Origin of the sequence: Leptolyngbya sp. FACHB-60 (assembly GCF_014695775.1) — a bacterium.
Lineage (GTDB): Bacteria > Cyanobacteriota > Cyanobacteriia > Phormidesmidales > Phormidesmidaceae > Nodosilinea.
Genome location: NZ_JACJOX010000050.1, coordinates 113,161 through 170,266 on the forward strand (window position 1 = coordinate 113,161; position 57,106 = coordinate 170,266).

Below are 57,106 nucleotides of genomic sequence, written 5' to 3' on the forward strand. Positions count from 1 at the left end.
CAACTTTGCCAGCAACCCTAACCCCAATCGGCCTGTGATCTCATCCACAGCGATCAGGCTTAGGGCTAAGAGAGTTAGGCAACCAGTTTTCTGCCTAGCCCAACCAGGTTTATTTTTCTAGGCTTTAGGAGACTCCTTGAACAATTCTAATTTCAATCTTCGATCGCTAAATTTGCGCGCTCTGAAACGAGATTGGTGGTCTAACCCCAGGGCTGACCTGCTAGCTGGGGCGGTGGTAGGACTGGCACTAATTCCAGAGGCGATCGCCTTCTCGATCATTGCCGGAGTTGACCCCAAGGTGGGTCTCTATGCCTCCTTCATCATTGCTGTGGTCACGGCGTTTTTGGGCGGCAGACCCGGCTCGATCTCCGCCGCCACTGGGGCCATGGCCCTGTTGATGATCGACCTGGTACGCGACTACGGGTTGGAGTACCTGCTCGTGGCCACCTTGCTGTGCGGCGTATTCCAAGTGATCTTTGGGTTGCTGCGGCTGGCCCGCCAGATGCGCTACGTACCCCGCGCCGTGATGGTGGGCTATATCAACGCCCTAGCGGTGCTGATTTTCTTAGCGCAGCTGCCCCAGCTGACGAATGTACCCTTTGCTGTGTACGTGATGACGGCGCTGTCTCTAGCGATCATCTACATTCTGCCGCGCTTTACTAAGGCGTTGCCTTCGCCCCTGGTGGCGTTGTTTGTGATGACGGTGGCGGCAATTTTTCTGGGCATTGACGTGCCCACCGTCGGTGACATGGGTGAGCTGCCCACCACGCTGCCTATCTTTGCCCTACCCCAGGTGCCCTGGAGTCTCGAAACCCTACGGATTGTGCTGCCGACGTCGTTGACCATGGCCGTGGTCGGGCTGCTGGCCTCATTTCTTACCGCTTCGCTAGTGGATGAGCTAACCGACACCCCCAGCGACAAAAACCGCGAAGCCAAGGGCCAGGGCATCGCCAATATCATTACCAGCTTCTTTGGCGGCATGGCCGGCTGCGGCATGATTGGCCAGTCGGTGATCAATGTGCAGTCGGGCGGGCGGGGCCGACTCTCGACCCTGTGTGCTGGCATGTTTCTGCTGTTTGCCATTTTGGTGCTCAGTCGCTGGGTGCAGCAAATGCCCATGGCGGCTTTGGTAGCGGTCATGATCATGGTCTCCATCGGCACCTTCCGCTGGGCGTCATTTCGCGACATCGCCAAAATTCCCCGCACCGAGACGGCGGTGATGCTGACCACCATGCTGGTGACCATCTTCACTCGCAACTTTGCTCTGGGGGTGGCCACGGGCATCGTCATGAGCACGGTATTTTTTAGCCGAAAGATTGCTCAGCTAGTGTTTGTGGACAAGGTGCTGCGCGACGACGACAGGCACCGCGTCTACAGCGTGTCAGGGCAAATTTTCTTTGTCTCAATTGAAGAATTTCTCGACGCCTTTGACTTCGAAGAATTTGTCGATCGCATCACCATCGACCTCACCCATGCTCACCTGTGGGATCAAGGAGCCGTCGCCGCCCTCGACAAGGTGGTTAACAAGTTTCGCCGCGCCGGGGCCGAGGTAGAGGTGGTGGGCCTCAACGCAGCCAGCGCCACCTTGGTGAACAAGTTGGCCATCCACAGTCAGCCATCTGCCCTACAGGACTAGTCACCCCATGAAACGAATTTTACTCTGCACTGACGGCTCCACCTTTGCCCAGAGCAGCTACCCCTACGCGGCCTGGTTTGCCCAAGGCATAGGAGCCAATGTTGACGTGCTCTACGTCACCGACTCGCGGGGCCAGGCCACCGCCGAGGCCAGTAATCTCAGCGGCAGCATTGGTCTAGGGGCCGCCGAAAGCCTGCTAAAACAGCTGGTGGAGGTAGAGCACGAGCGAGCCAAGCTCAACCACCAAAAAGCCAAGCTGATTTTGGCTGACGCTGAAGCGGCGATCGCCGCCCACGGGGCCACCACCGTCAAGCTGATCCACAAAACCGGCTTTTTGGTGGACTGTTTGGAAGATCTCGAAGCTGACGTAGACCTCGTTGTGATGGGCAAACGAGGGGAAGCCGCCGACTTTGCCTCGGGCCACCTGGGGGCCAACGTCGATCGCATTGTGCGCAGCGGCCACAAACCCTGTCTGATCACCCCCAAAACCGTGGTGCCGATGGAGCGGCTGCTGGTGGCCTACGACGGCAGCCCCACCGGGCAGAAGCTGCTGCGGTTTTTGCTGGATACTCCAGGTTTGCGAGAGCTAGAGATTCACCTGCTGACAGTGGCAGGGTCAGAGTCCGACGCGGAAAAAACCCGGTGTCTGGCTGAGGCCAGGACAATACTGCAAGCGTCGGGACTTAAACCCGAGGCCAGTTTGCAGGTCGGGGAGACCGAGAAGGCGATCGCCCGCTACATCGACGACCACGACATCAGTCTGCTGATACTGGGAGCCTACGGCCATCGCCGCATTCGCCACCTGGTGATCGGTAGCACTACGGTGCAGCTGCTCCGCAGCAGCCAAATTCCGGTGCTGCTCTACCGCTAGGTTTGACCGGGTCAACATTTGCCCATTCCGTTCATAATCTATCGGGGTATCAATGACGCTTAACCCCCCTGCTGCATCAGCAGAAGAAATCGGCGTAGGAGGCGATCGCCCCACTGGGTTCTGGCCCCTGACCGTAGGCCCGCTGAATGTTGTCGAAGGTCATTACGGCTTGGGGGGTGTCGTCAGCCAGCAACTGCCGATTGAGCAGCAACAGGCGATCGTAGCGGTGCAGGGCATCGCCCCACTCGTGACTGCACACCACTAGGGTTTTACCCTCAGCCTGGAGTTCGGCAAAGATCGCCAGCATCAGGGCTTCGGTCTTTTTATCGATGCCGGTAAACGGTTCATCCAGCAACAGCAAGTCGGCATTTTGAGCCAGGGCGCGGGCGAGGAACACGCGCTGCTGCTGGCCGCCAGAGAGTTGACCGATGGGGCGATCGCACAAATGCAGCATATCCACCCGTTCTAGAGCCACAGTAACCCGCTGCCGTGCTCGCTGATTGGGCCGCCGAAACCAGCCCGCTAGAGCCGACTGCGCCATCATCGCCACCTGCCCGGCGGTGATCGGGTAGTCCCAGTCGATGCGCGATCGCTGGGGCACATAGGCCACCGACTGCCGCCGTCGCCGCAGCGGCGCGCCCTGAAATAGCACCTGCCCTCGACAGGGCACCAGCCCCAGCATCGCTTGAATTAGGGTGCTTTTGCCCGCGCCGTTGGGGCCAATCAACCCCACCAGTTCTCCCGCCCCCAGGGACAGAGAAATGTTCTCTAGGGCCGGCATTCCCCGGTAGTTGACAGACAGGTTTTGAACCTCTAGCATGGCACCCATGAAATGATAACCATTATCACTATCATACTAAAACAGTTATCCATTTCTGGGAGACAGTAGGCAATGTTTTTACACCGAACGGCCCAGCCAGCGTCGCTGTGGGCAAGACAGCGATGCGCTGCGATCGCCTTAGCAGTAGGGCTAGTCGGGTGCAGCGGCAACGGTGGCCCAGTTGCAGAATCCGAAGCTGAAGCCCCGGTGGCCCAGGCGGACAGTCCGGTGGTCGTCGCCACGACCAGCGTGCTCTGCGATCTCACCCAGCAAATCGCTGAAACCACCGTCGCCCTCACCTGCCTACTCGACCCCGGCACCGATCCTCACACCTACCAGGTCAAACCTTCCGATCGCCAGGCCCTAGAGCAGGCCGACCTGATTCTCTACGACGGCTACGGCTCTGCCCCGACCCTAATCGAGATGGTGGAAGAGAGCGCCACTGAGGCAACGCGGGTAGCTGTTTACGAGCAGGCAGTGCCAACTCCGCTGATGGGCGAGGCCCACGACCACGACCACAGCGATGAGGCCGTTCATGCAGAAGGCGATGAGCACAACCTTGACCACGACCACAGCGCCACCGCTGATGCCGACTCAGTGCCCGATCCGCACATTTGGCATAGCGCTACCCACAACGCCGCCATGATCTCGGTGATTGCCGATCGCCTGGCTGAAACTAACCCCGTCCACGCCGACCTCTATGCCGAGAATGCCAGCCGTCTAGGTACCCAATTCGAAGGGATTGATCGCTGGATTCAGACCCAGGTGGCCACCGTACCCGCCGACCAGCGCCAGCTCGTGACAACCCACAATTCCTTTGGCTACTTTGCCAATGCCTACGGCTTTGAGGTCAAGGGGGCGCTCAGCGGCCTCAGCACCGACGAAAAGCCGACGCCCGGTACGCTTACAGCACTGGTGGAGCAGGTCAAGGCCGCCCAGGTGCCCGCCATTTTTGCCGAAACCACCACAAACCCTCAGCTGATTGAAACCGTCGCCAAGGATGCGGGCGTTACCGTAGCGGAACAACCTCTCTTTGTGGAAGGACCAGGCGGCCCCGGCAGTGCTGCCGAAACCATGCAGGACGTACTGGTAGTGAATACCTGCGTGGTGGTCGAAGCGCTGGGGGGCAGTTGCGATCGCGCCAACGCCCCGCTTTAGGGTGGGAAAAGGTACAAGGTACAGGGTTTAAGGAAAGACCTTGTACCCTACACCTTGAACCCTAAACCCTGCTCCTACTCCTTCATCAACGGTCTGAGCAATGCGCTCACCCGCAACACCTCGGCCACCGACCAAGCTTGGGCAAATGTGCCGCGCGGTGCCATCGGAGCGTCACCATCAAAAATTTCGCTGATGGTGCCCAGGCAGCCGCCGCCGTGCAGGTGGTGAATCAGCGGGTCGAGAAAGCTGTGGGCCAGGTCTGCGTCTTGGTAGACCTGCCAGTGGGCCTGCACAAAAGGCCCGATCAGCCAGCTCCAAACGGTGCCCTGGTGGTAGGCTCCGTCGCGCTGCACCAGGTCGCCGCCGTAGTGGCCGCGATAGTCAGGGTGAGCCGGATCGAGCGATCGCAGCCCGTGGGAGGTCAGCAGTCGCTGGGCCACCACATTCACCACCGCTCGCTGCTGCTCGGCGCTCAGGCAGGGTTCTCCCAGAGCGGCATCGGGCAGGGAAACGGCGAAAATTTGGTTGGGCCGCAGGGCCGCATCAGCACCGTCGGGGCCGTCCAGCAGGTCGTAGCAATAGCCCAAATCGTCGCTCCAAAATCGCTGAAACCCCTGACGGCTTTGGGAGGCCAATTCTTGAAACAGGCCGACGGGCTGACCCAAAATTCCCGCAAAATCGGCCATCACCAGCAGAGCGTTGTACCACAGGGCGTTGACTTCCACCGGCTTGCCTATGCGGGGGGTGACGACCCAGTCGCCCACCTTGGCATCCATCCAGGTGAGCTGCACTCCAGGCTCCCCAGCGGAGAGCAGCCCATCGGTGGCGTCGACCTGAATGCCGTGGCGGGTACCTTTGCAGTGCCAGGTAATCACCTCCTGTAACTGGGGAAAGAGGTCTTCGATTAACGCTGTGTCGGCGGTGGCCTGATGGTAAGCGCGCAGAGCCTCAAAGTACCAGAGGGTGGCATCTACAGTGTTGTAGTGAGGCACTTGGCCATTCTCAGGAAAGGCGTTGGGCAGCATGCCCTGATCGAGATAGCGGGCAAAGGTCTGCAAAATCAGCCGAGCCAGGGCCGGACGTCCGGTGGTTAGGGTTAGCCCTGGCAGGGCAATCATGGTGTCGCGGCCCCAGTCGCCAAACCAGGGGTAGCCCGCAATTACGGTTTTGCCTGGGCTGGCAGGGGTGAGGTCAGCCCCTTCTGCCACCTCATCTGCTGGTTGGGAAGCAGTGGGGATCTCCTGGTTCACCTCATCCTGCGGACTGGCGACAGGCGCAAAGTCCCCCAATGTGAGGGGGGTGGGGGTGCCTTCGAGATCCCTCGCCCCAGTGGAGTCGTTAGCTTCAAGTGCTGTAATGGGACGGCTGACAATAAACTGATCGGCAGCCAAGACTAACTGGCTTACCCAGGCGGGCGGGGAGTCGTCGGGTTGAGCCGTCTTGCCCTGGGTCGTCAAATGTTGCTCGTGGGCCAAGCGGCGGAGCAGGGCACTTTGCCCCGAGCGATCGGCTTCGGCCTCGGTGGTGGCCACTAGGGTAAATGACTGGCCCTGGCCCAGGGTAGGAGCAAAGGTGGCCGCGTGCAGGTGGTCGTCGTAGGGGTGAATGCCCCGGTAGGTTTCGACGGCGAGGCTGTAGCCCTTGTGCCAGGTGTGGGCGGGTATAGCTGGGGCGGTTTCGCTGAGCAAATAGAAGGGCTGCACATTCCCTTTGGCCTGGATGCATAGGCCCTGGGGGCAGTCTGCGATCGCCATTTGCCAACCCTCGCCCTGGGTGCTGTGGTGGTGGTGGCGGTGGTTAACCAAGACTTTCAGCGCGAGTTCTACAGGAGCGCTGGCGCGGCTGACGGTGTAGCGCACGTAGGTGGTGTTAGCTCCGGGCTCCATCCAGACGCGCTTTTCGAGGCGAGCATCGGCGATCGCATAGACCCAGATCGGGATGGTGCCCTCCAACCGAAACGATTCCAGGTATAAATAGCCCTCAGGTTGCAGCGTGCCATCGGTCCAGCGATCGCAGTACAGCGCGTGAGACTGGCCTAAATAAGTCGCGGTTTCATCCACTTTAGTCACCAGCAGGGTGCGCTCCAGCGGCGGCTTGAGCGCCGCCACCAGCAGCCCGTGGTAGTGACGGGTAAGCACCCCAGCCACCGTGCCGCTGCCATAGCCACCGACACCGTTGGTGACCAGCCATTCCTGCTGGGTAGCGATCGCCGCGTTACCGCACAAGTGACGCCCCAAGGAAATAGTCATACGTTATTCACCCGTGTTTTGCCAGCGAGGATGTTCACTCGCCGCTACTATAGCCAACCTGCGGCGGGTCAAACTGCTACCTAAAGGGCGATTACATCCTCTACTGCAAAGCTTTACAGAGATTTCTTCGAATCCTTTGAACTCAGCCAGCCACCCCCACTCTTTACCCATCCACCCCCTATCCCTTTACCCATCCACCTTCCCCTAAAACTGTCCCTGCCAAGAAAGCGACTGCTCAGCGCGGTTGGTTCCCAGCGATCGCACCGCCGTAATCTCCATCTGGGCGTACTTGCCACGGGTCAGAGGGCCGCGATCGATGGGTAGGCGACCTAACGCCAGCTCAAAGCGGTTGCCCGCCAGACTCACCAATTCCGCCGGCACCACATCGTCGTAAACGGTGACGTAGCGCAGGCGGCGATCGTCCCTGGGGTCGCCGTCTGTGGTTCTCAGCGTCAGGCGAAACTGGGTAGCCAGGTAGGTCGACTCACCGGCCAGATCGAGCACCACAGCCTTGAGGTTGGCACCGCTGCCCTGCACCCCTCCCGAGGCCAGACGAGTAACGTCGCTGGCCCGCACCGCATTGGTGACGGTAATGGTGAGCTGGCCGGCTTGGCGGCTGGTGGTGTAGTCGGCCCAGAGGCTGTCGGGGAAAGTGGCTGTCAGCGCTCCGTCGGGTTGAATTTCGGTACGCACATCGCCACCCGCAAAGCTGCCCAGGGGTCGGGGGGCCTGCCAGTTGAGGCTGACATCGCCTTCCACACGTCCGGTATATTCGCGGTAGATGTCGTTGACTCGCGACCCAGGGGCTAGCAGGGCGTTGGCTCCAGATTTCTCAGCCCACAGATTTCGAGAAAGACGCACCGGTTGGCTGGCCAAGGTTTGCAGCCCTACCGACATGGCCGGGGTTTCGCTCAGCAGCGGCTCTAGCTGGTTGACAATCCACAGCTGGCCGTCGGCACCGGCTGCCCCGTCGCGGCCAAAGGAACCGTTGCTGCCGCTGCGGCCATCGTAGCAGCGGTAACGGTTCGCTTGGCATTGATGGTCAGCCTGGCCAGGGGTGCCGGTGCAGGTCTGAATCTCCCAATCGCGCTGATCACAGCGACAGCCGATGGTGCCGCTGCCGCCGCGTCCGCCGCGCCCAAAGCGCCCGCCGCGAGCGTCTACCGATAGCCGTTGTAGGGCCGCGCGATCGCCATAGTAAACCGTCAGATTGCCACCGCTACCACCGCTACCACCGCTACCCCCATCGCCACCAGAGCCACCGTCGGGGGCGCGCAGATTGTAACCGACGTTGCGGGGCTGGCGACCACAGCGGGGGTGATAACCGTTTTCGCCATTCTCACCGTCTTCGCCGTCGCTGCCGGTGAGGGTAAAGCTGGCGGAGGTGACGTCGGCCACAGTGGTTTGGCTTGGCCCAGCGGTGCCATCGCGCCCCGATCGCCCGCTGCGGCCATCGCTGCCATCGCTGCCGTAGGTACGGGTTTCTTGCGCCCAGGCCAGCATTGAGCAGCCATTTAACGTCGGCAGCGGCAGGGTGGTTGCAAGTCCTAGGCAAAGGGGAGCCAGAGCAACGGCAAGGGCGCGTTTCATAGCAGGGTTTCTCGGTGGGCAAAGCTATCCTAGGGTAGCCACAGGCATGCTTCGATGGTGCGATCTATGTACCAGAATTCACGATGAATTACCTCGCATTCAAGAAACCACAAGCAACATAACCTGTTGAACCCTGCATTGATGGTTTGAGAGTGCAACATATCGAATCGCTTTATGACAATGGCGTTGTCGATTGACGACATCAAATATCAAGCCGGTGCATTAGCGTTGCGAGGCTGTGCATTAACCTTGCGAAGGTGTGTATTAGCATTGCGGGGCAATACATTGACGTTGCAGGGCGATGCATTAACGAATCACGCTCCCGCATTAACGAATCATGGCCTTGCAATCGAATGTCATGCCGTTGCACAAGCGTTGTCACGCACCGCATTAACAAAGCCACCGATCGCATTAGCCCTGCGGTAAGATGCATCGCCATTGTGAATAAGAGACTTGCCCGGTGACACTACGCTGAAGGGGTCGCTGACGGTATTGAGCGATCGCCACGGGTTCGTGGTGCGTTGTCCAGAGGGGGAATTGCACCTACGCAAAATAGAGCTTTGGTTGCGAATATACCCTACGAGTGTTCTCATTCAAGGGAGCGTTAGAGCATTGGGGCGGGGTTAGTGTCATGGAGCGGCAGCGGGGGCAGGTTGCCTCTTATTTTGGCCTACCTCAACGAAAACCGATGCAGCATCGTAGAGTTCATCTTTGCTGCGGAGCAGTATAGTCCTCAGTTCTAAAACGATTACTTTTTGGTCAAGGTCATCCCCATCAAAATTCACCACAGCCTCTGGCTGAGCTGGGCACGCCCCTACAATGAGTTGAAAGTGTATGAGAAGGCGAGCATGGCTGGTGGTGAATCCAAAGTTTCAATCTATGCCGCATTAGGAGCCAATATCGCCATTGGCATTGCCAAGTTTATCGGTGCTGCAATCAGCGGCAGCTCGGCCATGCTGTCAGAGGGCATCCACTCCGTGGTCGATTCCGTCAATGAGCTGCTGCTACTCTATGGCCTCAAGCAAAGCGAAGCTCCGCCAAGCGAGGAATTTCCCCTGGGTCGTGGGCAAGAACTGTATTTTTGGTCGCTGATGGTTGCGGTGCTGATTTTTGCCCTGGGGGGTGGCGTGTCGATGTATGAGGGGTGGCATAGCTTTCAACACCCTGAGGTCGGCGACCATGCCTTGGTCAGCTATATCGTGTTGGCCGCCGCTGCTGTGTTTGAGGGCTTAGCCCTAGCCGTGTCTATCCGGCAGTTTAACAAAAGCTATCCCCGCAAAGTTGAGATTAGTTTGTGGCAGGCCATTCGCGACAGTAAAGATCCCAGCTCATTCATTGTCATTGTGGAAGATGCCGCTGCGCTGGTCGGCCTTTCCATTGCCTTTGGCGGAATTATGCTCACCCAAATGTTCGACAACGCTGTCTATGACGGCCTTGCTTCCATCCTGATTGGGCTATTGCTCATCGTAGTCGCCAGTCTGTTGGTCATCGAAACTAAGAGTTTACTGATGGGGGAAAGCGCTTCTGTAACGGTGCGAGACAGCATCAAAACCCTCGTCAAGGCTGACCATGCCGTCTCTGACATGGGGCCACCGATTACCCTGCACCTAGGCCCTAGGGATATCATGCTGGCGATGAATATCGAATTTGGCGATCATCTCTCTGCCGATGAGATCGAAGCGGCGGTACGCCGTATCGAGCAGAGCATTCGCACCACCCATCAAGACGTGACCCGCATCTTTATTGAAGCGGCCTCTCTTGACGGATCTGACTAAAAGATAAGCACTATGCTGCGAAGCTATGAAGCCATCTACAAAGGCGGACAATTGAAGTGGCGCTCAGAACAGCCTCAGATTAGCTCTGCGCGAGTTATTGCCACCATTTTGGAAGACATTACGGCTAACCCTACTCAGCGTGTGGCCTTTCCTGCGATCGCAGGAAAGGCTAGAACCTTGGGCGATGTTGGTATCGCCATTGTCACAGAAGATGATTGGGAAGGCCTGAAGTGATTGTGCTAGATGCGCAAGCTGCAATTTCCGTACAGATATTTGTTGCCAGTCGGTTGCCGTTACTGAGATGCAGCAGGCTTACACATTGCGCAGCGATCGCCAACCTTTGCGCCCGATTGCTCTGGGCTTTGCCCTAGACGGGGCTATGCACAACAGGGCCGTTCATCTCTGCCCGCTAGGGAAGAATTGCCCTGCAAAAAACCGCGCCTAAAAGTCCTGTGATATTCTCAGGGGACAGTGGCGCGATGCCAGAATTGTCTAGTTTTCAGCCTTTTTAACCCTATGACGTTAACTCGACGGTGGTTTAGCCAGGCCTGCCTGGGGGTGGCGACAGCGCTGGTGACAGCGGCCTGCGGCGGTGGCGGTGGCGGCGGTGACGTGGTCAGCGTTGGCTCAAAAGACTTTACCGAGCAGCTGATCATCGGCGAAATGTATGCCCTGGTGCTCGAAGAAAACAGCCTAACCGTCGAGCGCAAGCTCAACTTGGGGGGCACTCCAGTGGCTCAAGCTGCCATTGAAAGCGGCGAAATCGACCTCTATCCCGAATATACCGGCACTGCGCTGCTCACCGTGCTCAAACAGCCGGTCAGCAGCGACCAGCAGGCTGTCTTCGACACCGTCAAGCAGGCCTACCAGGAGCAATTTAACCTGGTGTGGCTCGACCCCTCACCCATGAACAACACCCAGGCCCTGGCTATGACCGAGGAGCAGGCCGATGCCCTGGGCATTCGCACAATCTCTGACTTCGCCGCCCAGGCCAGCAACCTAACGCTGATTGGGCCACCCGAGTTTGAGGTGCGCGAAGACGGTCTACCTGGCCTACAAGCGGCCTACGGCAATTTTTCTGTCAAAGAATACAAAGCCGTTGATGCGGGCCTGCGCTACAAGGGTCTGGTGGATGGCGAGGCCGACGTGGCCGTGGCCTTTGGCACCGATGGCGAAATCAGCGCCTTTAACCTGGTGGTGCTCGAAGATGACGAGGGGCTGTTTCCGCCCTACCAGGTGGCACCCATTGTCAGCCAGGCGGCGCTGGATGCCAACCCCGCGATCGCCGAGGCCCTCAACCAGGTTTCGCCCCTGCTCAACGATGAGGTCATGCGTCAGCTCAACTACGAGGTGAGCGGCAACCAGCGCGAACCAGCAGATGTAGCGCGAGAATTTCTGGTCGATGCGGGCCTAGTTGCAGAATAATGGCGTGGGGTATGGGGTTTCGGGTTCACGGTATAAGGTTCACGGTTCTGCCTCGTACTTGCCCCGTCGCATCTTGTACTTGCCCCCTTGCCCCTTACACCTCATACCTAACGCCCCATGAGCAACCTCCAGTTTGACGATGTTTCGCTACGGTTTGCTGGGGGTGCCCGCCCGGCGGTGAACCGGGTGACTTGCCAGGTCAACTCGGGCGAAATTGTGGTGATTTTGGGGCCGTCAGGCTGCGGCAAAACCACGCTGCTCAAGATGGTTAACCGCCTCTATGAACCCACCGCAGGCAACATCTTTCTGGATGGGGTGAATATTCGCCAGCTCAAGGCGACTAAGCTGCGGCAGCAGATCGGCTACGTGATTCAGCAGTCGGGTCTGTTTCCCCACATGACGGTGGCCGACAATGTGGCGGTGGTGCCCAAACTGCTGGGCTGGCCCAAACCCCAGATTCAGGCCCGCATTGACGAGCTGCTTGACCTGGTGAAGCTATCGCCAGGGGAATTTCGCGATCGCTACCCCGCTCAGCTTTCTGGCGGGCAGCAACAGCGGGTGGGCATTGCCCGAGCCCTGGCCGGCAACCCCGCCATTATGCTAATGGATGAACCATTTGGGGCGATCGACGCGATCACGCGCACGGCTTTGCAGGACGAGATTTTGCGCCTTCAGGGCCAGCTCAAAAAGACGATTCTGTTTGTCTCCCACGATGTGGAAGAGGCTCTGCGCCTGGCCGATCGCATTCTAATCATGCGCCTAGGCGAAGTGGTGCAGTTTGACACCCCCTTTAACCTGTTGACTCGGCCCGCCGATGAGTTTGTACACACCCTGCTGGGGGCCGACGACATGGTGCGCCAGCTGGGTCTACTGCGGGTAAGTTCGGCCATGATGGCGCTGCCGCCCAACTACAGCAACGGCCACAACCCCACCCTTTCCCACCTAGATAGCCTGCGGGATGCGCTGTCGCTGATTCTCAAGACCGGGGCACCAGCTCTCACCGTGCTAAAAGAGGGCAACCCGGTGGGTCTGCTCACCCTCGACCACATTCGCGAGTCGGCGGTGAACGGGCGATGAGCTACCTGCTGAGCAACCCCGGCGACGTGCTGACCCTGCTGCTGCAACACCTGCGGATGACGGGGATTGCGCTGGGGATTGCGATCGCCCTCGCCGTTCCCCTTGCTCTGCTGGTCTCGCGCCTGCGCTGGCTGGCGGTGCCTGTGCTCGGCGGGCTAGGGGTGCTCTATACCATTCCCAGCCTGGCGCTGATTATCTTTTTGGTGCCGCTGTTTGGCCTCAATGCCACGTCGGTCATTGTGGCGATGGTGCTCTATACCCAGGTGATTTTGGTGCGCAACCTGACGGTGGGGCTGGCGGGCATTAACCCGGCGGTGCTAGAGGCGGCGCGGGGTATGGGTATGAGCGTGGCTCAGCGCTGGTGGCGGGTGCAAGTGCCGTTGGTGCTGCCGGTATTTTTGGCTGGGGTAAGAATTGCGGCGATTGTGGCCATTGCGATCGCCACCATTGGAGCCAAATTTAACGCGGGCGGACTGGGCAAGCTGTTGTTCGATGGCATCCAAACCAATCGCTATGACAAAATTGTGGCGGGTGCGATCGCAGTGGCAGCCCTAGCGCTGGTGATCAACGGGCTGCTGCTGGCCCTAGAGCACTACACCCAACCCCAACGACGGTTGAAACATGAGTAAGACAGCAGTTACGGCTTAGTTACTATCCGTATAATCCACCCTGAAAAGGCAATTATACGGAAACTGTCGGCTAATAAGTTTTATACGCACACTTCAAGCAAACATATGAAATCATGACGAAACATCCTAAAAACGAAGAAATTAACGGAAACCAGAGAAATACTGTTGTAATAGGAAAACAGTAGATTCAACTTTTCAAAGAATTATTTATGGATCGAAATGTAGATTCCGCAAAATATCGGAGCGGTTTTCAAAAATGGGTATTGAGATTAGTTGCCCCAAGCACAGTTTTTATGGCAGTAATCTTAATCATGACAATTGGCATTCCAACTGCATGGGATATTTTTAAACATTGGAATGATATTGAAGCCAAAGCAAGGGCACAAGCTGGAATTACATTGCTACAAACAATAGTCACCACAATAGGCGGCATAGCCATTTTTGGAAATATTGTTATAGCTCGTAGGCAGGTGGCAGCAACCCAGCAGCAAATGGTCATCACTCAAGAACAAATCATTACGGATAGATTTTCCAAAGCAGTAGAGCAACTAGGAAGTGATCAATTAGCTGTTCGAGTAGGAGCAATTTATTCTTTAGAGAGAATTGCTAAAGATTCCATTAGAGATCATTGGACAGTGATGGAAGTATTATCATTTTTTATTCAAGATAGATGCCCTCTACGAAACGGTGATGAGGTTTCACAAAAAAACGATGCCTTTAAAGATGTGCAAGCTGCTGTGATTGTTTTAGGAAGGCGCGATTTAAGTCAAGATCCAAAAGTCAATAATCTAGACCTGACCTATATAGAGCTTCGCTGGGTTTCTTTTGAAGAAGGAGACTTTAGAAACGCTGTTTTCTATCGCTCAAATCTCAACGGGATTAACTTTTACAAAGCAAATTTGGAGAAAGCTAACTTTTGGCAGGCAAATCTCACACGTGCAAAGTTGTTTGGAGCCGATCTAAGTCAAGCTGATCTAATAGAGACAACTTTTAGTGAGGCGGACTTAAGAAAATGCAATTTAAGAGGAGCTAAAATTAGTAGAGCTAATTTTAGCAAAGCCAAAGGTTTGACTGTGGAACAGATACAGTCAGCACAAAAATGGGAAGAAGCTGTTTACGACGAGAGTTTTCGGGTGCAATTGGGTTTAAATGTTAATAAGTAGAAAAATTTTGTACAACGCTTAGTTAAGCGATCTGCGTCTAACAACTGTGGTGCAGCGGACTGTTGCAAGCCGGTGGTGGTGTGGTAAAAGTTATTAGCAGCCGCTGACCACAAACTTATGCATTCGCTGCGGGTCTAGTTGTGTGACCAAATAAAGTTATCTAAGCAGAACTTGCCTAGGGCTACTGAATTCAGAACACTAAGTTAACCCTAAGCCGATCGCACCCCCGGCGGCTGCGCGGCGCGCTGCACTGCGCTCAACCCCACCTCCGCCAGCAGCGCCAGCAGCGCCACCGGCACCGCCCCCACCAGCAAAATCGCCGGGTCGTAGGCGGCAAAGCCGAGCACAATAAACGCGCCCAACCCACCCGCTCCCACAAACGCCGCCAGCGTAGCGCTAGCGATCACCTCCACCGTGGCGGTTTTGATGCCCGCAATCACCACCGGCAGCGCTAGAGGAATCTCGACCGTTTTGAGAATGTCGACAGGGGGCATTCCCATACCCGTCGCCGCCTCACGAATGGCGGGGCTAATGGTGCGAAAGGCCACGTCAGTGCTGATGAGAATGGGCGGCATCACCAGCAGCGTCAGAGCCAGCACCGCCGACCAAAAGCTCAGCCCCAGCACGGGCACTGCCAAAAACAGCACCGCCAGGCTAGGAATCACCCGCAGGGCATTGAAGCTGTTGAGCATGACCGTGGAGATGAGTCGCGATCGCGCACTCCACAACCCCAGCGGCAGCCCCACCAGTAGCCCGATCGCCAGAGGCACCGCTACCAGCAGCAGGTGCTGTTGCAGGGCGGTGAGGATGCGATCGCTGTTATCCAGCGCGTACTGATAGGCATTTTGCAGAGTAGACGGCATAGGATAATCTTGCAAAAAACGGCTTAATCCTCAAAAGGATTCGCTAGCCTTAGGGCTTCAATTTTTGAGAAGTCTGCTGTGTTACGGGTAATTAGCTCTAAAGAATATTCCAGAGCAGTTGCAGCGATAATAGCATCAGGTACTTTGATCTTAAAATGCTTCCGCAACTGAATAGTTCGCTCAGCAATCTCTGATGTTAGAGGTAGCTCGACCAAGCCCGACAAAAGCTGTTTTGCCCGAGCCTCTTCCAGCTCAGATTGCTGAAAGCCTAACACTTCGATTCTAGAAATAACTGAGTAAGCGCCTTGTCCTATCAGGCCTAGTCTCAGGAGATTCTCGCCAGATTCATTGAGCTGGTTGTTGAAGTGATAAATAAAAATATTGGTATCAAAAATTAGCTGCACCAGATCAATACCTAATCACCCCAGCTTAATTTTCTTTGTCGTTCTATCTCTGCATCAATTTCTTCAACACTTGATTGCCCCCAGCTCCCTCTAGTTTCGTCCAACAATTTATTAATTTCTGAGGAATCCGCTAAGTCTTGAGCCTCTGCTGAATTTTTAAGCGAGCTTGTACGCGCATGAAGCTGACTCACCAAATAGCTGAGCAAAGTCCACTGTTCTTCTGAACTGAGCTGGGTTAGCTCACTCATCACTCGCTGTAATGATGGGCTCATGGCTAGCCTTCTTGTTGTGGCAATGTGCTTACCTTAGATTCTAAGCTCGTAGCAGCTTTAAGTTGTCAGGCGCTGCTCGGTATCGCCGTCGAACCAGTGAATCGACTCGGGTGGCAACGCCAGTTTCAAATTTTCCCTGCTCCAGGCGGCATCGGCGGGTAGCAGCGCCCGCAGAGTCAGGGTGGGGTCGCCCTGCACCCGCAGGCTCACCAGATCATGCATGCCCAGATTTTCTACTAAAAACACCTGTCCGCTGACGGTGTGGGCATCGCCCTCGCGGGGCAGCCGCAGATGCTCAGGGCGAATGCCCAGCACCACGGAGGCAGCCTGGACGCCAATGGGCAGCGGTATGCTGAAATCGCCCAGAACCACAGTGTTTCCGGTGCGGCTGAGGGTAATCAGGTTCATCTGAGGGCTGCCGATAAAGCTGGCGACAAATCGATTGGCTGGGGTTTTGTAGATGTCGTGGGGATGGCCCAGCTGCTGCAAATAGCCATTGTTGAGCACCGCCACCTTGGTCGAAAGGGTCATGGCCTCGGTCTGGTCGTGGGTGACGTAGACAATGGGTGATTTTTGGTCGGCGAAAATCTGCTTGAGGTCGGCCCGCACCTGCTCGCGCAGCAGAGCATCGAGGTTACTCAGGGGTTCGTCGAGCAAAAACACGTCGGGGTTGCGCACCAGGGCGCGGGCCAAAGCCACCCGCTGGCGCTGACCGCCCGAGAGCTTAGCGGGTTTGCGATCGAGCAGCGGATCGAGGCCCAGCACCCCAGAGACTTCCTGCACCCGCTTTTGAATATCGCCGGCCGGCAGATGGCGCAACTTCAGCCCCGAAGCCACGTTGTCGCGCACCGTCATGTGGGGATAGAGAGCGTAGCTCTGAAAGACCATGGCGATGTTGCGATCGCCCGGCGGCAGAGGGCTAACATCGCGATCGCCGATCATCACCTGCCCCTCCGTGGGCTGATCTAACCCCGCAATTAGCCTAAGAATGGTCGATTTACCACAGCCCGATGGCCCTACCAGGGTTAGAAACTCGTTGTCTTCCACCACCAGATTGAGCTGCTTTACCGGCACAATGTCGCGGCTGTAGGCTTTGGCAAGGTTTTGGAGTTCAAGTTTAGCCATGGTCTTTGGGGAGGTAGGTGGGTGGGGGAGTGGGGGGGTAGGGGAGTTTTGAGTGCTCAGTTTTGAGCTTTGAGTTGGGAAACTTTTATGGCTCATTCAAAACTTAAAACTCAAAACTTTTCCCTACCCTTTCACAGAGCCAGAGGTGAGGCCTTGCACAATGCGGCGCTGGAAGAACAGCACCAGCAGCACCAGGGGCAGGGTGCCGACTACGGTGGCGGCGGCCAAGGGGCCGTAGGGCACTTCAAACAGCGTGGTGCCACCAAGCTGGGCAGCGGCGACGGGGATGGTTTTCATGCTCTCACGGGTCATAAAGGTGAGGGCAAACAGGTACTCATTCCAGGCAAAGATAAAGGCCAAAATGCCGGTGGTGACTAGGGCGGGCAGGGTCATGGGCAGCACGATGCGCCAGAGCATTTGCACCGTGTTGTAGCCATCCACGCGGGCCGAGTCTTCCAGGTCTTTGGGCAGCTGCTGAAAAAAGCTGCGCATGACCAAAATCGTCAGGGGCAGGTTGATGGCAGTGTAGGGAATAATCAGCGCTAGATAGTTGTTGGCCAGGCCAAAGGCCCGCACGAGTTCGAGTAGGCCCAGGAACAGCAGAATGTAGGGAAACAGAGTCACCACCAGCACGATCGCTAAAATCACCTGCTCACCCGGAATCCGCAGACGGGCCAGGGCGTAGGCCGCCGGAGACCCCAGCGCCAGACACAGCACCGTGGAGACGATCGCCACCAGAGCGCTGTTGAACATATAGATGTGGAACTGGTTGAGCCGAAACAAGTCCAGATAGTGGGTCAAGGTGAGCTGGTTAAACCCCGGCAAGTAGACCACCGGGGTCTGGGTGATGGCCGCATTGGTCTTGAACGATGTCAGCACCTGCCATAGCACCGGGGCAAGGCTAAAGATGACGGTAAATGCGATCGCTAGCCCTAGCAGCACCCGCCCCCAGGGAATACCGCGATCGGGGGTCTGGGGAGGGGCGGTAGTTTGAGGGACAGTAGTCATGAGTAGGGGGATGGGTAGGGGGTGGATGGGTAGGGGGTGGATGGGTAGGGCAGACCAACGTATCTACTCCTAGGGGAAGTCGACCAAAGTTACTCGGTTTTGGCCCGCAGGCGAGAGATATATAGCCAGCTCAGAGCCACCACCGCCACCAGCACCAAAAATGTCACGGTCACGAGGGCGGCTCCATAGCCAAAGTCTAAATAGCGCATCACGGCGGCGTAGATATAGATCGATACTGTCTCTGTGGCACCGCCGGGGCCGCCGCCGGTCATCACCTGAATCAGGTCAAAAATGCCAAAGGACTGGGCAAAGCGAAAAAGCATGGCAATCACAATCTGCGGCGCAATCAGCGGCAGCGTAATTTGCCGAAAGCTCTGCCAAGGGCTAGCTCCATCCAGAGCGTGAGCCTCGTATAGATCTTGAGAAATCGACTGAAGCCCCGCCAACAGTAAAATCGCCACAAAAGATGTCGTCTTCCAGACATCGGCGGCGATCACCGCCACCATGGCCCAAAAGGGTTCTCCTAGCCAGTTCACCGGGTTGTCGATCAGATGCGATCGCATCAGCATGTCATTCCAAACGCCGAACTCGGTATTAAAAATCCAGCGCCAGGCCAGGGCAATTAAGGCGGTGGGCAACGCCCAGGGGAGAATGGCGATCGTCCGCGCCAGGCCCCGACCGCGAAAGGCTTGATCAAGGGCCAGGGCAATGATCAACCCCAACCCCAGCTCAAAGACCAGCGTAAACAGGGTGAACACAGCCGTATTCCGCATGCTCTGCCAGAAACGACCATCTCCCACCATCAACCCATAGTTGTCTAGGCCGCTAAACACCGGCTCTAGATTGGTGCTGAGGTTTTCGGTAAAAAAGCTCAGCCAAAAGGCCCGCAAAATCGGAAAGGCATACACCAGCAGCAACACCAGCAGCGCTGGCAATATCAACAGCCACCCCGTCCGCTGTTCCCGCTGCCGAATATAGTCCTTACTCACAGTCCCTCTCCATACTCATTCACCCATCCACCCTCTACCCACCCATCCACATCTCTTAACCCTCTACCCCCAACACCCGCCGACTCTCACCCGCAGCGGCCCGCATAGCGGCTTCAGCCGTCATTTGGTCACTGATAGCCGCGCTCAAGTAGCGTTGCAGAATGTCTGAAACCTGGGCGTATTGACCCACGGGAGGGCGAGGCACCGCCGTTTCTGCCACCTCTAACAGCTGCTCATAGTGAGGAAACGACGCCAGCACGTCTGGATCGGTGAACAAAGCGCGCCGGCTGGGCACATAGGCAAATTCGGTGATGAAATCCTTCATCGGCCCAGGACTGGTGAAAAATTCCACCACCCGCCAGGCTTCCTCGGGGTGGGGAGTAGTCGACGAAATTCCAAAGCCCCAGCCCCCTAAGCAAGCCGCGGGCTGCTGGCCTGGGGCATGCACCATGGGCTTGAGGGCAATTTTTCCGGCGACCGGAGTGCCTTCGCGGTTGGCCTCGGCCCAGGCATAGGGCCAGTTTCGCAGAAAGGCCACATTGCCGTTTTGGAACTGGCGGAGAGAGTCTTCCTCGACGTAGTTGGTCACACCAGGGGGAGAAATACGTTGGTCAATCAAACCCTTCATAAACTCAACGGCCTGAACCCCAGCGGGCTGATCTAAGCCCACTTCTAGGGTGGTCGGGTCGATCCAAAAACCGCCGTAGCCGGCGATGATTTCGACAAAGTTGGTGACCAGGCCCTCGTACTGCAAGCCCTGCCACGTAAAGCCCCAGTCCACGTCGGTCTGCGCTTGGATGGCCTTAGCGGCGGTAGTCAAATCGTCAAAAGTCTCGGGGGGTTCTAGCCCGACCTGGTCGAGCAGATCGGTGCGGTAGTAAAGCATGCCCATGTCGGAGCGAAACGGCATGCGGTAGAGGCCTCCTTGATAAAGGCCAGCGGCCACGTCGGCCGACAAAAAGTCGGATAGGTCGGCTTCACCAACGCGATCGGACAGATCTATTAGCCACCCGGCAGCAGCAAATTTAGGAATCCAAACGACATCCGAGAAGAGAATGTCGTAGGGGGAGTCGCCCAACAAAAAGGACGTGGTGTAAAGGTTTTCGACGGCATCAGCGGCGTTGGGGCCGCGCACCATTTGAATGCGAATATCGGGGTTTTCGGCCATAAACTGCTCGGCCAAGCCCTGCATTTGGTCGGCTTCCACCGCTCGCAGCAGAAAGGAGATGGTGACCGGCTGCTGCGACCAGACATGGGCACCAACTAATATGGTGGTGGCGATCGCAACCAACGCCAATAAAAATCTGCTGAAACGCACTCGACTGCGCCTCAGAAAGGGGAACCGGTATTCACGCAAAATTAAAGCCCGGAGATCGAACAATTCCCGGGCTACCAACCAACTATTTTACTGATCCAAAGCCGAGGCTTAGAGTTTGACAATGGCTAACCCAGGTTTCCTCATAAAACTGGAATGCTGACAGCCCAGCCTCTACCTAGGGGAAGATCTTTAAAGCATGGCTACGGCCGCGCTGGACTGGGTGTGGGCGCAGGCTGAAGCGGCGAGGCCGGTTCACTGGGAAACAGTGGCGAGGACGGCGATTGGGGTTGGCTGCCGGGTTCACCAAAACCAGGCGGTAGCTGACCCTCAGGAGTCTCTTGAGGAAATCCTTCCGGGAGCTGAGTTGGATCACCACCGGGAGCGGTCTCCTCTGGTCCCAAGGTAGTATCGGCGGGCAGCGTGGCGAGGGCAACGCGATCGCCACCTACCGCCCGCAACTCGTCAAGCACCACGACCACATCTTCGTAGCGAGCATCGCGAGCAGCATAGAGCACAATTAGCCCGCCGGGGTTGACCTGGCTAAACTGACCCAGCACATCTCTGAGCAACTCGATGGGCACGGGCTGCTGGTCGAGATATACCTGGCCGAAGCCATCGATGCTGACGTAGAGGCGATCGGCCCCCTGCCCTACCTGCCCAGGCAGGGGTTGCCCCGTTTGGGCCGTAGGCAGGTCGAGGTCGATGGCCTGCTGCCGAGTCAGACCCACTGCCGCCAAGATAAAAAACGTCAAAATGCAGAAAATCACGTCGATCAGCGGCACAATCTCCAAGTGCACATCCCTGGAGGGGTTATCGAGTAGATCTACTTTCATAGCAAGGGGTTCTCCGCAGAGGGCGTCGCATCGAGCACAGCAGCATTTGGATCAAGGAGGGCATCAGCGGGCATCGGTACCGGCACCGGCATAGGCGACACCCCGTGAAGCTGGGCCCAACTCTGCCGGTAAAGCAGCTCTAGCTCGCTACCCGCTTGGCGAAACATTTTGGCCTGGCCAAACACAAACCCCTGAAACAACCGATAAAAGGCCAGGGCGGCAATAGCAATAATTAGGCCAGCAGCCGTGCTAATCAGCGCCTCGCTGATGCCCAAAGAGGTGCCCGCGGTGGCATCTCCACTACCCAGGTCGCTAATTTGAATAGAACCGAGGGAGTTGATCAGGCCCAGCACAGTACCCAACAGACCCAGCAAAGGGGACAGGGTAGCAACGGCCTCAAGAATTTTTTCGCCCCGGCTCATACTCAGCAGTTCTTCGTTGGCCGAGGTTTCTAGGGCCAGGCGAAACACCTCTGGATCGGGGGATTGCAGCCTGAGGGGAGCCGACAAAAACCGCCCCATGGGCAGTGTCGCAGAGCGATAGGCAATATCGGCAGCGGCCGCCCAATCGCGACGGGCGGCCTCTAGCACACGCCCAGACACCTCGCGTTCGCGGGTCAAGATGCGCGACCAAAACCAGATGCGCTCCAAAATGGTGCCCACAGCCAAGATTGAAAGTAGGAGCAGCGGCCACATGGCAGGACCGCCACGGGCAAATAGCTCAGGTATGTTCACTAAAGATCCTCCTGTCACCACCGGGCCGGGCTGTCAAAAAAGACAGAGCAACCTCTCTCCGGCAAAGCATAACAATTGTAGTGACTTTGGGGACGCTTCAACAGTTTCAGGTTGATTCTATTGGAGGCGTCCCGTCACGACATCTCAGGTAGGGCATCTAAGATCAAATCTGCGGTGCGCTGACAAACGCCGGGTGGCCCCAGCGCTTCGCGCATTTTGGCGTAGCCCACCCGCATGGTCTGGCGAGCGGTTTCGCTATGCAGCAGCTCTAGGGCCGCAGCGGCGATCGCCTCGGGGGTAGCCTGCCACTGCAAAAACTCGGGCACGATGGGCTGGTTCACCACTAGATTGACCGGCGACACGTAGGGCACATCAAACTTCAGCAGGTAGTGGGCAATGCGGGCGCTGAGCGGGTGAATGCGGTAGGCCACCACCTGAGGCACATCCATCAGGGCAATTTCAAGGTTGGCGGTGCCCGACTTGGTGATGGCGACATCGGCAGCGGCGATCGCCCCCTGACTGCCCTCACCAATCACTCGACCATTTAACCCGTGGGCAGCCAACCCCTGCTCAAAACTAGCCTGCAACGCCGGAATCGACACCGGCAGCAAGAACGTAACCTCGGGGCACTGGGCCTGGATGATCTGCGCCGCTTTGAGCAACACCGGCATCAGGTACTTCACCTCTTGCTGCCGGGAGGCGGGCAGCAGCGTCACCACCGGGGTATCCAAGGGTAAGTCCAACTGCTGGCGGGCTGCTGCCTGGTCGGCAGGGCCAGGATAGCGATCGACTAGGGGATGGCCGACCCAGGTGGTCGCGGCCCCAAAGCCCTGGTAGTAATCGGCTTCGGCTTTAAAGATGGCCAGCATGCGATCGCTGCACTGCACCAGATTGCGGGTGTCTTTTTCAGAAAAGGCCCATACCCACTGCTGCGGGGCGATGTAGTAAATCACCGGCACCTGGGGATGGTGAGTTTTGATGTAGTTACCCATCACCAGGTTGGGGTTCATGTAGTCGATCAGCACGGCAATATCGGGCGGCTGGGCATCGAGCGCCGTCTTAGCAACCCGCTGAAGGCGCAGGGTGGGCATGAGGTAGGGCAACGCCTCAAAAATACCCACCGAGCCAATGCTCGTGGTTTCGCCCACCAGGGTAGCCCCTGCCTTGGCCATGCGAGGGCCGCCCAGGGCCGTGATGTCTAGGGTGAGGTGGCGATCGCGCGCCTGTTGCATCAGCGCCTCAATTAAGAACGCCCCCTGCAAGTCGCCCGACACCTCGCCAGTGCTAATAAAAATCCGCCGTCTAGTGGGATCAGCCATGCCCTACGCAGCTCCCAAACTACTCATCATCGCTGTGCTTGCTCCGGCGGCGGCCGGGGGTCAATCCGCGGCGATCGGGCTGCTGGGCCGCCCGCAAAAATTCGCTAAAGTGCCGCACTAAGTCATTAGACTCATCCTGATTGAGCTTGCTCACCGACTCACTGAGCGACATGCCCGAGCGATAGACCAACCGATAGGCCTGCTTCAGTTCGCGATAGGCCTGGGGATCAGCGGTAAGGCCCGCTCGCTGCAAGCCGATTTGATTGAGCCCCCGCACTTCGGCCGGATTGCCGTTGACCAAGGTAAAGGGGGGCACGTCGCGATCGATGCGGCTGAGCCCGCCAATCATCACCAGCCGCCCAACGCGCACAAACTGGTGAACGCCTACCATGCCGCTAATCCGCGCACCCGACTCCACATACACATGGCCCGCCAGCGCCACTGAGTTAGCGAGAATGACGTGATCCTCAACCACGCAGTTGTGGGCCACGTGGGAGTAGGCCATCAGCAGGCAGTTACTGCCCACTAAAGTCACCGCCCCGGCATCGGTGGCTCGGTTAATGGTGACATACTCCCGAATCAGGTTGTTGTCGCCAACTACTACCCGACTCATCGAGCCGTCGTACTTGAGATCTTGCGACTCCAGACCAATAGCCGCCCCCGGAAAAATTCGATTTTGGGACCCAATCGTCGTTTGGCCGTCAATCACTGCGTGAGCGCCAATTTCGGTGCCAGGGCCAATGCTCACCTGCTCACCAATCACCGCATAGGGGCCGATCTTGACGCTGGGGTGCACCTGGGCACCCTCGTGAACCACTGCTGTGGGATGAATCAGGGTAGTCAACGGCCTGCCTCCAAAACCCAGAGATTGCAACATAGACACATGTTTTTCCTATTTCCTCTGGGGAGTTGTTGCCGGCTCCACCACAGAAAACATTAACTCACCTTCGCAGGCCAGCTGCCCATCGACCTCAGCGCGACCCCGCATTTTGCCAAACCGCTGCCGCTTCAGGGCCAACAGTTCTACGGTCATTATCAGCTGATCCCCAGGCACCACAGGGCGACGAAAGCGCACCTTGTCGATGCCGGCGAACACGCACAACCCCTGCACTCCTGGAATCTGCATCAGCACGATGCCCCCCACTTGGGCCATGGCCTCGACAATCAACACCCCCGGCATAATCGGGTGCCCCGGGAAATGTCCCTGAAAGTGAGGCTCGTTGAACGTGACATTTTTGATGCCAATGGCATGCTTGGCTGGAACATAGTCGATGATGCGATCGACTAGGGCAAAGGGATAGCGGTGAGGCAGCAGGGCATGGATCTCTTCAGCGCTATAGCTAGTCTTGGGAACCGTCATCGGTTCCGCCGCTGAAGCGGCTTCAACGCCGTCTAAGGCTGTGGTCAGGGGGCTCGATGCAGTTGCGTCAATCACAATAGGTGAGTCAATACGGTAAGGTGCAGCAGGCAAATATGCCTAGATTGATTTTGCCACTAGAGGGTGCCATAGACGAGGGCTGGCACCAGCGCCGCCGCTAACTCACCGTGGAGACGGTGACTCGCCTTGTAGGCCACAATATGGGCCGTGGGCAGGCTGCCCAACAGGCTCAGATCGCCAATCAGATCCAGCATTTTGTGGCGAGCGGGCTCGTTCTCAAACCGCAGGGGTGGATTTAGCCAGCCCTCCTCACCGCACACCAGAGCGTTGTCAAGGCTTCCCCCCTGAATCAAACCGCTGGCGCGTAGCTGCTCGATCTGATGGGCCAGACCAAAGGTGCGGGCCGGGGCAACGGTGGTGGCAAACCCCTCCAGGCCGAAGGGGTCGGCACTGGGCGACCAGCTAAACCACTGATTGCCAATAGCTGCCACCTCAAAGTCAACGCCGTAGGTAAACCGTGCCACCGCAGCCGGAAAGGCGGCGACAAAGGCATCCCCCTGGTGAATTGTCACTGGCTGTTCTAGATGCGCTACGGCACGAGGGGCATCCAGCTCTTGCCGCCCCGCCTGGCGAATTGCCTCTACCCAGCCCAGGGCCGACCCATCTAGCAAGGGCACCTCTGGGCCAGTAATGTCAATGCGAACGTTGTCAATGCCCAACCCCACTAGGGCCGCCAGCAGGTGCTCGACAGTACGTACAGCAGCTTCGCCTTGGCAAAGCTCCGTCGATAGCACCGTTGGATTTACCGCGGCAAGGCTAGCCGCTACAGAGGGCTGGCCCGGCAGATCGGTGCGGACGAAGAAACGCCCTTGGCCTGGAGCCGCTGGCCTCAGCGTAACCGTAGTCACCACGCCCGAATGAAGTCCTACGCCCTGCCGGTCTACCACAGTGGCCAAGGTAGTTTGCCCAGCGGCTATGCCCCAGCTTGCCTGGGTCAATCGATTGGAGTCAAGCCCTAGTTGCACCATTAAAAGCGCTCCCCAAACCCAAAGTGGATGCGGCCCTCGCCCTGATTGTTAAAGCCATAGTCAACCCGCAGGGGACCCAGGGGAGTTGAAACTCGCACCCCAGCTCCATAGCCAATGCCGCTACCAGGCTTACCTCGCGACGGCCCAGGAGCACCGGGTACGGAATTGCCGCTGCCCAAGTCACTGCCGACATCTAAGAATAAAGCACCGCCCAAAAACGAAAACAGCGGAAAGCGATATTCGGCGGTGAACTGAGCATAGCTGCGTCCACTCCCCACTTCACCTTCGTCGTAGCCGCGAATTGAGTTGGTGCCACCTAGAGAGAACGCTTCATAGGGGGGTAGCTCGCCGACAATGGTGCCCGCTTGAAAGTTGAGGGCCAACGCCTGGGGGCCTTCGGCAAAGTTCAGGAGGCTGAGGGGAATGTAGTAGCTGTAGCTCCCCCGCAGCCGATTCATAAAGATGCTGCCCCGCCCTAGGGGCACCGACTGCTCGGTATTGACCCGCAGAACGCTGCCGCTGGTGGGGTTAAAGGCATCGTTGCGGCGATCGAGAGTAGCACTGACGGGGAATGTCCAGAGGTCATCAACCCCGCGACTGCTTGCTGTCAAGGGATTGCCAGCGGCGTCTACAGCGTTGACCCTACCATCAGCATCGCGAGCCGACACGTTTTGAATCAAAGTGCCTACCGCCACCGTCCAACCATTGTCAAAGGGACGACTAAAGGTAATGCCGGTACCCAGGCGGCGAATGCGCACCTGATCGCCGTTAGCTAGGTTGATAGGGTTAGGGCCGTCCTCAAAATTGAGGTTGTTGGCTGAGCGAGCAAAGGCGTTAACCGTGTAGGAAGTCCGGTAGGGATCACCCGCAATCCAAGGATCCGTAAAGGACACGTCAAACAGAATATCCCGGGTGCTGAGCTGGGCCTCAGCGCTTAGTTTCTGGTTATTGCCGCCAAAGTTGTCTTGGCGGAAGCTGACTGTACCAAAGAGATCGCCGGTAAAGTTAAAGCCTAGACCAGCAGCTACAGAACCGGTGTTGCGCTCAGATACGTTAACGATCAGCTTAACTTTGCGCGGGTCGTCTTCTGCGGGTTCTAGACCTGGCACTACATCCTCAAAAATTCCCAGGCCAAACACCCGCTGAAAGTCTTGTTCAATGCGAGCCTGGTTAAACACTTCGCCGGGCTCGGTCTCAAACTCGCGGGTGATGATAAAAGGCCGAGTTCGTCCCCGTACTGGGTTGCCCTCGTCGTCAACGGACTGGCCCTGGTCGTTGATGTAACGCACCTCGATGCTTTCAATTACCCCTTCTGCCACCTCTAAGGTGACAACCCCATCGGGCGAAACCTGAGGAGCTGCTACCACCTGGGCCAGCACGTAGCCCTGATCTTGGTACCACTGGTTGAGCTCTAGAATGCCTTCTTGAAAGTCAATCAGGTTGATGATCTCACCCTTTTGTTCGTCAAAGATGTCGTCGACGATGGTTTGGGCCAGGACTTCGTTGCCCTCTAATCGCACGTCGGTGAGCACTGGGTTGGGTTGCACGAGGAAGGTGACTCGCACCCCCAGATCGGTGTCTTCGGGCTGGGCATCGACATCGGCGAAGTAACCGGTGGCAAAAATGCTGTTGATGTCTTGCTGAAGCTGAGTACGGGTAGTCGTGCGCCCGGCTTGGGTTTCGATTACGCTGTAGATCAAATTCTCAAGGGCCGGATCGAGTTCGCCCCCACTGGGCCGAACCTGAATTTCGGCAACTAGAACTCGGGGTTCTTCGGCCTCGGCGGCTGGTTCTTCGGGGGTTGCTTCGTCGGGCTCATCGGCTGCCTCGTCGGGCTCATCGGCTGCTTCGTCGGCGGGCGCGGCTTCAGGAGTCTCTATTTGCTCTTGCGTAGGAGCTGGCTGGGGCTGGCTACGGCGCTGCACAGCTCCATCTAAAATGCGCTGGGCCTCTTCGCGGGTGATTTCGCGCTGGGTGCTGGGGGTTTGAGCCAGCTGAGCACTCTGTTCAAGACTAAATTCTGAGCCAGGGGCGGGCGAGAGGGCCGTGGTAGCATCGGCGGCGGCCTCACCCTCAACGGAGCGGTAGCCATCGATCGCGCCCTGGAGGTTTTCAGCTACGGGGCTAGGGCCTAGGTCAGGCTGAATCTGGTCAAAGTCGATGGTATTGGCGGGATCGGAGGTGCCTATAACAGGCTCAGCCAGGGCATCAGCACTTTGGCTATAGCCTGGTTCAAGGGTCTCCGAGGGTTCAGCTTCGGAGGAAGCTGCCTGCACGACCGATTCTGGGGCGGCTGGATCGGCCTGGGCCGGGGTTGCAATCAGCCCCACCAACCCAGAGGTGGCCAACACGGCCAATAAATAATTAGGAGAAACCCGCATCTAAACACACCTGCTAAACACGTCCACACACCAATCAAAGGACCCTCTCCCGGGCTGAGAGCCAGGGAAAACTGCCCTGGGCGGGCCGCTGCTCCCACAATCGGAAAAATTCTACCTCATTGATGGTGCTAATTCTTGGCCGATTGTGCCGCTACCTTTTCTAGCACACGCTGGTAAGCCGCTTCGATCTGGCCCAGATCTTGCCGAAAGCGATCTTTGTCGAGCACCCGTTGAGTTTCGTCGTCAGTGGTTTGATCCCATAGACGGCAGGTGTCAGGGCTGATTTCGTCGCCCAGCAAAATCTGCTGTTGAGGATCGAGGCCAAACTCTAGCTTGAAGTCAACCAGGGTGATAGAGCAGCCCATGAAGAAATCCGTCAGGATTTGATTGATGCTGAGGGCAAGACGGCGCAGAGTGGCGATCTGTTCCTCACTAGCGATCGCCATGGCGCGAATGCGATCGCCCGTCAGCAGCGGGTCACCCAATTCGTCGTTTTTATAATAGAACTCCACCAGCGGCGGATCGAGGCGCTGGCCCAGGGGCAGGCCGGTCTGCTTGCACAGGCTGCCCGCCGCCAGATTGCGCACCACCACTTCAAGAGGGATGATCTGGAGGGCTTTGACCCGCATGGTGCGATCGCCGGTCGTTTCTAACCAGTGGGTGACAATGCCCGCTGCCTCAAGCTGCTTAAACAAATAGGTGGAGATGGCGCAGTTGATCTGCCCCTTGCCGACTATCTGGCCCTTCTTTTGGGCATTAAAAGCGGTGGCGTCGTCTTTAAAGTAGGTCAGCAACACCGCTGGGTCGTCGGTGGCGTAGATAATTTTGGCCTTGCCTTCGTAGAGTTTTTCGCCGAAGGGGTTTTCGCCAGAAGGGTTTTCGTCGGAAGTATCACCAGAGGCCATGGTCGTGGGGCGGTATCGAGGACATCCCATAGTAGCGCCCTTAGTTCATCCTTGGTTTGCTCAGGGGACACCCTTGGGTTCCCCGTCGCGCTGTACCCTTAGTTAAGTAACTGTTACCCTCGCGCAACGCTCCATGGCCACCATCAACGACAACTATCTCAAGCTTAAAGCGGGCTATCTGTTCCCCGAAATTGCTCGCCGGGTTAGCGCCTTTGCCGAGGCCAACCCCGACGCGCCAATTATTAAGCTGGGCATTGGCGATGTGACTGAGCCCCTGCCCGAAGCCTGCCGCACCGCCATGGTCAAAGCGGTGGAAGATATGGGCGATCGCACCTCCTTCCACGGCTACGGCCCCGAGCAGGGCTACCTCTGGCTGCGCGAAAAAATTGCCCAGCACGACTTTCAAAGCCGGGGCTGCGACATTGACGCCAGCGAAATCTTTATCTCCGACGGCTCAAAGTGCGACTGCGGCAACATTCTCGATATTTTTGGCAGCAACAACTCCATTGCCGTCACAGACCCGGTATACCCCGTTTATGTCGACACTAATGTGATGGCAGGGCACACCGACCCCGCCAACGAAAATGGCGAGTACGGCGGCCTCACCTACCTGCCGATCAGCGCCGCCAATGCCTTCACCGCCAGCATCCCCCACGAAAAAGTAGACCTGATCTACCTCTGTTTTCCCAACAACCCCACTGGGGCAGTAGCCAGCAAAGAGCACCTACAAGCCTGGGTCAACTACGCCCGCGCTCACGGCTCGATCATTTTGTTTGATGCGGCCTATGAAGCGTTCATCACCGACCCCACCATTCCCCACTCCATCTATGAAATTCAGGGAGCGCGGGAGTGCGCCATCGAGTTCCGCTCCTTTTCTAAGAATGCCGGCTTCACCGGTACCCGCTGCGCCCTGACGGTAGTTCCCAAAACCCTCATCGGCAAAGCCGCCGATGGCACCGAAGTTGCCCTCCACGGCCTGTGGAATCGCCGCCAATCCACCAAGTTCAACGGCGTCTCCTACATCGTGCAGCGTGGGGCAGAGGCGGTCTATTCCCCCGAGGGGCAAGCCCAAACCAAAGCCCTAATCGACTTTTATATGGAGAACGCCCGCATCATTCGCGAGCAGCTCACCGCCGCCGGCATTGCCGTCTACGGCGGCGTCAACGCCCCCTACGTGTGGGTCAAAACCCCCAACGACCTGACCAGCTGGGATTTTTTCGATAAGCTGCTGCACACCTGCCATGTGGTCGGCACCCCAGGCTCGGGCTTCGGGGCCGCAGGCGAAGGCTACTTCCGCATTTCGGCCTTCAACAGCCGCGACAACGTGAACGAAGCCATGCGCCGCGTCACCGAAAAGTTTCGCGGATAGACACCCACTCAGCTCGGGCCTAAGGGAGCCACAGCAGAGTCTGGCTAGATACGGAAGTGGTCTGCCATGCTTGAATCTGTAGGTTAGTAAACCGCTAGCGGCACCCAACCAAGCCCGTCGCTGTTGGAGTGTCTTTTCCAGAGACATTGAGTGCGAAGCTTATGCCAAACCTACGCCGTTGTCTGTTGCCATCTACTGCTGCAAGATAATGCGAATTGTCCGATGTGAGCCAGAACGCCATGGAGAAAAGATTCTAGAGCTCTTGAATGATGCCATTCTCAACTCTACGGCGCTCTATGATTACAAGCCTCGAACCCCTAAGGTGATGACTGAGTGGTTTAACGCCAAGATCCAAGGAAATTTTCCTGTGATCGGGATCGAGAATGAGTCAAGCGACCTGATGGGTTTCGGAAGTTACGGCACCTTCAGGGCGTGGCCAGCTTACAAGTATTCGGTCGAGCACTCAGTTTATGTCGATGCCCGTTTTCGGGGCCAGGGCATCGGGAAGCGCTTGCTGCAAGAACTAATTGCTGCCGCGCAAGAGCAAAACTATCATATTCTCGTAGCAGGTATCGACACTACCAACTCAGTGAGTATCCACCTGCACGAGAGTCTAGGCTTTATTCACTGCGGCACTATTCGACAAGCTGGCTTCAAGTTTGGCCGATGGCTAGATCTGGCCTTCTATCAGTTGGTGTTGTCTACACCGGTTGACCCCACTGATGATTGAGGGTGAATGTCGTGTTGTTTAGTTCTGCTATTTGCATTCCTCATCTGCAACTTTAAGGAAGCTCGACCATGCTCACCATCGCTCTGCCCAAGGGCGGCATGCTCAAAGACAGCATTCAGCTGCTCAAAGCCGTTGGCCTCGACTTTAGCCTGTTTCTCGACAGCGCCAACCGACAGCTACAAATCACCGACGCCTCAGGCCAGGCCACGGGGTTACTGGTGCGTGCCCAAGACGTGCCGGTGTATGTGGAGTATGGCCAGGCCCAGCTCGGCATGGTTGGTTACGATGTGCTGCGCGAGAAAAAGCCCGCCGTGGCTCACTTGGCCGACCTGGGTTTTGGCGGCTGCCGCCTGTCGGTGGCCGTCAAAACCACTAGTTCCTATCGCTCGGCTTTAGATCTGCCCGCCCACAGCCGGGTGGCGTCTAAGTACGTCAACTGCGCCCGCGACTACTTCCAGAGCCTCGATTTGCCGGTGGAAATTGTGCCTCTCTACGGCTCGGTGGAGCTAGGGCCGATTACGGGGATGTCGGAAGCGATCGTCGATCTGGTTTCGACGGGCAAAACTCTGAAGGAAAACAACCTGATGGAGCTAGAGGTGCTTTACCACAGCACTGCCCGACTGATTGCCCACCCGCTGAGCTACCGGGTCAACCCCTACGGCCTGAAGGATTTGATCGATCGCGTGCGTACCCAGGCAGAGGCGGTGGCCGTGTAGGGGTCTTGCCGGATAGGTTTAGAGGATGGCCAAGACGAGGTTTGATAGGCGATCGCAGGTAATCCTACAGCGATCGCACCTCATCCAAGACCTTATCCCGCTGGCGCTCAGCAGTGAGCGGCTTGTGGGTGAGTAGCGACACCGCCACAAAGGCCACCAGACCCAACAGCGGGCTAATCATCGTAGGGAAGCCGTCAAAATCGGCGGTAAATAGGCCGTTGGGGAAGTACAGCAGCGTGTTGTCGACCCCAAACATCGTCGGCATCAGCGAAAACATCAGCAGCCGCGACAGTGACCCCACCGCGATGCAGGCCAGCGCCCCCTGGCGGGTCGCCTTGGCCCAAAACAGCCCCCCAATCAGCGGCACCACCAGCCCCGCAAAGCTCATATCAAAGGCCAGCAGCAGCAGCACCCCGGTCTGAGGCACTTTAAGACCGAGCACTACCCCCAATACCGTAATCACCACAGCCATCAGACGAGTGATCAGCAGCAGCTTGTCGCCCCCAGCTCCGTGAGCTGTGGCGTGGCGAATGCCCAAAACGTTGTGGGCCAGCACCGACGAAGTTCCTAAAATAGCGCCGTCTGCTGTCGATAGTGAGGCCGACAAAATTGCCGCCAACACCAGCAGCCCCAGCAGCGGCGGCACGACACCCTTAAGCATGGCGTACAGCACCGGGCCATCGGGCGTAATACCTGCCTGACTGAGAATGCCGTTGGCCCCCAGGGCAATAATCGAAAAGGGAATACCGATCGCCAGGGTGCCCGCTGAGGCAACGAAGCAGGCTTTTTGAGCCGTTTCGGGGCTGTCGGCAGCAAAGATGCGGGCCATGAAGTCGATCGCCACCATATTGCCAAACCCCAAAGCAATAAGGCTGGCCCAGTTAACGGCTGCTCCGGCAGCTGGCGATGTCAGTTGCTCAAGCGCCCCTGGCCCCATGCCAGGATCAACGGTCAGGCCAAAATTGACTAGCACAAAAGCCAGCATGGCCCAGGCCCCAACCACCGCAATGATAATTTGAATAAAGTCGGTGTAGGCCACCGCAAATAGCCCGCCGGAGACCGTATAGGCAAACACCAGCGCCGCCAGTAGAGTGATGCCGCCAACGTAGCTGGTTCCGAGAAAATTTTCAAACATGTAGCCGCCCGCCACTAGGTTGCCTGCCAGCAAAAACGAAAAGCTCACCGACATAATGCAGGCGGCAATTACCTCCACAGTGCGGCCATATTTAACCCGGTAGAAGTCAGGAATAGTAATCAGCCCCATGCGGTTCATGGGTTTGGCCAAAAACAAACCCGTCAGCAACAGACATAAGGCCAACCCTAGGGGCAGCGCCGCCCCCGCCCAAAAGCCAAAGGCCGAAGACAAATCGGTGTTGCCCAGAGTGGCATTAGAGTCAACCGATTGCGCCATCAGCGTTGCGGCGGCCAAGGGCAGGGCTAACCCTCGACCTGCTACCAAGAAGTTAACGCTATCGCCCTTAATTTGCTGCGAAGCCCACACCCCAATGCCGAGGGTACCCAGCAAAAAGGCAATGATGCCGTAGGAAAAAACGCTCTGTTCCATACCGTTTAAGCTCCTGGCCTACTGTTGATAATCGTTGAGCGGCAGATACTAAAAAGCCCGGGAGCAAACGCAAACCGCCTGCGGCCTACATTTTTCTTCCCAGGCTTTTATCCCTCCGTTAACCAGGTCGTACCCGGCTGCACTTCTTGGATCAGTCACCTAGCGCTTCGGGGAAACCTTTCCTCGGCTCAGTCAGAACCCTCCACGAAAACGAACACCTTGCGGACTGCACGTCGCGCTTGGTACATCGACAGTCAATCTGCCGAGGGGCAAATCGGTTTCCTTTATACGTATCAATTGGCTCAGGGTGGGGCCGTATCAGCTAATACGATTAGCGGACGGTAATATTAGGTCTTCCTAACTTTTGAGTGGTCTCATCCCAACGGCTATTAGCCAAGCCGACGTCAGCTCAACTCACTACTCTCGGTGGGCTGATGCCCGGTAGGATGTAAAGCGTTGCATTCTAAGTCTGCGCCATGTTTATCGACTACATCACCCTGATGCTTATCAACATGGTTGCGGGGCTGGTGCTGCTGGCCGACTTTGTCTATCGCGGGCTAGATGGAGCCAACCTCAAACGCTGGATACCGGGTTTTGGGCTAGTGGGGGCGATCGCCCTAGTCACCGGCCTGCACATGGTCTTAACTTGGCCCGTACCGGGCAGCTTCAATATTTCCTTTGGCGAAACCACAGTGCTGTTTGGGGGGCTTTATTTCGCTACTGCGATCGCGATCGCCCAGGGCTGGGACTTGCTCTCACTGGCGGTCTACGCCTTCTTCGCGGGCCTCACCTCGGTGGTTGTCGGGGCACGCATTATTAATCTGGGGCAAACCCAACAGCCGCTGGTAGCCGGGCTAGGCTTTATTTTGACGGGCTTGGGTGGGGTGCTGGCTGCTCCTACTCTGGTGTACCTGCGCGGCAACAAAAGCTGGCGCATTCTGGGGGCTATAGTCCTACTGGTAGCGGCGCTGGTGTGGGCCTTCGTTGGCTTTTTGGGCTATTGGGGCCACCTAGAGGGCTTTAGCGACTGGCAGCCGCCGGTGATGCGGGGCGAACCCTAACGGACTTGCGATCGCTAGTCCCCAAGCTGGTCAGACCATTCTCCAGACGGAGAACGGGGCGAAACACTCGCTGAAATTCAGCAAAAATCCTTCAGCCCAGAGCTACAACAACCGCAGGACAAACCGGTATGGCCCTGAGCTTAATCTTTGTTTACACTCAAAGAAAGCCTTTAACTCCCTATCGCCATGCTGCTTCAGCCCGACCAGCGCACTAAGCTCGACGAGTCTAGCGACACCGCTTTTTACGATGCGCCCCGCTTCGTCACCCACGTAGACGATGGCTTTATTCAGCAACTCACAGAACTCTATCGCGAGCGGCTGACCCCTAACAGCCGCATTTTCGACATGATGAGCAGTTGGGTCTCACACCTGCCCACAGATTTAGAGTTTGAATGGGTCGAAGGCCACGGTCTGAACGCCGAAGAGCTGGCCAAAAACCGCCGCCTCAACCACTATTTTGTGCAAAACCTCAACGAAAACCCAAAGCTGCCGTTAGATGACCAATCCTTCGATGCTGTGCTGAACACGGTATCGGTGCAGTATCTGCAACAGCCCGAGGTGGTGTTTGGTGAAATCTACCGCATTCTTAAACCAGGCGGCATTGCCATTGTCAGTTTCTCAAATCGCATGTTTTATCAAAAGGCGATCGCCGCCTGGCGCGACGGCAGCGAAACCCGCCGAGTCAACCTGGTTAAGGGCTACTTTGGCTCAGTGCCAGGCTTTAGCAATCCAGAGGTCGTCGCCCACACCCCTAGCGGTCCGTCTATTCTGCAAATGCTGGGCATGGCCGGAGGCGATCCCTTTTACGCCGTCATCGCTGAACGCATGGAACCGTTGGTATCTAGCCAGCCCTAGGATGCAATAGCCGCAACGGCCCTGTTTGGCAACAAGCAGTATTGACTTGATCAATCTGCCTACCGGCGCAGCAGTGCCGCAAAGTCAGCTAGGCGAAAAAATTGGTACGCTCTCAACCAGAAGAGTACGACAGATTATCGATGGGGTGGAGCTTTTGCTAGACCCCTATGGACTAGACGATTGGGAAAGCTGAATAACTCCAGAAGCTCGCTCTACTTTGGAAACATAGGCGTAGGCTAAATTGATTTACTCGGTGGGTACTGTGACCATGCGCGACTCAATGCCTGCCCACACCTGCGGCGACACCCGCACCGCCGCTTCTTTACAACGAATCATGAATTCTAGGGTGTGAAAGAAGTTGGAAAATAGTTCAACTTCCTGACGTGTTTTTACGACATGATACTCTTCGAATCCAAGGTTTCTGGCAAATGATAGAAATCCTTCGCCCATAATCTGAAACTGTTCTATCTCTGGCAATTCATTGGAAAGAATGCGTTGATGTAAAGCATCTAGATCGATTATTAAGGGATCAATTAGCTCGCACTTGAATACACCAGCTTTTTTAAACTCATTGACTAGGCAAATAGTTCTTTCCAGTAAATAGTGATAGATGTTTTCAAAAGAGGGTTGAGCAGCAAAAAAACGAAATTCATACGTAAAGTTGTGATCAAGGTTACGCGCTAGAAGAATAGCTTCTTGGCAAAAGACTATCTGCTCCAATACAGCTAGTTTGTTGACATCGTCAAGGTCACAACTCTGATTGAAATTACGACCCTGATCAATGTCGCCAGAATAAATACGAGTGATACCAAAGGCGGCATCAAGTGTAGAGGCATGGTCGATGGCGAGGACGAGAGCAGCGGTTCGTTTTGCGACAGCTTTACTTTGTCCTGGAGAGCCTTCAGTGGCGGCAGTGGCCCAGTTTAGTAACAACTTGAGTTTAGGTGAGGCAAGATAGTGGTTTTGCACTTGGTGCTCTATGGCAAGTAGTAAATCATCAGCCCCACGCTTGCCAGGTGCGAGTCCTGCCACTAACAAGAAAACTTCCCGCCAATGCTGTTCAGTTAAATGGTTGCGCACAAGCTGGTCAATCTTCTGATTGTCAACAATACACTTGGCGGTTAAATATTCCTGAAACGTTAAGTGCGAAAATGAGTAGGCATCTCGCGCTCGTTCAACCAAGATACCTTGCTGAATCTCAATTTCTTTCAGCACGGTTTCGGCATCCAGATGGCCGGGGGCATTGAGGTTGTTTATCAAAAATTCCCGAATTTGGTTGATCAACCGATCTTTAGAAAAGAAAAGCTGATCGTCCACGAAACTGGTGTAGGCAATCTCAGCCAGCATGTCTAGCTCTAGCTCGGTACTCAACTCTTGATAAATAGGGTTGCGTTGAATTCGCTTTTCAGAGGCCCACTTGCGTAGCAGCACGTCTAAGGCTTCACCATATAGGGCATGGCGCTTTTTGGGAAAGTCTTGATAGTCGTCGTAGACAACGCACAGCAGGGTCAGCAGCAGCGGAGTTTGGGCCAGTTCTTTGGCGGCCTGGTATTCAGGGCTGTTTAGCAGTTGCCAGCAGCGCTCGGCGGTGTTAGTTTCGGCATCGCGCTCTTTTTGAAACCAATTTTTGATGAACTGCTGAATCTGCTCATCTTCAAATGCCGCCATGGCCACATCTTTGAAACGTGTAAAGCCGCCAAAAGTATATGCGGCCACTCGACAAGAGGCGATATAGCGGTTGTCACTGTAGCGATCAACCAGGCTCCTAATCTCTCTGAGGACGTGATCCAAATTGGCTGTGGGTACTTCGTCTAGGCCATCCAGCAGCACCAGCAACTTGCCGTTTTTGAGAAATAGCTCCGTGAGGTCTTCTGAATAAGGAAAGCCGCAGGTCTCTAGTTCTTCTGCAATCACGGCCTTGATGCTGATATTAGGTTTGTCGAACTGCCGCAGCTCTAGAATGACAGGGATGCAGGCGTGCTGGTAAAAAATCTCTTGGGGTACCAGCAGATTACCGGGGTCTTTGGCTGCAAAGTCTCGGCGACCTAGGGTACGTAAGGCTTCTAGACCTACTTTTCGCAAAAAGGTCGATTTGCCCACCCCCGGCCCACCCAGCACCATCAGGTATTGTTGGTCGTTGGCAACTTGTAGGCCAGATTTCTTCTCGGCGCAAGTAACGTTAAATCCACGCTTGCCGCTTTCGCGGTACTGCTCTTGCAGGGCATCTTCCGATTCAAAATAGCGCAGGGCCGAGCGATCGAGCAGTTGTACAGCAGTATAGATTTTGTCGAGCCCTACTGAATCCATACGTACGCAGGCGACTTTGAGGGTGCCGTGGCGCTCTATGTAGAGGCGCACGTAGTTCACCATCGCCTTTCTCAAAGCCAGGTTTTTGCCGATGTCCCAATCGATTTTTTTGAGGGTTTCAGTGCCCTTGTCTTTGACCAAGCTGGTGATTAGGCCACCTAGACCAGCGGCGGCGGCTCCAATCAGGGGTTCAAATCCGGTCATGGTGGGGACGGGGGTTGCGGTTGCCCACTACTATAGCCTGGGCTTTTTGAGGGGCAATGATTGAAATTTACTGGGCGATCGCACCCCAAACTCCCACCCACAACCCGCTATCCTAGATAACGTGCTGCACCCGGTGAAAATTCGATGGATACCAAGGCCTTTAAGCGCTCTCTAAACCACTCCGACAAGTACTTTCGCCAGGGGTTTGGCCACGGGGAAGAAGTCGCCGGGCAAATGCAGACCGAGTACAACAGCGGGCTAATTCAAGAAATTCGCGATCGCAGCTACACCCTCACTCGCGGCAACGTCACCATCAAACTGGCCCAGTCCTTTGGCTTTTGCTGGGGGGTTGAGCGGGCCGTGGCTATGGCCTACGAAACCCGCCAGCACTTCCCCACCGAGCGCATCTGGATCACTAACGAAATCATCCACAACCCCAGCGTCAACCAGCGCCTCAAAGACATGGCAGTGGAGTTCATTGAAGTCGTCGATGGCGAAAAAGATTTCTCTATTGTGGGCCAGGGCGACGTGGTGATTCTGCCCGCCTTTGGGGCCAGCGTGCAGGAAATGCAGCTGCTCAACGACAAGGGCTGCACCATTGTCGATACCACCTGCCCCTGGGTCTCTAAGGTGTGGAACACCGTTGAGAAGCATAAGAAAAGAGACCACACCTCCATCATTCACGGCAAGTACAACCACGAAGAAACCGTGGCCACCAGCTCCTTCGCAGGCAAATACCTGGTGGTGCTGAATCTAGACCAGGCCAACTATGTGGCCGACTATATTCTCAACGGTGGCGATAAGGCCGAATTTATGGCCAAGTTTGGCAACGCCTACTCCGCCGGGTTCGACCCCGACACCGACCTCGATCGCATCGGCGTCGCCAACCAAACCACCATGCTCAAGGGCGAAACCGAGCAAATCGGCAAACTCTTCGAGCACACCATCCTCAAAAAGTACGGCCCCCAGGCCCTCAACGACCATTTTCTCAGCTTCAACACCATCTGCGACGCCACCCAAGAGCGCCAAGACGCCATGTTCGAACTGGTGGATGAAAAGCTTGACCTCATGGTGGTGATCGGCGGCTATAACTCTTCCAACACTACTCACCTGCAAGAGATTGCGATCGAGCGCAATATCCCCTCGTACCACATTGACAGCGCCAGCCGCATTGGCCCCGGCAACCGCATCGAGCACAAGCCACTCCACGGCGACCTGACGGTGACCAAAAACTGGCTGCCCGATGGTCCTATTACCGTGGGCGTCACCTCTGGCGCTTCGACCCCCGATCGCTCGGTGGAAGAAACCATTGGGCATATCTTCGCCATTAAAGCTGACATGGCGGTGGTTTAGGCACAGGATACTGATATTGCCCTGTGCAGCGGTCTGCTGCCCGTTGCTACGGGGCGATCGCAGCCAGACTAAAATAACGATGCGTCGCTATAGGTTGAGGCCAGAGCCATGACCACCGCTACCACCCTCAAAGACCAAATTCTAGAAGAGATCGACCATCTGCCCGTGGAAACGCTGGCTGAAATTTTGGCTTACGTTCAGGGTCTAAGAACTGGCCCAAACGTGGCCCCTCATGACGAGGTGTGGCAAGCCTATCTAGAGTCTGAGCAAGAACGCGAAGAGGTCTATCGTCGCCTTGCCGACTCCTAAGTTTTTAGATGTAGAAGCAGTTTTGAGGCTCCATGCCAGACAGATTGAGCGGTTTGGGGGTACTGAAGGCGTGCGAGATGCAGGGCTGCTAGATTCAGCTCTGGCTCAGCCTCAAGTTACCTTTGGCGGCGAGCTGCTGCATCCAACCCTGGCGGAGCAGGCGGCAGCCTATCTATATCATTTGTCGAACAATCATCCTTTTGTAGACGGCAACAGGCGCACAGCGTTTGCGGTAATGGACACTTTTTTGCGAGTAAATGGAAAACGTCTGCTATTAACGAACGATGACGCTTACGATTTAGTGATGCAGGTCGCCAAGGGCCAGATCGATAAACCTACGCTGGCCAGTCTCATTGCGGCTGCCGTTCAAAGCATGCCCTAGGATGAAGTCTCCCCTGTCTGAGATCGTGAATCAGGCTAACCTGGGATAGAACACCTGTTCCCCGCCCATGGCTGCATCCCTATCAAAATCCGTTAATGCTGCCCTGGCGCTCACCACTGAGCAAGAGGCCGCCCTTGATGCTCTGGACGCCTTTGTGCAGGGCAATGAAAAGCTGTATCTGCTAACCGGCTACGCGGGCACGGGCAAAACCACACTGCTCCAGGTGTTTGTGAATGGACTGCGCGATCGCGGTGACGATCGCCCCATCGTGCTGAGCGCCTTTAGCAACAAAGCCACTAAGGTGCTGGCGGCGATGGCGGCCCAGTGGCGGTTAGATATTGACGCCATGACCTGCTGCAAGCTGCTAGGCCTGCGTCCGGTGATCGACGAAGAGAACGGTAAGCAGGTGTTTGCGATCGATCGCCAGCAGGCAAGCCAGATCGATCGCTACCGGCTGGTAATTATCGACGAATGCTCAATGATCAACCAGGAGCTGTGGGATCTGCTGGTGAATGCCGTGTCGAACCTGTATCGGGGCACTCAGATTTTGTTTGTGGGTGATTCGGCTCAGCTACCACCGGTCAACGAGCCCGAGTCGGCCTGCTTTCGCCAGATTATTCACCGATCACAGCTCACCGAGGTGGTGCGCTACGGCGGCGCGATCGGCGTAATCGCCGAAGACATTCGCCGCAACCTGGAGCGCGATGCCCTGCCCCAGTTCGCCAACGACACCAATGCCGACAATACCGAAGGCTGCTTTGTGCTGCCCCGCCAGGCCTGGCACGACCTGCTGATTCGCGCTTTTACCAGCCCCGCCTACCAGAAAAACCCCGACCAGGTGCGCGCCCTGGCCTACACCAATCGCCGGGTGGCTCAGCTCAACCACACCATTCGCGCTGCCATCCATGGTGCCAATGCCAAACGGTTTGTGCCCGGCGATCGACTGATTGCCATTAACCCCTGTTTAGAAAAAGAAGCGATCGTGCTGCCCACCTCTGCCGAGTGTGAGGTGCTCAATATTGCTCGGGGTCGCGAGGGCGAGTGGCCTCTGTGGATGCTCGAAGTCGAGACTGAAACCGGCGACAATAAAACCCTGCGGGTGCTGCACGAGTCGGGTCAGGCCGAGTTCAAAACCAAGCTCGACTTTCTCGCCAAAGAAAAGCGCTGGATGGAGTTTTGGGATTTGCAGCAGCGCTTCCACGCCGTTGACTACGCCTACAGCCTCACCATCCATAAAAGCCAGGGGTCAACTTTTCAAGATGTGTTTGTGGATGTGCCATCAATGGCCGCCAACCGCAACGCGATCGAGCGCAACCAGCTCTGCTATGTCGCCTTCACACGCGCCGCCAAACGGCTGTTTTTGTATCAGTAGGATGCACTGTGATCAGAATTTCTCAGCGGTGAGTTCGGCCTGGCGCGGAGAATTTGCCTTAGCTCTAACAGTTCTGTGGCCTAATCTGGATTATTTATAGTCCTAAGTCAACTGTGGTAGACGGGCCAGAGGCCCATCCCACAAGAGGGTAGTTATTCGAGTCTTGGATGTCCTCGGGAAGAATCTTGTAGGACAGCCGGGACGGCTATCCTACAAGATTCTATTGCCCCAATTCCCTGATCACGACCTCATCCCCCACAGCTAGGCCCAGTTCGGCAGCGCGCCCAGCCCGCAGCTCAATCACGTGATCCACCAGCTGATTGCTTGGGCCATAGGTCGGGCAAGGGTCGGCAGTGCAGGGGGGAGCCTCCGCGAGTCCCACGATCTGCTCTTGGTAGACAAACACCATGTCCAGCGCTACCGGCACATTCTTCATCCAAAAACTCACCGGGCGCGATCGCCCCATGGGAAACAGCATGCCGCGATCGTCCGGCAGCGCGTCGCGATACATCAGCCCCAGGGCCTGCTGCTGGGGGGTAACCGCCACTTCTAAAAAGATCTCTTCGCCACCCAGGGTCGTCACCGCTGTGACGGCAAGCTGTTGGCCGCGAGGGTCAGCCATAGGGGTTTCGGTCGCAGTCGGTGTGGATGGGGCATTGCCAGTTGTGGAAGGTGGCTCAGTGGTGGAGGGTGTTGGCCCGCACCCTGCTCCCAACACCAGAGCGCTAAGCACCAGGCTCAAGGCCATACCCTGCCTCAGCCAAAGATGAAGCCGTTGGGGAGCCAAACCAGCAAAACGATAGGCCATAGAAAACCGGAAAAATCACTGCGGATGCCCAATTAGGGCGGTACCATTCTAGTCGCTCACTGGCTGGATGTTGTCCTCACCCATCCACCTACCCACTCGTCCACCCACCGACTGCCTAACTCTCCCGCAGCACGTACCCGACGCCCCGCACGGTCTGAATCAGGCGCTTATCGTCTTCGCCATCAATTTTGAGGCGCAGGTAGCGCACATAAACCTCGATCACGTTCGACTCGCCCACAAAGTCGTAACCCCAGACATTCTCCAGAATTTGCTCGCGGGGCAGCACCTCACGGGGGTGCTCCATCATATATTTGAGCAGCTCAAACTCTTTCATCGTTAGATCAATGACGCGATCGCCCCGCAGCGCATGGCGATTGTCTAAATCCAGCATCAGGTCGCCAAAGCGCAGGTGCTCAACCTCTCCTGGGGCCGATTGCAGGTAGAGCTGCACGATCTTTAAAAAAGCGTCGGCGCGGTAAGGTTTGAGAAAATAGTCGTCAGCGCCGCATTCGAGGCAGGCCACCCGGTCTTCAAGGCTGTCTTTGGCCATCAGCAGCACAATCGGCGACTTAATGCCCTGGTTGCGCAGGGTTTGGCACAGCACCAGCCCCGACTCGCCCCCCAGCAGGCGATCGACCACAACCAACGCCGGATGGCTCTCAGTCGCTAGAGCAAGACCTGCCTTAGCACTGCTGGCTACCACAGGATGGTAGCCAGCCTCTTGGAGGTCAAACTCCATCTGGCGGGTTTGGCCCTCGTTGGTGCCCACCAGCAAAATGTGGGTGCCCTGATCAGCGATAGATGTGCCCATAGGATTTAAACGTCTCAACGCCTGGGGCTTTAGATCAGCGGTCCATCGAGTTAGCGTTTCACAGACAGCGCCTGCAAAGGATCGCGATTGATTATAGCGCGGCACTCTAGGTAGCACGGGGGTTAGGGCCATGGCCGCTGCTGCCGCTAGACCGATTACCGCTGAAAAATAGTATTAAACCCCTATTTTTCCCTTAGTTTTCTTCTCTAAGTGTCTATTGTTACCGTTAGTAACGGGGGCAAAATTCCTCACGAAATCTTCCCCTTCCTTCTCAATTGTGTGTGTTAGATTGGGCGTAATTTGCTGCTAGAACCTATATCACACATGACATTTGCAAAGCGCGGACTAATCCTAGGTGCCACGGCCATTGCTGTGGCGGCGGTAACTGTAACCGGCGCTGGGATTCACCTGTCCCAAAGCAAAGCTTTCTTTGAAGAAAGCCCCAAGGAACTGATTGATCAAGTTTGGCAGCTAATTGACCGCAATTTCGTCGATGCCACCTTTAACCAGGTCGATTGGGATGCGGTGCGAACGGATTACCTAGGGCGAAACTACACCGACCAGGAAGAGGCCTACGGGGCTATCCGCGAGATGCTGGAGAAGCTAGAGGATCCCTACACCCGCTTCATGGATCCCGAAGAGTTTCGCAGCATGCAGATTGACACCTCTGGCGAACTTACCGGGGTCGGCATTCAAATCTCTCAGGATGAAGAGAGCAAAGAAATCGTCGTTGTTGCTCCCATCGAAGACACACCGGCCTTTGATGCAGGTATTCGCCCCCAGGACGTGATTTTGGCCATTGATGGCGAATCTACCGAAGCCATGGAGCTCAATGACGCGGTGAGCAAAATTCGCGGTACTGTTGGCTCTGAGGTCACCCTCACCCTTCGCCGGGGCGAAGAAGAATTGGAAGTATCTTTGGTGCGCGCCCGCATTGAGATCCATCCAGTGCGCTACAACGTGCAGGCTGGCCCTGAAGGACAGGTGGGCTATATCCGCCTTAACCAGTTCAGCGCCAACGCCGCCGAAGAAATGGGTGCAGCCATCGAAGATCTCGAAAGCCAGGGGGTGACGGGCTACGTGCTTGACCTGCGCTCTAACCCTGGTGGGCTGCTGTACTCCAGCATTGACATTGCTCGCATGTGGATCGACAGCGGCATTATTGTCTCTACGGTCAATCGTCAGGGAGTGGCTGACGAAGAAACAGCTAATAGCCGTGCCCTAACCGATAAGCCTCTCGTGGTGCTGGTTGACGGCGGCTCGGCCAGCGCTAGCGAAATTTTGTCTGGGGCCTTAAGGGATAACGAGCGGGCCATTTTGGTGGGCACTCGCACCTTCGGCAAGGGCCTGGTGCAATCGGTGCGTAGCTTGGGCGATGGCTCTGGGGTAGCGATTACGGTGGCCAAGTACCTCACCCCCGATGGCACCGACATCAACAAGTCTGGCATTGAGCCCGACATTTCGATCGAGTTGACTGAAGAGCAGCAGGAAGAACTCGCGACTAATCGTGAGGCCATTGGCACCGATGCCGACCCTCAGTATGCCGAGGCATTGAAAGCGCTGAGCACCGAGATTAAAGAAGCCCGCGCTGGCGACAACGTCACGACCGCACCCAGCAATTAGTTGGGCCGTCGATAAAATCGGTAGATGACTTAACTAACGGTCTGGGCTACGGCTCAGGCCGTTATTTTTGACGGCGCGGCGACCGCAGCGGGTTTCCCCCCAGCACCAGCAGCACTAGAGCGGCGGCCAGCATACCGGCGGCCACGCAAAAGGCCAGTAGCACCCCAAAGGGAATGGCGATCGATTGCAGATTCAAAAATTGAATGGAGACAGGGGTGGCGTTTTGCACGGCGATAATGGCGATCGCAATCACCCAGACAGCGGGCACCAGGGCAAACACAAGTCTAATCATGGGCCAGGGTAAGTTATGGAGCGATAGGTAAAGGGTTGCCAAGACACAACACCTTTGGGTAGTATGGTCAACTGGGCTATACGAGAAAAATCATGGCAAAACGGGTACAGGTAGTTCTTACAGAAGATGTTCGCAAGCTGGGCTATAACGGCGACCTGGTAGATGTTGCCCCTGGCTATGCACGTAATTATCTTATCCCTAACGGGAAAGCAGTGCGCACCACCCCCGGCGTGCTGAAGCAGGTAGAGCGTCGGCGCGAGGCGCAAAAGCAGCGGCTGCTAGAGATTAAGCAAGAGGCTGAAGCGATCAAGACAGCGCTGACCACTATTGGCATGTTCACCATTCAAAAGCCCGTCGGTGAGAACGAGGCCATCTTTGGTACTGTCACCTCTGGCGATGTGGCCGATGTGATCAAGTCGCTGGCGGACAAAGAAGTCGATCGCCGTGATATTTCGGTACCCGACATCAACAAGCTTGGCGAATACCAGGCCGAAGTGAAGCTGCACCCTGAAGTGACTGCCATCGTCAACCTGCGGGTAGTGGCCGAGTAAACTAAGCTGATCTCCCGCTTGGGCAACCACGGGATATACAGTACTGATATTAAAAATCGCCGCTAGGGAAGCTTAAACGCCCCCAGCAGCGATTTTTTTGTCAGTTGGGTAGCTGTGGACGACCTATTTTCCTGTCATAAACCAGGAGCGCTAGATGCAAAAGATTGACGACCTCCTGGCTTTGCCCAAAGAAATTTTTGGCAACTGATCGCTGAGCACCATGGGCTACAATCAAGCCACGCCCCAACATGTAGTGGTCTGACTCCCGGCCACCGCGCAGCCTCAACACTATGGATACCCCTCGACTCCACCCCGACACTATCGAAGCGGTGCGCGATCGCACCGACATTGTCGATGTGGTCTCCCAGCATGTAGTGCTGAAAAAGCAGGGTAAAGATTTTGTCGGCCTCTGCCCCTTCCACGAAGACAAGTCGCCCAGCTTTAGCGTCAGCCCCGGCAAGCAGTTTTACTACTGTTTTTCCTGCGGGGCGGGGGGCAATGCCTTTAAGTTTTTAATGGAGCTGAACAAGCGCTCCTTTGCCGACGTGGTGCTCGACCTGGCCCAGCGCTACCAGGTGCCGGTAACGACGCTGGAACCCGCCAAACGCCAAGAGCTTCAGCGGCAGCTCACCCTGCGGGAGCAGCTCTACGAAATTTTGGCGCTGACGGCTAGATTTTATGAGCATGCCCTCCAGCAGATCGACGGGGCCACGGCCCTAGCCTACCTATACGAGCGGGGCCTGAATGACGCTACCATTCAGCAGTTTCAGCTGGGGTTTGCGCCGGGGGGCTGGCAGACCCTCTACGGCTATTTGGTTGAGCAAAAGCACTACCCCGTCGAGCTAGTGGAAAAGGCGGGGCTGATTGTGCCCCGCCAAAAAGGCGATGGCCATTACGATCGGTTTCGCGATCGCCTGATGATTCCCATTCGTGATGGGCAGAGCCGGGTGATTGGCTTTGGCGGCCGTGCCCTAGGTGACGAAAAGCCCAAGTATCTCAACTCGCCCGACACCGAGCTGTTTGACAAAGGCAAAACCCTCTATGGGCTAGATCTGGCGCGAGCGGCGATCGCTAAAGATGACCGTGCGATCGTGGTCGAAGGTTACTTCGATGTCATTGCCCTCTACTCCGCTGGGCTAGAGAACTCTGTCGCCGCCCTGGGCACGGCCTTGAACGCAGCCCAGGTGCGCCAACTGCTGCGCTACACCGAATCCAAGCAAATTTTGCTCAACTTCGATGCCGATGCTGCTGGAGTCAAGGCGGCCCAGCGGGCGATCGGCGAAGTCGAGGAGATGGCCTACCGGGGCGATGTGCAGCTGCGGGTGCTCAACATTCCCGACGGCAAAGACCCCGACGAGTTTTTGCGGCACCACAGTGCCGCCGCTTACCGCGACCTGATCGAGGCCGCCCCCCTCTGGATTGACTGGCAGATCAACAACCTAATTGGCGGCAAAGACCTGCGTCAGGCCGACCAGTTTCAGCAGACCAGCCAGGCGGTGGTCAAACTGCTCAGCGACATCGCCAACGCCGACACCCGCACCCACTACGTACGCTACTGCGCCGAAATCTTTAGCAATGGCGACAGCCGACTGGTGCCCCTACTTGCTGAAAACCTCGTCACCCAGGTGCGCCGCCAGCGCCGCACCACTTCTTCAGAAGCGCCTACCCGATCTGCTCCCGCCACCACTCCCAGTGCCACTTCTCTAGAGCAGGCCGAAGCCGCCCTGCTGCGCATTTTTCTCCACGATGCCGCCCACCGCGACGAGATTCGCCAGGTGCTCGAAGACCGTGACTTGCAGTTTAGCTACTCTCACCACCGCGCCCTGTGGCGGCAGATGCAGCAACTGCTCACCAAAGCCGACGACCCCAGAGTTGATCTGGTCAACCTCTTGCGCAACCAACTTGCCGACACTGGTTTAGCCACCACACCCCTGCAAGCCCTGCTGCACCTCAGCGAAAAGGCAAAGCGCGACATCATCCGCGCCCCCTTAATCATTCGCGCCGCCGCCGCCTGCATGGAAAAAAACCTCTGCGAAAAGCGCTACCGCCATTTTCTCGCCCTGTGGGAAAAGACTGACTGCACCATCGCCCCTGAACAGTTCGCCGAATACCAGCGCCAAATCTATGCCGAAAAACGCCGCATCGAAGTTTTAGAGAAAGACCGCCAGGTCAGCTTCGAGGATCTAGCGATTATGCCCTGGGTCGGCGAGCAATACGATTCTCTCGATCGGTAGCCCCAGTCTAAACGGTGTGATGCCCACCCTATGGTGATCCAAGGAACGACAGGGTTTATATTAACCCTCAGGCCCATTGGCAGAACAGAGGTTTAAACCGATGATCAACCCATCCTTTCCGTGAGGTCAAGGACGACGGAACGTCCTTGTCGACGGGGGTCTGGGGCCAGCGAAATGGCCCCAGCAGTAGATCCGGCTTTATCTCCAATTGTGCGCCACTACAGCCAATGCTTTTGCCCAGGTTAGCGGTGGGCAATGCCCACCCTACGTATACTCTTAACTCAAGTTCTACTAAACTCTTCGTCCCATGCCTAGAGTCATCATCGTTGGCGCTGGCCCCACCGGAGCGACCTTGGCCCTCCTATTGGCTCGGCGAGGCATCCCCGTCACCCTGATCGAAGCCACTCGCGACTTTCAGCGCCAGTTTCGTGGCGAAGGGCTCATGCCCAGTGGCCTCGATGCCCTCACCCAAATGGGATTAGACCCGCTGCTAAAAACAGTCCCCCACCGCCCCCTCAGCGCCTGGGAATTTTGGCTCAACGATCGCCGCCTCTTCCGCGCCGACGAACCCCTGGGGTCAGCCCGCCCCTGCACCCTAGTTTCCCAACCACCGCTGCTAGAAGCCCTAGTGCAGACCGCCCAGCGCCAACCCAATTTTGAGTGGATAGCCGGAACAGCGGTAAAAGATGTGCTGTGGCAGAGCGATAGTGAAGCCTCCCAGAACGAAAATCGCGTCACAGGAGTTCACCTGACTGACGGTCGCATCCTCAAGGCTGACCTGGTAATTGGAGCCGATGGTCGCGCCTCCGTTATTCGAAAAAAAGCCGAACTAATCCTAGAAACCCAGCCAAAAAGTATCGATGTGCTCTGGTTCGAGCTGCTAGCACCACCAGGCTATGCTGCCGACAATCGCTTCTGCACCGTAGTCAAAAAAGGACGAGTCTTTAGCCTGTTTCACGGAGCAGAGGAGGGCAAAATGCACCTGGCCTGGGCGATCGCATCCACCGAGCCCACCGAGCAGAAAGACTGGGCCACCACCTTCGCCGCCCTGGTACCGCCCGAGTTTGTAGAACACTTCCAATTGGCAAAAGACAGCATCTCACCCCCCATGCGCCTCTCGGTGCTGGTCGGTCGCTGCCCCCGCTGGCACCGCCCTGGTCTGCTGCTGTTGGGCGATGCTGCCCACCCCATGTCGCCCGTGCGTGCTCAGGGCATCAATATGGCGCTTAGGGATGCGATCGCAGCAGCCAACCACCTAATTCCAGTCTTCAAAACCGCCGACACGTCGGCCCCAAACCCTACCGCTCTCGATCGCGCTTTAGCCCACATCCAGACCGAACGTGAGCCAGAGATTATCCAAGCCCAAAAGCTTCAGGCTCACGAAGCCAGCCGGGGAGAACTGCTGCGTCGCTTTGGACTGTTACGCCAGGGGCTCAGCATTTTCTCTCCCTTAGTTGGCCCCGCCATCAAACAAATCTGGACTCAGCAACAGCAGCCGCTGCGTGAGGGAATAACGACAGTACGGCTGAATCTTAGCTAGGCCTCATTACCCCCACCCAAAATTGCAATAGAAACTGCTGCTGCCATCGCAGTAGCGGTTTACAAAAACCCGCTACTGTTAACCAAAGGATAGGTAAACAGCAGCAGAATCCTTGGGTAGGGGTGTTGCAGTGCAACGCCCCTACGTCAACCCGTTCTAACCCAATGGACGGCTGCAATAGCAGCATCCCAGTGTCGATGCTATTCAGGAATAGCCGAAGGGTAAATTTGGGTCGCAATCAAAACCGGCTTTTCGCTGTAGTCGGCCTCTAGCTGCTCCTGCACTCCAGCATCCCAGGTCAGCTCATAGTCGCGCTCCAATTCACTGATGACGAAGGGGCGCAGCACACCAGTAACTGCAACCTGCTCATCGTCAGTAAGGGTAGGCGGTACCGCCTGAGATGCCGAGGATCCTGCCTTGGGCTGGGCATAGATAACCAGCAGGCTCTCTGCCCCTAGCAGCTGCTCTTCCTGCAGGGTGAACATGTCTTCACTCTGAATCTCTTCTACTTGGCCGGTTACAGCTAGGGTCTCGCCATAGTACTGCTCAGGGTTGTCAGAGATTTCGCCCGGTTCTGGAGCTAGCGCAATCGATTGAGCAATGATTACCGGCTGCTCCTCGTACTCTTCATAAAGGTTTGGGTCAAGGGTTAGATCAAATTCTTGATCGACCTCTGAGATCAGGAAATTGCGAACTTCCCCGGTTACCTGCACTTCAACACCATCTTCTGGTAGCAGCAGGGGTTCGCCCGAAGCATTGATGACCAGGATGGGCTCGCTACCAAAGAACTGTTCATCGCTAACGGTGAAGGAGTTATCGCCTACTTTCTCAACGGGTTCGCTTCTAATAGTGACGACTTGACCGATGTAGCCTTCAGTGTTTTCAGCAACTTCCTCGGTTTGCACATTTGTCGAACCATCTGAGGTTTCAGTTTGAGGTGTGCTTTCGGCGCAGGCACCCATCAGCCCAGCGATTAGACCGATAGCAAGCGTACTCCGGAAAAATTTCTGTTTCCTGGATTGGCCGCTAGGCATCTTTGAGGCGGTGCCAAAACCGGTTTTTTTGCTAGTGAACTGAGTCATAATTTTATACTCCAAACTCAACATGACTGTCGCTGAAAAGCTGCTTTGCAAGATTGTTTGCTGGTGATCTCATCTTCGTTGATGATCCCAAAGGCAGTGTTTTTCTTGTTAATGCACCGACGGCTTACTTTCTTACCGCTAGTTTCGCTAGCTACTCTTCTGCTTAATGTTGTTATAGGTGCTGAGAAATTGTGCGCCATCTGTCGAAATGGTAGCAACCATATCTGTCTATAGATAGAAAAAGGAACAGTCAGAATCAAGTGACTGAGTGTGAAATTATGTATTTGTTTTTGTATTTATTTAAAAAAGAAATTTATAGAATGGTTTTGGCGGCTGACTGTGGCTGGTGTAGGGCGGCCAGAGCGGTATGATACTGCTTTTCTATGGTTTCTAGATCCTGTTGGTGATTGAGGTTTTGCTGGCTACTGTGCCAAATGGCCTCAAGGTGCTGTTGCAGGATATAGCGCTGTTCGAAGTGGCGGGTAAAAGGGGCAATGGCGGCGATCGCCGCCAGCAGCCGACCGATCACGACCGTATCACTGCTGCCGTACTGGCGAATTTGGCTAAAGGCGATATCGGCCAGGGTTTCAAACTTGACTGGGGCGGCAATCACCCGCAGCGTGTGGGACTGGTCATAGCGGTAGGGCGACGGCAACTCGCGCTCGGCCAGCCGCGCCAGCCCAGCGGCCAGTCGGTCGATACAGCGAATTGCTGTAAACGGGTCGTTGATGGCAGGAGATAAGGCCCGCAGCGCAATTTCGACCAGTTGCTCAATCGGAAAGGCTACGTTTTGCTGCTTGGTGAGATCGCGGCCCATCACAAACGCTTGATTGATGCGATCGCCGACCGATGGGGTAATGCGACTGGCGGGGTAGGCCATCACTAGGGGGCTACCCTCAATGATAAAAGCGCCTGGATAGGCGTTGACCTGAAGCAAAAGATTCTGATCGCAGGCCACCTGCATCAGGGTGTCGTCTTCAATGCCTTGCAAATAGCCCGTTTTCTTTGCCCACACGGGTCCGGCGGTAGTTTCAAAATCGGTCGGCATATCCTTGCTACCCGCGTCCGGCTGGTCAAGCTCGTGGCCTAGGGCTTCTGGAAACAGGCGATTCGTAACTTGCTCTAAATCGTGGCTGACATCGGCAATCACATGGGAGACCTGAATGATGGTGGAGGCGTGGTGAATGAAGTAGATCAGCACGCCAATGCTGGCCATGGCCAGCAAAACCCCTACCGTCACCGATAGCTGGGGCACAAACAACTGGTAGTCTTCGCCCCGAATGGTGCGCAGCACCAGCAAACAGTAGATAAACGTGGCAATAAAGGTGCCCAGCACGAGCTGATTGCCCTGATCTTGCATGAAGTTGCGCAACAGGCGCGGCCCAAAATGGGACGACGCCAGCTGTAGAGCCACGATAGTAATAGAAAACGCGGTGGCCGCTACGGTCACCATCGACCCTGCAATGACTGAGAGCACCGCCCGTGCCCCATCGGCCCCGCCTTGGTAAATCCAGCTTAGGGCACTAATATCGATGGAACTTGAACGATCGATGGACAGCAGGCCAAACGCCAATGCGATCGCCCCAACCGCCATCAGGGTGGGCAAAAACCAGTAGCTCGATCGCAGGTTATCCCAAAATTTGCTGAGCTTAATATGTTTCATTGCAGAGTCTAGGGATAGCGGGGATCGAAGAATTACGCTGAGTGTCGCCTAAGCACGGTTTGAGTAATCGGGCGGCAGATGGCTATCTCCAGCAGGAGCACCGGAATAATTTCGAGCTGCCCCGCCCACTTCAGCAGAATGAGCATTAGCTTGCCGCCCCAGTGCAGAGGAGGGGCGCTAATGCCGGTCGATAACCCCACGTTGCTAGTCGCAGAAGCCGCCTCAAAGATCATGTCCTTCAGAGTGTAGTTAGGTGAGACCAGATGGGTGAGCATCACAATGCCAACGCCCAGCAGCAGTAGCCACAAACTGGCTAAGCCGGCCGCCGACTGGACCTGTTCATGAGCTTGGGATGCCGGTAAGGCTTCATCGCTAATTCGATAGGAAATATCGTCATCAGCGGTGACAAAAAGCTGTTGAAATCGCCATCGAATGCCCAGCAGCAGCACTATTCGGTGGAGCTTCAGCCCCCCAGCGGTCGATCCGGCCGCTCATCCCATCACCATGGCGGCGCTGAGCAATAGTTATCTACCTTGGGCGAATTGACCCGGTAGAACCCCTGGGCCAGCGCGAAGGCGGCGATCGCCGTCGCTAAAAAAGGCGCAATGGCATAGTACTCCTCAAAGTAAAGGCAGACCGGTATCGAAAGCAAAGCCATGATGCCGGGCACGTGCAGCAGCAGACCAAAATCATGCAGGATTAAGCGGATATCTCGGTATCGCTCCATGGTTCACGGTCGGCCTAGTTAGCAGACTTGCCGTTGCCGGCTGAGCGCGCATCGGCCAGCTGACGCAGTGAGCCCCCAATGCTGCGCGGCTTTGGGGCTTCTCCTCGACGGGAGGGCCAGCCTTCGCGCTGGCGGGTGCGATCGCCGTCGGTTTCCTCGGTCTGGTCATGGAACAAAATTTGCTGGGTGGGGAAAGGCATATCAACGCCGTTAGCCGTCAACTTGTTTTTAATATTCATGAGTACCTGATCTTGCAGGTCAAGCACGTCGGCGCGGCGCGGCGGTTGTACCCACCAGCGGGCGCGCAGGTTAACCGTGCTGTCGGCTAGGTCGACCACAATCACGTCGGGGGCAGGGTGGGGCAGTACCCCGTCGGTGTCATGTACGGCTTCTAAAATCAGGTCTTTAGCGGCTTCAATATCATCGCCGTAGCCGATGCCGATGTCGTACTCTAAACGGCGATTTTCAAAGGCTGTGTTGACCAAAACCGAGTTGGTAAATAGCTCTGAATTGGGAATTACGATGCGGCGGCCGTCGTAGGTTCTAATCGTGGTAGCGCGAGTCTCAATATGCTCGACGGTGCCTTCAAAGTCTTTGAAAATGATCTGGTCGTCGATTTGAAATGGCTCGGTCAATAAAATTAAGATGCCAGCTAAGAAATTTTGTAGAATGTCTCGAAAGGCAAAACCGATCGCAACCCCGCTGATGCCCAGGAGCTGAATTAAATCTCCGGCTTTCAGAGATGGAATAATGATTGAGAGGGCGACAAAAAGACCAATTAAAACGGTAGCGCCCTGGGCCAAACGCCCCAAAACCAGGCCCACATTTCGAGTTCGCCGCCGCTGTTGAGTTAGCCGCCTAACTGTGGTGCGAATGCCTTTAGCAACTAAAAAGAAGATAAAAAATACGACAATGGCCAGGACGATATTTGGCAGTAAAGCCAAAAAACCATTGGCCATCGCCTGGGTTTTTTCCCAAATGGGAGAATAGTCAAAATTCATAAACTGAGAGAGTAATAACTCTGTCAGTTTACAGAAAAGTGATGGGTTTGACCTCTATCTCCAGCGGGTTGTTGCTCGAACGAGACAATTGCTGATGGTGGCTTCTAGAAGGTTGATACTGACTAGCAGTGTAATGTCCGGTTGCGATCGCACAGTCCCATTTTTTGCAAAGCTATCGGCGGCTTAATGCTTCGTCCTCAGGCGGCAATGCATTGATAGACTGCAAGATAGCACGTGTAATTTCCTCTCGCTTATATAGATCATCCAGACGGTTAGGTGTATCTATGTTTAGGGCAAAAAATACTGGACCTGTTGGCCATTCAACCCAGCCCACCCACCAAGCCCATCGGCCTTCCCAGCCGGTCTTAGCGCGGAGAATCCAATCGCGGTTAGCTTCCACGATCATGATGTCTTTCACTAACCGCTGATGCTCAATACTGAAAGGCAGTTCGTTTCGATATAGCTTTTGCAAAAAAGCGATCTGTTCGTGTGCAGAGATCTCTAGCTCACCGTCAATCCAATAAGCGCCCTCATTTGTTCTCGGGTCTGCGTTTCCATAATCAATTTGCGTTAGGTAATTTCTTGCCTGTTCTTCACCAATCTCGTTGGCAAAAATTTCATAAACCCAGACAGCTGAATTTCGCATCGAAGAACGTAGATCCTGGTCCTGGTTGTGAGGCGCAAAGCTTCTTTCTACACCATCCCACTCAAAGACTTGAAACTCATCTTGAACGACGCCAGCCTCAAGCGCAAAGAGTGCGTGAGGAATTTTGAATGTTGATGCTGGTGAGTATCGCCTGTTGGCACGCTCCTGGTTATAAACCCACACCGATTGGGTATCTTGGCGCTGATCTGATATGACAATCGTGCCATGAGCGTCAAAATCGTCAAAGAAACTGCCCCAGTCAGGTCGCTCTTTCGCCTCCGTATCATTCAAAGGCTGATCATTGCTTGCAAAAAGATTAGTCTCTAGGGCTTCTGCTTGCTCATTTGGTTGAAACGTATTAATCCTGGAGGGCATTTCAGCTAAGACAGGCTGTACAAGCACCACAGCAGCCACAGCCAAACTAATGATCCAAGGAAAACGATATTTCATGCTTTTTACTTCCCTACTAGCTTACAAATTTGCACTCTCTAATATGAGCGACAGCGCGGGCCTCCACCTTCGACGGGTTAGTCGGCTGACCTGGGGGCTTCGAGCACGTTGATACTGACCAGCGGCGTCACGTCAAACCCCTGGTCGAGCAAGTGAGCCTGAATTGCCTCAGTCAGCTCCGCTTGAATCGCTGCGTCAGAATCATCATGGCCGGGCTGGCGCTGCACATAGACCTCCGACAGCAGCGTGTTTTGGCCCGCAATGGTGGCTTGAGTAAACCGCGCCGTTGACTCTACCAACTTGACCTGGGGAAACCGTTTAATGACGGTTTGCACTTCGGCATTGGCCCGCTGAGCGCGACTGGAGCGCTCTAAACTAGGCGGGTTTGACAACTGCCAGGTGAGCAGGGCGGCGATCGCGATCGCGCTGGCCCCCAGTGCCACCGGAAACACCCCGCGCTGGCCCCGCTGGTAGCGTGCCCCTTTAGTTGATAGCCCATAGGTGCGGAACAAAATCGCTGCCGACAGGTTGATGCCGCTGAGCTGTAGCAGCAGCAAAAACACCCCGTTGACAACCAGATCCCAGCGGCCAATGGCTATAGACATGCCGATAATGCCCGCTGGGGGGGCCAGCGAGGCCGCTACCAACATGCCCGTGGCTGTGCCCGAAACCAGGCTGCTGCGCTCCGACTGCACCAGGTTGACGGCCCCCGCCGCCCCCGCCGCTAGGGGCAGCAGCACCGCCACCGCAGAAACCTGGCTGTTATCGATCATCAGCGGCGTCGCAATCTGCTGCCGAAATATCAGGCTGAGCAAGGCCGCCACCCCAATGGTGACCAGCAGGGCGGTAAAGTAGCGCAGCACGCTGCGACCAATCAGGTGGCGATCGCCCCGAGCCGAGGCGATCGCCGTATTCATGGCTGGCCCGGCAAAGGGAGCGATGAGCATCGCCGCTACCAGCAGGTAGTTAGTATTCGTAAACAGCCCAATCCAGACAATGATGCCTGCGATCGCGGCATAGCTCAAAAACCCTTTCCAGGAACCAACGCTTTGCAGCCCGGCCAGGAAAATCTCGATCGGGCTGCGTTCCTCCACCTGGGTGACCTGCTCCGCCGCTTGATCGGCTGGGGGATGCAAAGCCATTACCCCAGTGGGCACTAGCGTAATCTTTAGCTCGCGCAGGTCTTGAAGCGCCTCTAGCAGAGGCTCTACCTGCTGATTGGACACATGCACCAGCACCGTGTCCTGGGGAGTCTCGCCGAGGGTCTGCCACTGAGTCAGGTTGGTGCCCTGGCAGGCCTGGGCCTTTTGCAGCACGGTCTTACCGCTGCCGCTGGGCACTTGAATCAACAGTTGGCGCATGACAAATCCACGGGTAGAAATCGTTCAATCACGCTCTCTATCCTGAGGATGGTCAGCGGTCTTGGCATCGACTGAAGGGCTAGTCGCCGGTTAGGCCAGAGGGGATACGTTTGTGGGGTTCAGGGTTCAAGGTTTTGGGTGTACGGTTCCAGGCAAGCCGTATACCTAAAACCTTGAGCCTTGTACCGTTCACCGGACAAGACGGCTGAGCAAGGTGGTAGCATCCAAAGCGATCGCGCTCGGTAGAACGCTAAGAACTGTGGCGGGCCAGCACCCACAGCAACAGCTTTTCGAGCATGACCAGCGTGGCGGTAATGCCCACCGCCAGGCCAAATAAAAGCAGGTTACTCTCGTTACCCGATCGCAGCGCAAAGCTCAGCGACGTCGCCACTGCAGGCGGGTGAACCACATCCAGCAAAATCATCAGCACGATGGTAATCACCATCGCCAAGCCGCCCGACAGGTAGCCCACACCCACCGTTGTGTAGGTGACAAAACCTAGGCTCGCCGCTATCAGCTGCGAAATCAGCAGTGTGCGCACCGAATTAGTGCCGTGTTGCGGGTCAAGGTAGATCAAAAAAGCGCTGGAGGCCAAGGAGGCAAACAGCAGCCGCTGCTGGCTGAGCGCTTCGACCAGCGCCAAAACTGCTAAAATCACCGCCGTTGGGGCGATCGCCAGGGCCAACTCTCCCTTCAGATTTAGCCGTCGGCGCAGGGCGCGATTGGCCCCTTGATGGGCTTCAGGCTCTTACGGTCTTGGCTCAATGAGCGGCTCCAGGCTAGGGACGGCAGAGAGCCATGCGGCAATGAGTCAATGTACCGATCTTAATCTAGCCCCAGCTCGCGCTTGAGCAAGTTGATCGACTTTTCGCCAATGTAGTTGTCACAGACGATCAGCTTGGGCGGACGAATCAGGTCTTCGCGGGCTTCGGCGATCGCTTCTTTGACCGTGGGCAAACTCGCCTCGTCAAACACCACAATGGTCTGGGCGCTGTGGATCACGGCGCTGAGCTTGTAGGGGTCGTCGGTCTGGGCCGACATCAGCAAAATTTCATCGCCCCGCAGGCTGTAGCTAATCACCTCCGCCGCCCGCAAAATGCCGGTGCTGACGCTGACCATGCCCAGGCAGGTGCCCTTGGGCAAGT

The 57,106-nt window shown here is 56.3% G+C and carries 54 protein-coding genes and 1 pseudogene (1 of these 55 cut by a window edge); 23 read left to right on the forward strand and 32 right to left on the reverse strand.

Translation table 11 applies throughout. The annotated features are described in order from the left end of the window. Window positions 1-136: 136 nt before the first annotated feature. Window positions 137-1,636: a SulP family inorganic anion transporter gene (locus H6F57_RS19625; RefSeq protein ID WP_190626748.1), complete on the forward strand. Its 1,500-nt coding sequence runs from the start codon at window positions 137-139 to the stop codon at window positions 1,634-1,636. Between the two features lie 7 nt (window positions 1,637-1,643). Beyond that, entirely contained in the window at window positions 1,644-2,507 is an 864-nt protein-coding gene (locus tag H6F57_RS19630) for a universal stress protein (protein ID WP_190626750.1), read from the forward strand. A 76-nt stretch (window positions 2,508-2,583) separates the two neighbouring features. On the opposite strand, the gene H6F57_RS19635 is transcribed toward H6F57_RS19630, so the two are convergent. Beyond that, entirely contained in the window at window positions 2,584-3,327 is a 744-nt protein-coding gene (locus tag H6F57_RS19635) for an ABC transporter ATP-binding protein (RefSeq protein WP_190626752.1), read from the reverse strand. A gap of 72 nt (window positions 3,328-3,399) precedes the next feature. Between H6F57_RS19635 and H6F57_RS19640 the strand changes: the two genes are divergently transcribed. Next, the gene (locus H6F57_RS19640; protein ID WP_190626754.1) at window positions 3,400-4,485 is read left to right on the forward strand and encodes a metal ABC transporter substrate-binding protein; all 1,086 of its coding nucleotides are present in this window, start codon (window positions 3,400-3,402) and stop codon (window positions 4,483-4,485) included. Window positions 4,486-4,559: 74 nt separating this feature from the next. On the opposite strand, the gene H6F57_RS19645 is transcribed toward H6F57_RS19640, so the two are convergent. Next, window positions 4,560-6,734 (reverse strand): amylo-alpha-1,6-glucosidase, encoded by a 2,175-nt coding sequence (locus H6F57_RS19645; RefSeq protein WP_190626756.1) that lies wholly within the window; start codon window positions 6,732-6,734, stop codon window positions 4,560-4,562. Between the two features lie 204 nt (window positions 6,735-6,938). Continuing rightward, window positions 6,939-8,324 carry a collagen-like protein gene (locus H6F57_RS19650; protein ID WP_190626758.1) on the reverse strand — a complete coding sequence of 462 codons (1,386 nt, stop codon included), beginning with the start codon at window positions 8,322-8,324 and terminating at the stop codon, window positions 6,939-6,941. Between the two features lie 174 nt (window positions 8,325-8,498). Between H6F57_RS19650 and H6F57_RS19655 the strand changes: the two genes are divergently transcribed. The 7 genes from H6F57_RS19655 to H6F57_RS19685 all read left to right on the forward strand — a co-directional run bounded on the left by H6F57_RS19655 (window position 8,499) and on the right by H6F57_RS19685 (window position 14,393). Continuing rightward, window positions 8,499-8,750 (forward strand): hypothetical protein, encoded by a 252-nt coding sequence (locus tag H6F57_RS19655; protein ID WP_190626760.1) that lies wholly within the window; start codon window positions 8,499-8,501, stop codon window positions 8,748-8,750. A gap of 422 nt (window positions 8,751-9,172) precedes the next feature. Further along, window positions 9,173-10,099, forward strand: a complete 927-nt coding sequence (locus H6F57_RS19660; protein WP_190626887.1) for a cation diffusion facilitator family transporter — start codon at window positions 9,173-9,175, stop codon at window positions 10,097-10,099. Window positions 10,100-10,111: 12 nt separating this feature from the next. Next, the gene (locus H6F57_RS19665) at window positions 10,112-10,333 is read left to right on the forward strand and encodes a hypothetical protein (RefSeq protein WP_190626761.1); all 222 of its coding nucleotides are present in this window, start codon (window positions 10,112-10,114) and stop codon (window positions 10,331-10,333) included. Window positions 10,334-10,615: 282 nt separating this feature from the next. Continuing rightward, entirely contained in the window at window positions 10,616-11,524 is a 909-nt protein-coding gene (locus H6F57_RS19670; protein WP_190626763.1) for a glycine betaine ABC transporter substrate-binding protein, read from the forward strand. 117 nt (window positions 11,525-11,641) lie between these two features. Beyond that, entirely contained in the window at window positions 11,642-12,601 is a 960-nt protein-coding gene (locus H6F57_RS19675; protein WP_190626765.1) for an ABC transporter ATP-binding protein, read from the forward strand. Continuing rightward, window positions 12,598-13,230 carry an ABC transporter permease gene (locus H6F57_RS19680; protein WP_190626767.1) on the forward strand — a complete coding sequence of 211 codons (633 nt, stop codon included), beginning with the start codon at window positions 12,598-12,600 and terminating at the stop codon, window positions 13,228-13,230. Before H6F57_RS19675 ends, H6F57_RS19680 begins: the two co-directional genes overlap by 4 nt. Window positions 13,231-13,439: 209 nt before the next feature. Then, window positions 13,440-14,393 (forward strand): pentapeptide repeat-containing protein, encoded by a 954-nt coding sequence (locus H6F57_RS19685; protein ID WP_190626769.1) that lies wholly within the window; start codon window positions 13,440-13,442, stop codon window positions 14,391-14,393. 209 nt (window positions 14,394-14,602) lie between these two features. Here H6F57_RS19685 and H6F57_RS19690 read toward each other — a convergent pair whose 3' ends face one another. From H6F57_RS19690 to purC, 15 genes are all read right to left on the reverse strand, one after another. Continuing rightward, on the reverse strand, window positions 14,603-15,256 hold the full coding sequence (locus tag H6F57_RS19690; protein ID WP_190626770.1) for an ABC transporter permease: 654 nt from the start codon (window positions 15,254-15,256) through the stop codon (window positions 14,603-14,605). A 23-nt stretch (window positions 15,257-15,279) separates the two neighbouring features. After that, a complete protein-coding gene (locus tag H6F57_RS19695) occupies window positions 15,280-15,660 on the reverse strand; it encodes a type II toxin-antitoxin system VapC family toxin (RefSeq protein WP_190626772.1) in 381 nt (126 codons plus the stop codon). Window positions 15,661-15,671: 11 nt separating this feature from the next. Further along, window positions 15,672-15,908 (reverse strand): hypothetical protein, encoded by a 237-nt coding sequence (locus H6F57_RS19700; RefSeq protein ID WP_190626774.1) that lies wholly within the window; start codon window positions 15,906-15,908, stop codon window positions 15,672-15,674. Between the two features lie 81 nt (window positions 15,909-15,989). Beyond that, window positions 15,990-17,057, reverse strand: a complete 1,068-nt coding sequence (locus H6F57_RS19705; RefSeq protein ID WP_190626776.1) for an ABC transporter ATP-binding protein — start codon at window positions 17,055-17,057, stop codon at window positions 15,990-15,992. 123 nt (window positions 17,058-17,180) lie between these two features. Next, window positions 17,181-18,065 (reverse strand): carbohydrate ABC transporter permease, encoded by an 885-nt coding sequence (locus H6F57_RS19710; protein ID WP_190626778.1) that lies wholly within the window; start codon window positions 18,063-18,065, stop codon window positions 17,181-17,183. Window positions 18,066-18,154: 89 nt separating this feature from the next. Then, window positions 18,155-19,054: an ABC transporter permease subunit gene (locus H6F57_RS19715; RefSeq protein ID WP_190626780.1), complete on the reverse strand. Its 900-nt coding sequence runs from the start codon at window positions 19,052-19,054 to the stop codon at window positions 18,155-18,157. Between the two features lie 55 nt (window positions 19,055-19,109). Continuing rightward, window positions 19,110-20,351, reverse strand: coding sequence for an ABC transporter substrate-binding protein (locus tag H6F57_RS19720; protein ID WP_190626782.1), 1,242 nt, complete (start codon window positions 20,349-20,351; stop codon window positions 19,110-19,112). Window positions 20,352-20,572: 221 nt separating this feature from the next. Beyond that, entirely contained in the window at window positions 20,573-21,205 is a 633-nt protein-coding gene (locus H6F57_RS19725; protein WP_190626784.1) for a biopolymer transporter ExbD, read from the reverse strand. After that, the gene (locus tag H6F57_RS19730) at window positions 21,202-21,939 is read right to left on the reverse strand and encodes a MotA/TolQ/ExbB proton channel family protein (protein WP_190626785.1); all 738 of its coding nucleotides are present in this window, start codon (window positions 21,937-21,939) and stop codon (window positions 21,202-21,204) included. Before H6F57_RS19730 ends, H6F57_RS19725 begins: the two co-directional genes overlap by 4 nt. Window positions 21,940-22,073: 134 nt before the next feature. Then, window positions 22,074-23,258: a lipid-A-disaccharide synthase gene (lpxB, locus tag H6F57_RS19735; RefSeq protein WP_190626787.1), complete on the reverse strand. Its 1,185-nt coding sequence runs from the start codon at window positions 23,256-23,258 to the stop codon at window positions 22,074-22,076. A gap of 19 nt (window positions 23,259-23,277) precedes the next feature. Further along, entirely contained in the window at window positions 23,278-24,102 is an 825-nt protein-coding gene (gene lpxA, locus H6F57_RS19740) for an acyl-ACP--UDP-N-acetylglucosamine O-acyltransferase (RefSeq protein WP_190626789.1), read from the reverse strand. A gap of 48 nt (window positions 24,103-24,150) precedes the next feature. Further along, window positions 24,151-24,618, reverse strand: a complete 468-nt coding sequence (gene fabZ, locus H6F57_RS19745) for a 3-hydroxyacyl-ACP dehydratase FabZ (RefSeq protein WP_190626889.1) — start codon at window positions 24,616-24,618, stop codon at window positions 24,151-24,153. 134 nt (window positions 24,619-24,752) lie between these two features. Beyond that, window positions 24,753-25,664 (reverse strand): UDP-3-O-acyl-N-acetylglucosamine deacetylase, encoded by a 912-nt coding sequence (gene lpxC, locus H6F57_RS19750; protein WP_190626790.1) that lies wholly within the window; start codon window positions 25,662-25,664, stop codon window positions 24,753-24,755. Further along, a complete protein-coding gene (locus H6F57_RS19755; RefSeq protein WP_190626792.1) occupies window positions 25,664-28,045 on the reverse strand; it encodes a BamA/TamA family outer membrane protein in 2,382 nt (793 codons plus the stop codon). Before H6F57_RS19755 ends, lpxC begins: the two co-directional genes overlap by 1 nt. 128 nt (window positions 28,046-28,173) lie before the next feature. After that, a complete protein-coding gene (gene purC / locus H6F57_RS19760) occupies window positions 28,174-28,950 on the reverse strand; it encodes a phosphoribosylaminoimidazolesuccinocarboxamide synthase (RefSeq protein WP_190626890.1) in 777 nt (258 codons plus the stop codon). A 133-nt stretch (window positions 28,951-29,083) separates the two neighbouring features. Here purC and H6F57_RS19765 point away from each other — a divergent pair, with 133 nt between their 5' ends. The 3 genes from H6F57_RS19765 (at window position 29,084) to hisG (ending at window position 31,765) form a co-directional block, all read left to right on the forward strand. After that, window positions 29,084-30,319, forward strand: a complete 1,236-nt coding sequence (locus H6F57_RS19765; RefSeq protein WP_190626794.1) for an LL-diaminopimelate aminotransferase — start codon at window positions 29,084-29,086, stop codon at window positions 30,317-30,319. A gap of 208 nt (window positions 30,320-30,527) precedes the next feature. Continuing rightward, window positions 30,528-31,049, forward strand: coding sequence for a GNAT family N-acetyltransferase (locus H6F57_RS19770; RefSeq protein ID WP_190626795.1), 522 nt, complete (start codon window positions 30,528-30,530; stop codon window positions 31,047-31,049). 68 nt (window positions 31,050-31,117) lie between these two features. Next, window positions 31,118-31,765, forward strand: a complete 648-nt coding sequence (hisG, locus tag H6F57_RS19775) for an ATP phosphoribosyltransferase (protein WP_190626797.1) — start codon at window positions 31,118-31,120, stop codon at window positions 31,763-31,765. Between the two features lie 64 nt (window positions 31,766-31,829). On the opposite strand, the gene H6F57_RS19780 is transcribed toward hisG, so the two are convergent. Further along, window positions 31,830-33,329, reverse strand: coding sequence for a sodium:solute symporter (locus H6F57_RS19780; protein WP_190626799.1), 1,500 nt, complete (start codon window positions 33,327-33,329; stop codon window positions 31,830-31,832). Window positions 33,330-33,805: 476 nt separating this feature from the next. Here H6F57_RS19780 and H6F57_RS19785 point away from each other — a divergent pair, with 476 nt between their 5' ends. After that, complete coding sequence (locus H6F57_RS19785; RefSeq protein ID WP_190626800.1) at window positions 33,806-34,390, forward strand: DUF981 domain-containing protein; 585 nt, start codon at window positions 33,806-33,808, stop codon at window positions 34,388-34,390. 186 nt (window positions 34,391-34,576) lie between these two features. Next, window positions 34,577-35,245, forward strand: a complete 669-nt coding sequence (locus H6F57_RS19790; RefSeq protein ID WP_190626802.1) for a class I SAM-dependent methyltransferase — start codon at window positions 34,577-34,579, stop codon at window positions 35,243-35,245. Between the two features lie 246 nt (window positions 35,246-35,491). On the opposite strand, the gene H6F57_RS19795 is transcribed toward H6F57_RS19790, so the two are convergent. Continuing rightward, window positions 35,492-37,552, reverse strand: a complete 2,061-nt coding sequence (locus H6F57_RS19795) for an NACHT domain-containing protein (protein WP_242042978.1) — start codon at window positions 37,550-37,552, stop codon at window positions 35,492-35,494. Between the two features lie 348 nt (window positions 37,553-37,900). On the opposite strand from H6F57_RS19795, the gene H6F57_RS19800 reads away from it, so the two are divergent. The 4 genes from H6F57_RS19800 (at window position 37,901) to H6F57_RS19815 (ending at window position 41,172) form a co-directional block, all read left to right on the forward strand. After that, window positions 37,901-39,109, forward strand: coding sequence for a 4-hydroxy-3-methylbut-2-enyl diphosphate reductase (locus H6F57_RS19800; protein ID WP_190626806.1), 1,209 nt, complete (start codon window positions 37,901-37,903; stop codon window positions 39,107-39,109). 108 nt (window positions 39,110-39,217) lie between these two features. Then, the gene (locus H6F57_RS19805) at window positions 39,218-39,418 is read left to right on the forward strand and encodes a DUF2281 domain-containing protein (protein ID WP_190626808.1); all 201 of its coding nucleotides are present in this window, start codon (window positions 39,218-39,220) and stop codon (window positions 39,416-39,418) included. Continuing rightward, window positions 39,405-39,800, forward strand: a complete 396-nt coding sequence (locus H6F57_RS19810) for a type II toxin-antitoxin system death-on-curing family toxin (protein ID WP_190626809.1) — start codon at window positions 39,405-39,407, stop codon at window positions 39,798-39,800. The genes H6F57_RS19805 and H6F57_RS19810 overlap by 14 nt, the downstream gene beginning before the upstream one ends. 67 nt (window positions 39,801-39,867) lie before the next feature. Then, complete coding sequence (locus H6F57_RS19815; protein ID WP_190626811.1) at window positions 39,868-41,172, forward strand: AAA family ATPase; 1,305 nt, start codon at window positions 39,868-39,870, stop codon at window positions 41,170-41,172. A 220-nt stretch (window positions 41,173-41,392) separates the two neighbouring features. On the opposite strand, the gene H6F57_RS19820 is transcribed toward H6F57_RS19815, so the two are convergent. Further along, complete coding sequence (locus H6F57_RS19820; protein ID WP_242024866.1) at window positions 41,393-41,980, reverse strand: DUF192 domain-containing protein; 588 nt, start codon at window positions 41,978-41,980, stop codon at window positions 41,393-41,395. A 115-nt stretch (window positions 41,981-42,095) separates the two neighbouring features. Continuing rightward, window positions 42,096-42,791, reverse strand: a complete 696-nt coding sequence (gene nblR, locus H6F57_RS19825) for a response regulator transcription factor NblR (protein ID WP_190626813.1) — start codon at window positions 42,789-42,791, stop codon at window positions 42,096-42,098. A gap of 324 nt (window positions 42,792-43,115) precedes the next feature. On the opposite strand from nblR, the gene ctpC reads away from it, so the two are divergent. Further along, entirely contained in the window at window positions 43,116-44,414 is a 1,299-nt protein-coding gene (gene ctpC / locus H6F57_RS19830; RefSeq protein ID WP_190626814.1) for a carboxyl-terminal processing protease CtpC, read from the forward strand. A 61-nt stretch (window positions 44,415-44,475) separates the two neighbouring features. On the opposite strand, the gene H6F57_RS19835 is transcribed toward ctpC, so the two are convergent. Further along, on the reverse strand, window positions 44,476-44,706 hold the full coding sequence (locus tag H6F57_RS19835; RefSeq protein ID WP_190626815.1) for a lipopolysaccharide assembly protein LapA domain-containing protein: 231 nt from the start codon (window positions 44,704-44,706) through the stop codon (window positions 44,476-44,478). Window positions 44,707-44,798: 92 nt separating this feature from the next. Between H6F57_RS19835 and rplI the strand changes: the two genes are divergently transcribed. From rplI to H6F57_RS19850, 3 genes are all read left to right on the forward strand, one after another. Further along, complete coding sequence (gene rplI / locus H6F57_RS19840; RefSeq protein WP_190626817.1) at window positions 44,799-45,257, forward strand: 50S ribosomal protein L9; 459 nt, start codon at window positions 44,799-44,801, stop codon at window positions 45,255-45,257. Between the two features lie 290 nt (window positions 45,258-45,547). Beyond that, window positions 45,548-47,491: a DNA primase gene (gene dnaG, locus H6F57_RS19845; protein ID WP_190626818.1), complete on the forward strand. Its 1,944-nt coding sequence runs from the start codon at window positions 45,548-45,550 to the stop codon at window positions 47,489-47,491. Between the two features lie 307 nt (window positions 47,492-47,798). Further along, a complete protein-coding gene (locus H6F57_RS19850; RefSeq protein ID WP_190626820.1) occupies window positions 47,799-49,031 on the forward strand; it encodes an FAD-dependent oxidoreductase in 1,233 nt (410 codons plus the stop codon). A gap of 200 nt (window positions 49,032-49,231) precedes the next feature. Here H6F57_RS19850 and H6F57_RS19855 read toward each other — a convergent pair whose 3' ends face one another. The 9 genes and pseudogenes from H6F57_RS19855 to H6F57_RS19895 form a co-directional block, all read right to left on the reverse strand. After that, on the reverse strand, window positions 49,232-50,113 hold the full coding sequence (locus H6F57_RS19855; protein ID WP_242024867.1) for a hypothetical protein: 882 nt from the start codon (window positions 50,111-50,113) through the stop codon (window positions 49,232-49,234). A 313-nt stretch (window positions 50,114-50,426) separates the two neighbouring features. Then, window positions 50,427-51,776: a DUF2254 domain-containing protein gene (locus H6F57_RS19860; protein WP_190626821.1), complete on the reverse strand. Its 1,350-nt coding sequence runs from the start codon at window positions 51,774-51,776 to the stop codon at window positions 50,427-50,429. A gap of 32 nt (window positions 51,777-51,808) precedes the next feature. Continuing rightward, window positions 51,809-52,255 (reverse strand): annotated as a pseudogene (locus tag H6F57_RS19865) (potassium transporter TrkG); the annotation flags it as partial. A 20-nt stretch (window positions 52,256-52,275) separates the two neighbouring features. Then, complete coding sequence (locus H6F57_RS19870; RefSeq protein ID WP_190626825.1) at window positions 52,276-52,503, reverse strand: hypothetical protein; 228 nt, start codon at window positions 52,501-52,503, stop codon at window positions 52,276-52,278. 14 nt (window positions 52,504-52,517) lie between these two features. After that, the gene (locus tag H6F57_RS19875) at window positions 52,518-53,504 is read right to left on the reverse strand and encodes a mechanosensitive ion channel family protein (RefSeq protein WP_190626827.1); all 987 of its coding nucleotides are present in this window, start codon (window positions 53,502-53,504) and stop codon (window positions 52,518-52,520) included. Between the two features lie 172 nt (window positions 53,505-53,676). Beyond that, complete coding sequence (gene blaOXA / locus H6F57_RS19880) at window positions 53,677-54,600, reverse strand: class D beta-lactamase (protein ID WP_190626829.1); 924 nt, start codon at window positions 54,598-54,600, stop codon at window positions 53,677-53,679. A 77-nt stretch (window positions 54,601-54,677) separates the two neighbouring features. Then, window positions 54,678-55,961: a DUF389 domain-containing protein gene (locus tag H6F57_RS19885; protein ID WP_190626830.1), complete on the reverse strand. Its 1,284-nt coding sequence runs from the start codon at window positions 55,959-55,961 to the stop codon at window positions 54,678-54,680. Window positions 55,962-56,211: 250 nt separating this feature from the next. Next, window positions 56,212-56,646: an HPP family protein gene (locus H6F57_RS19890; RefSeq protein ID WP_199289690.1), complete on the reverse strand. Its 435-nt coding sequence runs from the start codon at window positions 56,644-56,646 to the stop codon at window positions 56,212-56,214. A gap of 140 nt (window positions 56,647-56,786) precedes the next feature. Continuing rightward, window positions 56,787-57,106: the end of a GntR family transcriptional regulator gene (locus tag H6F57_RS19895; RefSeq protein ID WP_190626832.1), read on the reverse strand. 667 nt of this gene lie beyond the right edge of the window; only the last 320 of its 987 coding nucleotides appear in the window; the start codon falls outside the window, past its right edge — the gene reads right to left on this strand; the stop codon is at window positions 56,787-56,789.

Coding starts and splice junctions, on each gene's coding strand:
- H6F57_RS19640 (WP_190626754.1), top strand. CDS start 3,400: ATGTTTTTACACCGAACGGCCCAGCCAGCGTCGCTGTGGGCAAGACAG.
- nblR (WP_190626813.1), bottom strand. CDS start 42,791: ATGGGCACATCTATCGCTGATCAGGGCACCCACATTTTGCTGGTGGGC.
- blaOXA (WP_190626829.1), bottom strand. CDS start 54,600: ATGAAATATCGTTTTCCTTGGATCATTAGTTTGGCTGTGGCTGCTGTG.
- H6F57_RS19855 (WP_242024867.1), bottom strand. CDS start 50,113: ATGACTCAGTTCACTAGCAAAAAAACCGGTTTTGGCACCGCCTCAAAG.
- H6F57_RS19660 (WP_190626887.1), top strand. CDS start 9,173: ATGGCTGGTGGTGAATCCAAAGTTTCAATCTATGCCGCATTAGGAGCC.
- H6F57_RS19630 (WP_190626750.1), top strand. CDS start 1,644: ATGAAACGAATTTTACTCTGCACTGACGGCTCCACCTTTGCCCAGAGC.
- H6F57_RS19675 (WP_190626765.1), top strand. CDS start 11,642: ATGAGCAACCTCCAGTTTGACGATGTTTCGCTACGGTTTGCTGGGGGT.
- H6F57_RS19705 (WP_190626776.1), bottom strand. CDS start 17,057: ATGGCTAAACTTGAACTCCAAAACCTTGCCAAAGCCTACAGCCGCGAC.
- H6F57_RS19765 (WP_190626794.1), top strand. CDS start 29,084: ATGGCCACCATCAACGACAACTATCTCAAGCTTAAAGCGGGCTATCTG.
- H6F57_RS19725 (WP_190626784.1), bottom strand. CDS start 21,205: ATGAAAGTAGATCTACTCGATAACCCCTCCAGGGATGTGCACTTGGAG.
- H6F57_RS19790 (WP_190626802.1), top strand. CDS start 34,577: ATGCTGCTTCAGCCCGACCAGCGCACTAAGCTCGACGAGTCTAGCGAC.
- H6F57_RS19680 (WP_190626767.1), top strand. CDS start 12,598: ATGAGCTACCTGCTGAGCAACCCCGGCGACGTGCTGACCCTGCTGCTG.
- H6F57_RS19670 (WP_190626763.1), top strand. CDS start 10,616: ATGACGTTAACTCGACGGTGGTTTAGCCAGGCCTGCCTGGGGGTGGCG.
- H6F57_RS19785 (WP_190626800.1), top strand. CDS start 33,806: ATGTTTATCGACTACATCACCCTGATGCTTATCAACATGGTTGCGGGG.
- H6F57_RS19800 (WP_190626806.1), top strand. CDS start 37,901: ATGGATACCAAGGCCTTTAAGCGCTCTCTAAACCACTCCGACAAGTAC.
- H6F57_RS19635 (WP_190626752.1), bottom strand. CDS start 3,327: ATGCTAGAGGTTCAAAACCTGTCTGTCAACTACCGGGGAATGCCGGCC.
- fabZ (WP_190626889.1), bottom strand. CDS start 24,618: ATGACGGTTCCCAAGACTAGCTATAGCGCTGAAGAGATCCATGCCCTG.
- H6F57_RS19645 (WP_190626756.1), bottom strand. CDS start 6,734: ATGACTATTTCCTTGGGGCGTCACTTGTGCGGTAACGCGGCGATCGCT.
- H6F57_RS19755 (WP_190626792.1), bottom strand. CDS start 28,045: ATGCGGGTTTCTCCTAATTATTTATTGGCCGTGTTGGCCACCTCTGGG.
- H6F57_RS19690 (WP_190626770.1), bottom strand. CDS start 15,256: ATGCCGTCTACTCTGCAAAATGCCTATCAGTACGCGCTGGATAACAGC.
- H6F57_RS19770 (WP_190626795.1), top strand. CDS start 30,528: ATGCGAATTGTCCGATGTGAGCCAGAACGCCATGGAGAAAAGATTCTA.
- H6F57_RS19685 (WP_190626769.1), top strand. CDS start 13,440: ATGGATCGAAATGTAGATTCCGCAAAATATCGGAGCGGTTTTCAAAAA.
- H6F57_RS19885 (WP_190626830.1), bottom strand. CDS start 55,961: ATGCGCCAACTGTTGATTCAAGTGCCCAGCGGCAGCGGTAAGACCGTG.
- hisG (WP_190626797.1), top strand. CDS start 31,118: ATGCTCACCATCGCTCTGCCCAAGGGCGGCATGCTCAAAGACAGCATT.
- H6F57_RS19665 (WP_190626761.1), top strand. CDS start 10,112: ATGCTGCGAAGCTATGAAGCCATCTACAAAGGCGGACAATTGAAGTGG.
- purC (WP_190626890.1), bottom strand. CDS start 28,950: ATGGCCTCTGGTGATACTTCCGACGAAAACCCTTCTGGCGAAAACCCC.
- H6F57_RS19650 (WP_190626758.1), bottom strand. CDS start 8,324: ATGAAACGCGCCCTTGCCGTTGCTCTGGCTCCCCTTTGCCTAGGACTT.
- H6F57_RS19805 (WP_190626808.1), top strand. CDS start 39,218: ATGACCACCGCTACCACCCTCAAAGACCAAATTCTAGAAGAGATCGAC.
- H6F57_RS19875 (WP_190626827.1), bottom strand. CDS start 53,504: ATGAATTTTGACTATTCTCCCATTTGGGAAAAAACCCAGGCGATGGCC.
- H6F57_RS19780 (WP_190626799.1), bottom strand. CDS start 33,329: ATGGAACAGAGCGTTTTTTCCTACGGCATCATTGCCTTTTTGCTGGGT.
- ctpC (WP_190626814.1), top strand. CDS start 43,116: ATGACATTTGCAAAGCGCGGACTAATCCTAGGTGCCACGGCCATTGCT.
- H6F57_RS19850 (WP_190626820.1), top strand. CDS start 47,799: ATGCCTAGAGTCATCATCGTTGGCGCTGGCCCCACCGGAGCGACCTTG.
- H6F57_RS19835 (WP_190626815.1), bottom strand. CDS start 44,706: ATGATTAGACTTGTGTTTGCCCTGGTGCCCGCTGTCTGGGTGATTGCG.
- H6F57_RS19655 (WP_190626760.1), top strand. CDS start 8,499: ATGACAATGGCGTTGTCGATTGACGACATCAAATATCAAGCCGGTGCA.
- H6F57_RS19820 (WP_242024866.1), bottom strand. CDS start 41,980: ATGGCCTATCGTTTTGCTGGTTTGGCTCCCCAACGGCTTCATCTTTGG.
- H6F57_RS19815 (WP_190626811.1), top strand. CDS start 39,868: ATGGCTGCATCCCTATCAAAATCCGTTAATGCTGCCCTGGCGCTCACC.
- dnaG (WP_190626818.1), top strand. CDS start 45,548: ATGGATACCCCTCGACTCCACCCCGACACTATCGAAGCGGTGCGCGAT.
- rplI (WP_190626817.1), top strand. CDS start 44,799: ATGGCAAAACGGGTACAGGTAGTTCTTACAGAAGATGTTCGCAAGCTG.
- H6F57_RS19700 (WP_190626774.1), bottom strand. CDS start 15,908: ATGAGTGAGCTAACCCAGCTCAGTTCAGAAGAACAGTGGACTTTGCTC.
- lpxC (WP_190626790.1), bottom strand. CDS start 25,664: ATGGTGCAACTAGGGCTTGACTCCAATCGATTGACCCAGGCAAGCTGG.
- lpxB (WP_190626787.1), bottom strand. CDS start 23,258: ATGGCTGATCCCACTAGACGGCGGATTTTTATTAGCACTGGCGAGGTG.
- H6F57_RS19795 (WP_242042978.1), bottom strand. CDS start 37,552: ATGGATTCAGTAGGGCTCGACAAAATCTATACTGCTGTACAACTGCTC.
- H6F57_RS19860 (WP_190626821.1), bottom strand. CDS start 51,776: ATGAAACATATTAAGCTCAGCAAATTTTGGGATAACCTGCGATCGAGC.
- H6F57_RS19870 (WP_190626825.1), bottom strand. CDS start 52,503: ATGGAGCGATACCGAGATATCCGCTTAATCCTGCATGATTTTGGTCTG.
- H6F57_RS19710 (WP_190626778.1), bottom strand. CDS start 18,065: ATGACTACTGTCCCTCAAACTACCGCCCCTCCCCAGACCCCCGATCGC.